This window comes from Algoriphagus vanfongensis DSM 17529 (assembly GCF_000429465.1).
Taxonomy (GTDB): domain Bacteria; phylum Bacteroidota; class Bacteroidia; order Cytophagales; family Cyclobacteriaceae; genus Algoriphagus; species Algoriphagus vanfongensis.
Genome location: NZ_AUBX01000017.1, coordinates 172,147 through 229,817, shown reverse-complemented (window position 1 = coordinate 229,817; position 57,671 = coordinate 172,147). Strand labels below are relative to the sequence as shown.

Annotated in this window: 43 protein-coding genes (1 of these 43 running past the window's edge); 18 read left to right on the top strand and 25 right to left on the bottom strand. The window is 39.5% G+C overall.

The genetic code is table 11. The features are described 5' to 3' along the window. From G460_RS0118230 to G460_RS0118220, 3 genes are all read right to left on the bottom strand, one after another. The coding region annotated (locus G460_RS0118230) for an Ig-like domain-containing protein (RefSeq protein WP_026956701.1) crosses the window boundary (this coding region is incomplete at its 3' end): on the bottom strand, positions 1-6,816 show 6,816 of its 7,092 nt. Its footprint begins 276 nt before the window's first position. 634 nt (positions 6,817-7,450) lie between these two features. Next, positions 7,451-10,735, bottom strand: a complete 3,285-nt coding sequence (locus tag G460_RS0118225) for an Ig-like domain-containing protein (RefSeq protein ID WP_169817532.1) — start codon at positions 10,733-10,735, stop codon at positions 7,451-7,453. A 344-nt stretch (positions 10,736-11,079) separates the two neighbouring features. Next, positions 11,080-12,648: a sensor histidine kinase gene (locus tag G460_RS0118220; protein WP_169817531.1), complete on the bottom strand. Its 1,569-nt coding sequence runs from the start codon at positions 12,646-12,648 to the stop codon at positions 11,080-11,082. 1,318 nt (positions 12,649-13,966) lie between these two features. Here G460_RS0118220 and G460_RS0118210 point away from each other — a divergent pair. After that, the gene (locus G460_RS0118210; RefSeq protein WP_035464749.1) at positions 13,967-14,722 is read left to right on the top strand and encodes a LytR/AlgR family response regulator transcription factor; all 756 of its coding nucleotides are present in this window, start codon (positions 13,967-13,969) and stop codon (positions 14,720-14,722) included. Positions 14,723-14,770: 48 nt separating this feature from the next. Here G460_RS0118210 and G460_RS0118205 read toward each other — a convergent pair whose 3' ends face one another. After that, entirely contained in the window at positions 14,771-15,181 is a 411-nt protein-coding gene (locus tag G460_RS0118205; protein ID WP_026956697.1) for a response regulator, read from the bottom strand. Then, a complete protein-coding gene (locus G460_RS0118200; RefSeq protein WP_026956696.1) occupies positions 15,178-16,593 on the bottom strand; it encodes a PAS domain-containing sensor histidine kinase in 1,416 nt (471 codons plus the stop codon). Before G460_RS0118200 ends, G460_RS0118205 begins: the two co-directional genes overlap by 4 nt. Before the next feature lie 330 nt (positions 16,594-16,923). Between G460_RS0118200 and G460_RS0118195 the strand changes: the two genes are divergently transcribed. From G460_RS0118195 to G460_RS0118185, 3 genes are read left to right on the top strand one after another with little or no spacing between them, the layout of a single operon-like run. Next, positions 16,924-17,520, top strand: coding sequence for an RNA polymerase sigma factor (locus G460_RS0118195; RefSeq protein ID WP_026956695.1), 597 nt, complete (start codon positions 16,924-16,926; stop codon positions 17,518-17,520). After that, complete coding sequence (locus tag G460_RS22175) at positions 17,517-17,750, top strand: hypothetical protein (RefSeq protein ID WP_035464684.1); 234 nt, start codon at positions 17,517-17,519, stop codon at positions 17,748-17,750. Before G460_RS0118195 ends, G460_RS22175 begins: the two co-directional genes overlap by 4 nt. Further along, positions 17,743-18,564 carry a mechanosensitive ion channel family protein gene (locus G460_RS0118185; RefSeq protein WP_051316111.1) on the top strand — a complete coding sequence of 274 codons (822 nt, stop codon included), beginning with the start codon at positions 17,743-17,745 and terminating at the stop codon, positions 18,562-18,564. The genes G460_RS22175 and G460_RS0118185 overlap by 8 nt, the downstream gene beginning before the upstream one ends. On the opposite strand, the gene G460_RS0118180 is transcribed toward G460_RS0118185, so the two are convergent. The 6 genes from G460_RS0118180 to G460_RS0118150 form a co-directional block, all read right to left on the bottom strand. Beyond that, a complete protein-coding gene (locus G460_RS0118180; RefSeq protein WP_084421411.1) occupies positions 18,556-19,659 on the bottom strand; it encodes an ATP-binding response regulator in 1,104 nt (367 codons plus the stop codon). The genes G460_RS0118185 and G460_RS0118180 overlap by 9 nt on opposite strands. Positions 19,660-19,989: 330 nt before the next feature. Beyond that, on the bottom strand, positions 19,990-20,397 hold the full coding sequence (locus tag G460_RS0118170) for a VOC family protein (RefSeq protein ID WP_026956692.1): 408 nt from the start codon (positions 20,395-20,397) through the stop codon (positions 19,990-19,992). A gap of 24 nt (positions 20,398-20,421) precedes the next feature. Continuing rightward, complete coding sequence (locus G460_RS0118165) at positions 20,422-20,784, bottom strand: DoxX family protein (RefSeq protein WP_026956691.1); 363 nt, start codon at positions 20,782-20,784, stop codon at positions 20,422-20,424. A 4-nt stretch (positions 20,785-20,788) separates the two neighbouring features. Continuing rightward, the gene (locus tag G460_RS0118160; RefSeq protein ID WP_026956690.1) at positions 20,789-21,292 is read right to left on the bottom strand and encodes an SRPBCC family protein; all 504 of its coding nucleotides are present in this window, start codon (positions 21,290-21,292) and stop codon (positions 20,789-20,791) included. After that, positions 21,282-21,614, bottom strand: a complete 333-nt coding sequence (locus G460_RS0118155) for an ArsR/SmtB family transcription factor (protein ID WP_026956689.1) — start codon at positions 21,612-21,614, stop codon at positions 21,282-21,284. The genes G460_RS0118160 and G460_RS0118155 overlap by 11 nt, the downstream gene beginning before the upstream one ends. A gap of 138 nt (positions 21,615-21,752) precedes the next feature. Next, entirely contained in the window at positions 21,753-22,118 is a 366-nt protein-coding gene (locus tag G460_RS0118150; RefSeq protein WP_026956688.1) for a VOC family protein, read from the bottom strand. 515 nt (positions 22,119-22,633) lie between these two features. Between G460_RS0118150 and G460_RS0118145 the strand changes: the two genes are divergently transcribed. The 5 genes from G460_RS0118145 to G460_RS0118125 all read left to right on the top strand — a co-directional run bounded on the left by G460_RS0118145 (position 22,634) and on the right by G460_RS0118125 (position 27,506). Next, positions 22,634-23,947 (top strand): site-specific integrase, encoded by a 1,314-nt coding sequence (locus G460_RS0118145; RefSeq protein ID WP_026956687.1) that lies wholly within the window; start codon positions 22,634-22,636, stop codon positions 23,945-23,947. Positions 23,948-23,959: 12 nt separating this feature from the next. Beyond that, positions 23,960-24,796, top strand: coding sequence for a hypothetical protein (locus G460_RS0118140; protein ID WP_026956686.1), 837 nt, complete (start codon positions 23,960-23,962; stop codon positions 24,794-24,796). 88 nt (positions 24,797-24,884) lie between these two features. Beyond that, positions 24,885-25,166, top strand: coding sequence for a helix-turn-helix domain-containing protein (locus G460_RS0118135; RefSeq protein ID WP_026956685.1), 282 nt, complete (start codon positions 24,885-24,887; stop codon positions 25,164-25,166). A gap of 141 nt (positions 25,167-25,307) precedes the next feature. After that, a complete protein-coding gene (locus G460_RS0118130; protein WP_169817530.1) occupies positions 25,308-26,309 on the top strand; it encodes an AAA family ATPase in 1,002 nt (333 codons plus the stop codon). A 177-nt stretch (positions 26,310-26,486) separates the two neighbouring features. Further along, on the top strand, positions 26,487-27,506 hold the full coding sequence (locus tag G460_RS0118125; RefSeq protein WP_026956683.1) for a toprim domain-containing protein: 1,020 nt from the start codon (positions 26,487-26,489) through the stop codon (positions 27,504-27,506). Positions 27,507-27,917: 411 nt separating this feature from the next. Here the strand turns inward: G460_RS0118125 and G460_RS0118120 are convergent, their stop codons facing one another. After that, positions 27,918-29,135, bottom strand: coding sequence for an MFS transporter (locus G460_RS0118120; protein WP_026956682.1), 1,218 nt, complete (start codon positions 29,133-29,135; stop codon positions 27,918-27,920). Between the two features lie 311 nt (positions 29,136-29,446). On the opposite strand from G460_RS0118120, the gene G460_RS0118115 reads away from it, so the two are divergent. The 6 genes from G460_RS0118115 (at position 29,447) to G460_RS0118090 (ending at position 36,439) form a co-directional block, all read left to right on the top strand. Further along, positions 29,447-29,860 (top strand): HYC_CC_PP family protein, encoded by a 414-nt coding sequence (locus tag G460_RS0118115; RefSeq protein WP_026956681.1) that lies wholly within the window; start codon positions 29,447-29,449, stop codon positions 29,858-29,860. A 347-nt stretch (positions 29,861-30,207) separates the two neighbouring features. Then, the gene (locus tag G460_RS0118110) at positions 30,208-30,666 is read left to right on the top strand and encodes a DUF305 domain-containing protein (RefSeq protein WP_026956680.1); all 459 of its coding nucleotides are present in this window, start codon (positions 30,208-30,210) and stop codon (positions 30,664-30,666) included. Positions 30,667-30,669: 3 nt separating this feature from the next. Further along, a complete protein-coding gene (locus G460_RS0118105) occupies positions 30,670-32,964 on the top strand; it encodes a multicopper oxidase domain-containing protein (RefSeq protein WP_026956679.1) in 2,295 nt (764 codons plus the stop codon). 33 nt (positions 32,965-32,997) lie between these two features. Then, complete coding sequence (locus G460_RS0118100; RefSeq protein WP_026956678.1) at positions 32,998-35,013, top strand: copper-translocating P-type ATPase; 2,016 nt, start codon at positions 32,998-33,000, stop codon at positions 35,011-35,013. A gap of 131 nt (positions 35,014-35,144) precedes the next feature. Further along, on the top strand, positions 35,145-35,744 hold the full coding sequence (locus G460_RS0118095) for a DUF2911 domain-containing protein (RefSeq protein WP_026956677.1): 600 nt from the start codon (positions 35,145-35,147) through the stop codon (positions 35,742-35,744). After that, complete coding sequence (locus G460_RS0118090; protein ID WP_035464681.1) at positions 35,744-36,439, top strand: PepSY domain-containing protein; 696 nt, start codon at positions 35,744-35,746, stop codon at positions 36,437-36,439. The genes G460_RS0118095 and G460_RS0118090 overlap by 1 nt, the downstream gene beginning before the upstream one ends. A 43-nt stretch (positions 36,440-36,482) precedes the next feature. Here G460_RS0118090 and G460_RS0118085 read toward each other — a convergent pair whose 3' ends face one another. The 5 genes from G460_RS0118085 to G460_RS0118065 all read right to left on the bottom strand — a co-directional run bounded on the left by G460_RS0118085 (position 36,483) and on the right by G460_RS0118065 (position 45,527). Next, positions 36,483-37,277: a cation efflux transmembrane domain-containing protein gene (locus G460_RS0118085; RefSeq protein ID WP_026956675.1), complete on the bottom strand. Its 795-nt coding sequence runs from the start codon at positions 37,275-37,277 to the stop codon at positions 36,483-36,485. A gap of 41 nt (positions 37,278-37,318) precedes the next feature. Next, positions 37,319-39,232, bottom strand: a complete 1,914-nt coding sequence (locus G460_RS22170; protein WP_425393940.1) for a heavy metal translocating P-type ATPase — start codon at positions 39,230-39,232, stop codon at positions 37,319-37,321. Positions 39,233-39,330: 98 nt separating this feature from the next. Next, on the bottom strand, positions 39,331-40,521 hold the full coding sequence (locus G460_RS0118075) for an efflux RND transporter periplasmic adaptor subunit (protein WP_035464676.1): 1,191 nt from the start codon (positions 40,519-40,521) through the stop codon (positions 39,331-39,333). A 110-nt stretch (positions 40,522-40,631) separates the two neighbouring features. After that, positions 40,632-45,002, bottom strand: coding sequence for a CusA/CzcA family heavy metal efflux RND transporter (locus G460_RS0118070; protein ID WP_026956673.1), 4,371 nt, complete (start codon positions 45,000-45,002; stop codon positions 40,632-40,634). A gap of 132 nt (positions 45,003-45,134) precedes the next feature. After that, the gene (locus G460_RS0118065; RefSeq protein ID WP_157366958.1) at positions 45,135-45,527 is read right to left on the bottom strand and encodes a hypothetical protein; all 393 of its coding nucleotides are present in this window, start codon (positions 45,525-45,527) and stop codon (positions 45,135-45,137) included. A 203-nt stretch (positions 45,528-45,730) separates the two neighbouring features. Between G460_RS0118065 and G460_RS0118060 the strand changes: the two genes are divergently transcribed. Beyond that, entirely contained in the window at positions 45,731-45,931 is a 201-nt protein-coding gene (locus G460_RS0118060) for a hypothetical protein (RefSeq protein WP_026956671.1), read from the top strand. A 252-nt stretch (positions 45,932-46,183) separates the two neighbouring features. Here the strand turns inward: G460_RS0118060 and G460_RS0118050 are convergent, their stop codons facing one another. Then, positions 46,184-47,089, bottom strand: a complete 906-nt coding sequence (locus G460_RS0118050) for an ArdC family protein (RefSeq protein ID WP_026956669.1) — start codon at positions 47,087-47,089, stop codon at positions 46,184-46,186. Positions 47,090-47,867: 778 nt separating this feature from the next. Between G460_RS0118050 and G460_RS0118040 the strand changes: the two genes are divergently transcribed. Next, on the top strand, positions 47,868-48,434 hold the full coding sequence (locus G460_RS0118040) for a DUF6933 domain-containing protein (RefSeq protein ID WP_026956668.1): 567 nt from the start codon (positions 47,868-47,870) through the stop codon (positions 48,432-48,434). A 165-nt stretch (positions 48,435-48,599) separates the two neighbouring features. On the opposite strand, the gene G460_RS0118035 is transcribed toward G460_RS0118040, so the two are convergent. Further along, positions 48,600-49,061, bottom strand: coding sequence for a JAB domain-containing protein (locus G460_RS0118035; protein WP_026956667.1), 462 nt, complete (start codon positions 49,059-49,061; stop codon positions 48,600-48,602). A gap of 315 nt (positions 49,062-49,376) precedes the next feature. On the opposite strand from G460_RS0118035, the gene G460_RS0118030 reads away from it, so the two are divergent. Beyond that, positions 49,377-50,084, top strand: coding sequence for an endonuclease/exonuclease/phosphatase family protein (locus G460_RS0118030; protein WP_026956666.1), 708 nt, complete (start codon positions 49,377-49,379; stop codon positions 50,082-50,084). 7 nt (positions 50,085-50,091) lie between these two features. Here G460_RS0118030 and G460_RS0118025 read toward each other — a convergent pair whose 3' ends face one another. The 6 genes from G460_RS0118025 to G460_RS0118000 all read right to left on the bottom strand — a co-directional run bounded on the left by G460_RS0118025 (position 50,092) and on the right by G460_RS0118000 (position 57,205). Continuing rightward, on the bottom strand, positions 50,092-50,631 hold the full coding sequence (locus tag G460_RS0118025) for a hypothetical protein (RefSeq protein ID WP_211226764.1): 540 nt from the start codon (positions 50,629-50,631) through the stop codon (positions 50,092-50,094). Positions 50,632-50,643: 12 nt separating this feature from the next. Next, positions 50,644-52,500 carry a DUF2075 domain-containing protein gene (locus G460_RS0118020; protein WP_026956664.1) on the bottom strand — a complete coding sequence of 619 codons (1,857 nt, stop codon included), beginning with the start codon at positions 52,498-52,500 and terminating at the stop codon, positions 50,644-50,646. A 3-nt stretch (positions 52,501-52,503) separates the two neighbouring features. Continuing rightward, complete coding sequence (locus G460_RS22165; protein ID WP_051316109.1) at positions 52,504-54,210, bottom strand: DUF2075 domain-containing protein; 1,707 nt, start codon at positions 54,208-54,210, stop codon at positions 52,504-52,506. Beyond that, on the bottom strand, positions 54,207-54,833 hold the full coding sequence (locus tag G460_RS23410; RefSeq protein WP_211226763.1) for a nucleotide pyrophosphohydrolase: 627 nt from the start codon (positions 54,831-54,833) through the stop codon (positions 54,207-54,209). The genes G460_RS22165 and G460_RS23410 overlap by 4 nt, the downstream gene beginning before the upstream one ends. Positions 54,834-54,842: 9 nt before the next feature. Continuing rightward, positions 54,843-56,816, bottom strand: a complete 1,974-nt coding sequence (locus G460_RS23110) for a tetratricopeptide repeat protein (RefSeq protein WP_084421408.1) — start codon at positions 56,814-56,816, stop codon at positions 54,843-54,845. 167 nt (positions 56,817-56,983) lie between these two features. Next, positions 56,984-57,205 (bottom strand): hypothetical protein, encoded by a 222-nt coding sequence (locus G460_RS0118000; RefSeq protein WP_026956661.1) that lies wholly within the window; start codon positions 57,203-57,205, stop codon positions 56,984-56,986. Positions 57,206-57,671: the final 466 nt, after the last annotated feature.

The following is a 57,671-nucleotide window of genomic DNA, read 5'->3' as shown; positions in this document are numbered from 1 at the left end:
TGGAATACGGTCCGGGCTCTCGCAGCCATTGCGAAGTACAGCCAAATAATAGGTGACTGTACCCGGACTGTTCAATGCTGCCGTGGTATAGCTATTTCCTTCCGAAAGCAAGGTGCCTCCCACTGCTGCATCGTACCATCTCAGACTCGTGCCGGCCGCTGGGGTCGCTTCCAACAAGGCTGTTTCCCCTTGACAAACTTCCGCATCCGTAGTCACTGCCGTCGGAGCAGCAAACACCAGTTGCGCCTGATAGATGTCCAGACTGGTCAGCACATTGGCTACACCGGTCAAGCTGATCCGAACTCTGTCGAAAGAACCTGAAACTGGGAAGCTTGCCCGCTGCATACCGCTTCCTCCAAGCAAGGTCAGGTGTACCAAGGATTCATTCAGAGAAAACTCATCCACCACGGTATTGCCATTCAGTACTGTGATGCCTATGCGGGAAAGAAGATTCACGTCTGCCAAACCTCCCGGAATGCCCAGATCGATCCGTACTGAATCTCCAGCCGCTCCTTGCGTAGGGAAAGACAAGGTCTGATAAATAGAACCTAGCAGTCCTACCGGAACTGTCAATCTGGATGCTGTCGCCGAATTCCCGTCCACTGCCTGCTGCGTATCTGTCGCAAAACATAGCAGACACAACAGCCCGTCAGTACCCACAGTCTGACCGTTGGCTATCGTACAGTCGCCAGCGTCATCTATCACAACGGTCACAATGACCTCATCCCTGCCAGCAGAGACACATCCCGTGACTGTATTTCTTGCAGCCGCATAGAAGAAATGTGTCCCTACAGGTAGCACTCCTGTGTCATAGGAAGAACCTACCCCAACTTGCTGATCTAAGTCATTGAACCAAACAATTTCGACAGATGGATCAGCAGGGTCTATTGTTGCAAAGAGGGTCGTTCCAAATCCTTCCGAAATAGTCACATCCGCACTGGCAGTAGGAGTAGGTGGAAGTGGATTTACCACGATTTCTATAGCGGCTGGAGGCTCATTAAAGCAATAACCATCTGCTTCGACGATGACGTAATAAGTAGTAGTCGCAGTTGGGTTGACTACGTAAGTATCTCCCTCGAAAGGAGTTCCTGACAAGGCTGGATTTGTATACCATTTAAATACAGGATCCGGAATACTGATTCCATTCAATGCAGCAGTCAAAGTCACTTCGCCTCCCACACAGACTTCGCTGACTGAAGAATTAAGTGAAATATCATCTGCATCCACTGCCACACAATCTGTAGGCATAGAATGCTGAGCCAGTACCGAAGTCGGGTTATTTGTTTCATCGGGATAAAATGCTTCTGCTTCATTCACGATGGGAGAACCTACAGTCACATTATCCACAGAGACGATAAATTCAACTGTAAGTGTCTGTCCTACTGACAGGCTAGCAAGGCTAAACTCAAGTGTAGAGCCATTCACTGAAGCTCCCCCAGCATCCAATACCGTCAGGCCTGCAGGAATTACATCTTCAATAGTTATTCCTGTGAGCTCTTTGTTACCAGTATTAGTAATAGATAGTGTATAGGTGATTTCGTCACCTAGTTCTGCCTGACCAGTGCTCGTAGCATTATTACTGATGCCTATTTTGCTGAAGTCAACCGAATGAATCGGAGTGACATCCACGACAGTGCCCGGTGGCTGAGTTGAATCTGGTTCGAGTGGATTTTGGTTATCTACAGGCGGATAAGATTCAAAAGTAAGTCCTCCAGTGACCGTACTTACCGCCACATTGCGAATCTCATCGAGTCCTGTGAGGTCTTGATCCACGGTCACTGTAAAGCTGTAGCCTACAGAAGTCTCACCCACAGCCAAGGTAGGAATGGTAAATGTCACCGAATTCCCAGCCATTGTCCCTCCAGAGACATAGCTCGTACCTGCAGGAATAGCGTCGGTGATCACCACATCAGTCAGATCCTGATTTCCTGTGTTTCTTACAAAAATGGTATACACCAAAGTCTCTCCTCCACTGACAGCACTTAAGCTGGCATCTCCATCCACCGTGTAAGCTTTCCAAGATTCTACTTCAAAAATTTGCTCAACAGGGATATCAGTACCTGTATCCCCTGTCTCATCAGGATCATTTGGATTTTCATTGTCCAAAGGCGGATAGGTCTCTACGCCCGGATCTGCAGGATTCGCTTTTACCAAAGCAAGATTGGTGATTTCGGTAATCCCAGTCAGATTTTCATCCACGATCACGGAGAAGCTTTGCGTCAGTGTCTGACCTGGAGCAATATCCAGATCTTCAAAGACAAGCGTATTGCCATTCAGCGTCCCACCACTACCAGGCACATAAGTGGTATTTGCCGGAATCTCATCTTGAATCTGGTAATCCAAAATCGAGATGGTCCCGGTATTTCGGATGTGAATGGTGTATTGCACCGTCTCGCCGCCGGCAACAGAACTGAGACTGGCATCCCCATCAATGATGTAGCTTTTCCAAGTCTGGAAATCGGGAGTTTCACAATCCTGTACAATGTAGAACAAGCGTACGTTTGGCACCAAAGTCGCCGAAACCACAGATTCGATTTTCAAAGCCACTTCATCTACCTCCACCCCTAGAGACAGGCGAAGCTCTGCATCTGCTCCATTGTTGAAAAGATTGACGAGGTTGACTGATCCTAGCACCGCATCTTGAAGCGCTTCGTCGTACACTTCATTTCCATCCAGATAGCCAACAATCGATACTCGATCAAAAATCGATGCATCCAGCACACCGCTTCCCACTCCCAATTTGATTTTGAAAGTACCATTAGCAGGCACCGACTGTCTGAAATGTATACTTTGCTGAATTGAACCCGCTACACTTAGCGTGCCCAGGCTCAATTCGGAATAGTCGTCGTTATTGTTATTATCCAATGCTCGCTCAGGATTGGTCACCCCATAGCCACCAATCGCGCCTGCATCTACAGAAATACCCGTTCCTTCGAAAGAAGTGGTAAACCCAGTGGCACAATCCTCAGTGCCTGTTTCGTAGCAGAGTCCATAGATATTTATGCTATTTTCTTGTCCCAATAGCAATGCACTCGTATGATCTTCGATCCGCACACTGTTATAGGCTGCACTCGGTGTGATCGCCAAATAGGATCTTCCAAGTGCATCTTTGACTACTTTGATTTGATCATTGTATCCAGCAAAGGCATCTGCGCTGCTAGCTGTGAAAAGTGGATTGCCCGCCCCATCATTGACGATAACATCAAAATAATGGTCTCCCAACACCACATTACCTAAGATATCACTCAAGGCAGTGCCTAGACTTCCTCCCAACAAGGTGTTGAGCAGGTCGTCCTCCATATCAATTCTCATGTAGGATGTGGTACCCGCAGGAACTATCACACCATCCCCAAATCCAAGAGTCACATGTCCCGAGTAGGCTCCCAGTCCCAGGGTACCTCCCTCTGAACGAATAGTGGCATAGCTATTAAAGTTGCCATCGAAAAGGTTGGCAAGATTGTCAGCGTTTTCAGCACTGATCAATTCCTCGGCACATACAGGCTCCAGATAAGGAGGCTCTTCAACATCTGGATCAGGACATGCATCAGAAATCCTGCTGATTCCATAAAGCCGTACCGGAGCACTGGTATTAACAGCTACCAAGGATTGTATTCCAAAGGCTACCCGATCATAGACCACGCCAGGCTCGATGAGTAGTTCTTGGATACCACCAGAGTTAAGTAGTCCCAGCAAATCCAGATTATTAACCAGCGCATTCTGAAGTGATTCATTGTAGACTTCGTCCTCACCGTTGTAAAGGATCAGACGATAAGCTCCAGCCAGATCCAAATTGAGAATTCCCGGCTGATCCAGCTGTATCCGCAGTCTAAGAGCATCAGTTGCCTGAGACTTTGTTTTGAAATAGATCTCCTGGAAAATCGATGCCGCAGCTCCCACTACGCCCAGATTGATTGTGGAGTAATTGGAAGAATTCCCATCGATCGCAAATTGAGGGTTGAATACGCCTCCTTGGGTAATATCTATCAAATCCAGAGCGATTCCGGCCCCATCATACGAGGTGAACGTGGCCTGCTCGCAGAGGTCAAACTCTGTCTCTCTACACAGACTGTATACCTTCATCGTGGCGGTATTATTTACCCCAACCAAAGCAGTCAAGAAAAAGTCAATGCGGACAGATTGATAAGCCTCATCCGCAGTGAAAGCGATGTAGAATCTACCTTCCGCATCCTGTACTACTTTGACATTTTGGCTTCCAAAGCCAGTAGCACTGCTCGCCGTGTAGATGTCCGTGCCTCCCGCATTTTTGGGAGTGACTGTGAAATACTGATCTCCAAGAGCCACAGCTCCCAAAAGATTCGCCAAATCATCTCCCAAACTACCGCCCAATAGCGCATTCAAATTATCCTCTTCCAAGCCGATGCGAACATAAGAAGTCTCGCCTGCCGGGACAGGTGCAGCAAATTTCAATTCGATATGACTGCTATATGCTCCCAATCCCAACGCAGTCCCTGCACTGGCCGAAAGGGTCGCATAGGTATCATTGTGTCCATCTATGGCATTCAGAGGGAAATTGGTATGAGACCAATCCACCACTTCGCCTGCACAATCCGACACATTAAATGGCGGATCTGTCTCTGCGGGATCCACTAGCTCGGGATCAGGACAGGCATCACTAAATCGTTCTATGCTATAGACAAGCAGAGGATTGGCGATTACATTGGCACCTACCAAGGACTCTATCCCAATAGCCACTCGGTCAAAAGACAGCCCTGGGCCAAAAGGCAAATTGACTACGGCTCCTGATTGAAGCAGACCCAATAGATCCAAATCCGAAATCAAGCCATCCCGGAGATCCTGAGAAAAAACTTCCGTATCTCCATCAAAAGCCTTGACAACTACACTGCCCAAAACTTCAGCTGTCACAGCGCTTCCGCCAGACATGGCCAGTTTGATTCTGAAGTGATCTTCTGCTGCCGAAGGCGAATGAAATTCAACAAATTGATAGACAGATGCGCCCAATCCAGCAGCTCCGATACTGATCTCAGATGCAGTAGCTACATCTCCATCTATCGCAAAGCCTGCGTCTGTGACTCCAGCCTCACCCAATCCCAAAAGATCAAGAGATATCCCATTTGACTCTGAATAGGTTAGGAAGGCTTGTTCGCATGCTTCAAACCCGGCAGCCGTACATACATGATACACATTCATGCTGCGGGTCTCGCCCAAACCAAGAATAGCTCCCAAGGACTCTGTGATCCGAATGCTATTGTAATCAGCATCTGGAGTGACGGCTACGTAATAATGATTGTTTTTGTCCTGTACTATTCTGACTGGAGCATTGAAAAAGCCGTTATTACTAGAGGAGGTCAAGATTGAGCCGCCATTGTTTTTCACATCTAGGGTGAAATAGTGGCTTCCAAAGAGGACATTGTCCACCACTCCCCCCAGCAACTGTCCGACAGAGCCATCCAACAATCCCAAAAGAACCTCTTCCTCAAAATCAATGCGGATATACGAGGTCGTACCGGCACTGCGTGTAGGGAAGCCTAATTCTATAAATCCTTCATAATCCCCTATTCCTAAAGCTGTACCAGAGCTTGCTTCTAAGGTGGTAAACGTATCATTGTTGCCATCCACTGCATTGAAAGGGAAGTTGGCATTGCCAAAATCCAATACCGTGGCATCACAGGTAGCCATGCTGAGCATGGGATCTGTGGCGGTCGGAAGCGGAATAGGATCCGGATCCGAGCAAAGCACCCCGAAGCGCTGCACATCATACAGACGAATAGGAGAATTGCTAAGCGCACTGAGAGAAACCAAGGAATTGTATCCTACGGTGATTTTATCAAAAGAGCGACCAGGGCCAAAAGCAAGGCTCACTGGATTTCCACCCTGTAGCAGAGCCAACACATCCAGTCCATTGATCAGGCCACTACTCAATTTGTCAATATAGATCAATTGATCTCCATCGTATGCTCTGACTTCTATACCTCCAATCAGGTCGGCCGTCAATACCCCAGGATTCTGAATATCCAATTTGACTTTAAAATAGTCTTCTGGGGCAGATGGGATTTCGAAGTGAATTTCTTGGAACATGGATGCTCCTACTCCCAGCGTACCGATACTGATCGAGGAGAAGGAATTAGGGTCGGCGTCAACTGCATTTCCGGCATTTGTCACACCCGCTCCACCGAGATCCAGAAGATCCAGCGAAATCCCCTCTCCATCAAAGGATGTAAAACGGAAATCACCACAGGTGTCGACCCCTTCTAGGTAAAAGGCATGGTAAACGTCTAAGCTATATTGAGTCCCAAGGCCCAGAATCGAAATGGAGTTATTGATCAGGCGAATTCGATCATAAGGCTGATCAGGCTTAATGGCTAAAAAGTAATTTCCCAGACCATCCTGAACCAAGCGAACCTCATCCGTATCAAACCCCTGCGTGCTTGTCCGTGAAAGCACTATTCCATCGACTGCATTTCTAGCCTGGATTTCTATTCCCTGTCGACCCAAAAGCACCGTCCCAAGCACATCTGCCAATAGCTCTCCCAGACTTCCCCCAAGCAAGGCTCCCAAAAGGTCCTGATCTGCTCCTATCCTTACATATGACCAAGTATTTGCCGGACGTTCTGTGGCAAATTTTAATTCGATCGCCCCTTGAAATGACCCTCCCCCTAGCAAGAGCCCAGGACTGGCAAGTACACGGGCATAACTATTATCATCCACCAATGCATTGGAGGCATTTTCGACCGTTCCTGATCTCGGTATCCATCCTAGTGGTTTTATTCCTGTGGTGTGACTCACTTCTACTGCCAGCTCCTTACTAGCTTGGGAGTGAGCCTCCATTGAAAGCATAAAGAACAGTGAGAAAAGAAAATTAAATAATAGGCTGCCCCTGAGATTTAACCTTTTTTTTGCCACCAAAACAATTTCTAGAGTATTCATTTTAGGCATATTAATATTATATTATAAACTCACTTTCTAAAAAACATTAATCCAAAAAGGACAGCTTTTAAGGAAGTAAATCTTAAATTTTTCAAAAATTGACTTCAGAATTAACAAACCCGGAGCTACTAATGCATTAACAAAAACCTAGAATCATACTTGCAAAAAAACCGCAAGCGAATTTTGATTTCAACAATTTATCGAGTACACCTTCGTTCTATAACAGCGAGTTTAATTCAATTCGTTATTAACAAAGTTAGGTTGTTCGAACCATCAAAAAACATATAGCATCATGCTTGTAAGCGTATGGTTTCATATCGTAATTCAAAAAAAGAATTTTGTCATCTAAATGCATAAAACAGGAATGTAGACATGCTAAAAAAACAGATTGAACTCTTAACAATCCATAAGAGACTTATTCTTTTCACTCCTACTCACTTGCTTTAAGATTAAAAAAGAAATTTGCAACACATTCTATATCAATTAAATACTCCTCAATGAAATATGAGCTCTACCGGACGAGGAAGTTTTCAAAAAATGATAGTCAATTCACTTTAAGCGCTCTAATTGTATGATCACCTATGCTTGAGGTAATTCTTAAAAAATAAGTGCCGGGTATAAGCCCTTCCAAATCATCAAAAACTATTGTAAAATCCGGATTTAAGGAGGCAACATTTCGACGAGTAATCACTTTCCCTTGACTGTTAGTCATAGTGACAACAGATGTTCCAAAATTTTTAAAGACTTTAACCGAAAGTCGGTTATTGAATGAATTTGGAAATACAGAAATCAATCCCTTCATTTCCCGTTCAATATCTATCCTTTTCACTTCACTGAAAGTATTCTGAGATAAAGGTTCCCCAATTAGTTTTAATCTATAATAGCTTCTTCCTGGTAAGGGGCTAATATCTAAATAACTTAATGAGTCTTTAGGATAGTTTTGAGTAAAATTTAAAATGGCAATAGTTTCAAAATCTAGGTTTTGAGAAGCCCTCTGCACTGCAACATGTGATAAGCCGTCAAAACTCGCTAGTTTCCAAGAAAGTTGAACACTTTTATTTTTCAGTAGGTTTGCATTAAAGCTGTGAACTCCGACAGGAAGAATAATATAACTTTCCAGTGGAATTGGCTTTATGACTTCACAACCGGCTGGTGTCTCATACCCAAGATAATACGTTTTGTTTCCGGTATCTGTCACAGGGTTATGGATAGTCAGAACACCATTAATATCTGATAAAATAGACCCGTTCTCATCAGGGTCACCCTCATTTCCAATTTCAAGGATTCCATTAGGGTCTGTATACCATCGAAATTCCCCTCCTACCATACCAACGATTGAAGGCTCCAAAATAATGTTTTCAAGTCCTAATTGGTAAACCACCTTTCCCAAACCACTATCAAAATAACCTCCTATAGGCTCTAGTTGAATCTGGTCATTGGAAGGCTGAGGGTGAATTATCACTTTTACATTGGATTTTAGACTTCTAGATGAGCAGCCAGGGCGGGCAGCTTCTACAAAATATTCATATTCTCCAGGCTCTAAATCAGTAGGAATAGAATATGAATCTGCAGTACCAATTAATGTAGATCCTGCTTCACCTGAATACCAAATTAAATCCATATTTGCCTCATTAGAAGGGGTTAAAACAAGGCTTTCCCCTTCGCATAATTCATATATACCATCTTCATTTTCATCAGCCCATGATGGTTTAGACGGGATAACTGATACCCCACTAAACTTCAAATTATCCAATACATTAAGATCTAGTAACGCTGACACTTTAACACCAATTCTATCAATCGGGTAGTTTACTTTTATTGGAAAACCCTGCAAATCATCATTGTCCAACAAACCCAAAAGATCCAAATCCAGAATAGAAGATGCTTTAAGGGTTTCCACGGCCACTCCTTCAGAATATATCACAAATTCAAAAGACTCAAGTAAGCTTAAAGTTAAAAGAGACCACTGAGTAGCCAAACTGACTACAATATCACTACCTGAAGGAACGGGTCGCGAAAAATGAATCATTTGCTCTGTAGAGCTTCCCACCCCTAATACTCCAAGGGAAATTTCAGAGTATGTAGCAATATTTGAATCTACAGCAAGCTCAATATTTTCAACCAATTCATTGAGTCCTAATAAATCCAAAGTAAGACCATCTCCATCATAACTTGTATAGGTTTTGATTTCATCACATGGATCTTCACTACCTTCAAAACATATATTGTAAACCCTCAATTGATCTTCAGGAGCTATCAAACCTATCACAGAGGATGATTTATCTATAATTTTAATACGGTTGTAAGGTAAACTAGAATGAATTGCCAGGAAAAACCTCCCTTCATGGTCTTGTACGACATTGACCAAGCCTCCTGCAGAGTCAAAGCCATTCGCACTTGACGTAGTGAGAATGGTGTTATTTCCATTTTTGAGTTCGAGTTCAAAATGATGATTTCCCAACAATAAATTATCTACCAAATCTGCCACAACTACCCCTAATGATCCCCCCGCAAGTACATTGAGCACATCCTCATCGTAATCAATTCGCATCAAAACCATTTTTCCCACAGGAACAGGCTGTTCAAATTCAACCTCAAGGTACCCTTCCCTACTGCCAACCCCCAATAGAATCCCCGCGTCAGATCTAATCGTCGCATAACTGTCAAAATCTCCATCTACAGCCATCTGAGCGTCATCGGCATTTTGCACTGCCACTAAATCCGTCCCCGCACAAACAGGAACATACATGGGACTAGGTGTAATGAGATCTGGCGGACAGCTTTCAGAAGTACGGCTCACTTCATACACTCTCACAGAAGCACTAGTGGCCAAACTGACGGTAGAGCTAAGTCCTATATCCACTCGATCAAATGAAACAGGGACAACCAACGGAATAGTTACAATCCCCCCTCCTTCCAGTATCCCTAGCACATCGATCCCTCCAATTAAACCTCCGCTTAAAGGCTGCTCAAACACTTCCACACCTGCATTGTATGCCTTGATATGAAAATCACCCAATATAGAAAGGTTTACTGCTGAAGAAGCGATTTGCATTCGAACATTCAGGGTAGTATTGGGTGTAGAAAGTGATGGGAAATAAAAACGCTGTGTCACAGCCGCTCCTACAGCAAGAGTTCCCAAGCCTATCTCGGAATAGTTGGAGGAATTACCATCTAATACATAGTGAGGGTTTTCGACAGGTGAGCCAGAGACCAAGGCTGTCACTCCAGTACCATCAAAACTGGTAAAATAGGGAAATGATTCGCAAGGATCGGATGCACCTGTCTCATAAAAAGCGTGATAGACATCCAAACTATATTGGCTTCCAAGACCCAGTGCGGAAATGGATCTGTTGATCAGTCTGATCCGATCATAAGGCGCATTGGGTCTGATAGCCAAAAAATACCTACTCACACCATCCTGAACTAAGCGCACGCGATCTATATCGAAACCCTGGGTACTTGTGCGTGACAAAACTTGGGAGGATCCGTTTCTCGCTTGTATCTCTATCTCCTGTCTACCCAAAAGTACCGTGCCCAAAACATCGGCAAGCAAATCACCCAAGCTCCCGCCCAAGAGTGCGCCCAAAAGATCCTGATCTGCCTCTATCCGTACATAAGACCAAGTATTGGCAGGAAGAACAGAATCAAACTTAAGTTCGATCTCACCTTGAAAAGCACCTCCACCTAGTATCAGTCCCGGACTGCTTAGCACGCGCGCGAATGAATTGTCATCCATCAGTGCATTGGGAGGGTTCTCAACGGTTGCAGTTCTTGGAAACCAACCAAAAGGCTTTAAGCCTGTGGTGTGACTGACTTCAACTGCCAAAACTCTGGTGATTTGGGCATACCCACTACTCTCGAATAAAAAGAAAATGCTTAGACAAATCAGTCGTACTCCTATTAAAAATTTCGGACAGCCCTTTATCATTGTTATACAGAAGCCAATATGATAAAGATAGCTTCAATGGAGCAATCAGGTAAGCATCAGGATTTTAGCCAAAAGCATAAAAATCAATCGGCAAAATATTACATTTAAACATCATTTTAAATGGAACAAAATTCACAAAAAAAACTTCAATCAAGCTATTAGGCTAAACATAATCACAAAATACAACCATTAGATGACAAAAAAATACCACATAGTGTGAGTTTATGAAACAACTATCCATATCAATCGAATACTTCATTTTTTAATTGAAATGACAAAGTAAATTTACTCCAACTCCCTAATTCAGAAATTACGTCAATATGCCCACCATGCAATTTTACAAAGTTTTTTACGGCAATCAAGCCCATGCCCGTACCTTCAATATCATTTGCATTGGCAGCTCTGTAAAAGGGAGTGAAAATATAGGGAAGATCTTTCTGAGATATTCCGATTCCAAAATCTTGAACACTCAACTCAAGCCCATTTTCGGTCTTCACCAAACTCACAATTGGCTTTTGTCTCGAAGGACTGAACTTGATTGCATTATTGACCAGGTTGACTAAAGTAGTCTGCATCAAAAACCTGTCCCACTCCACTTTAAAAGTCTCGGGTAATTCTGATTTAAAAAGCACCAAGTCGGTCAAGCCATACTGAACCAAAGATTCCTTAATAAAACGATTAAGGTATAATTCTTCTAGTTTCAACTTTACTTCTTCTTTTACAAAACGATCATAAGTCAGTGAACTTACTACGATTTTATGAAGATTCTCAGCCTCTCTTTTTATTTTCCCTAAATGATGATTGACCTTTTCCAGCTTCTCCTCTCCTTCACTCTGGAGATAGTATTCAGAGAGCTCCAGGCTAGAAAGAATAGTCGATAGAGGGGTCTTAAACTCATGAGCAACGATGTTCATAAAATCGGACAAGAACATCTTGAACTCCCGTTCTTTTCGCAAGGAAGCTCTTAAACTCTGCTCGGATTTGACCTGAACAGACACCTCCCTGATGAAAGCAATTATTTTTTTTCTTCCTTCCTTTTTAAAAATATTGATCGAAGTTTCCAGCCAGCGATGCTCTAGCTCTTTGGTCGTGATGCGCAATCTGGATCTATAGTGCTCATCAGCTTGCCAATACTTCTGGCCGAGCGTTTTGACAATCAAAGCCCTGACTTTTCTTTTGGCCTCTATCTCCGTGACACTTCTTCCAAAGTGCTTCTTGTAGGAAGGGGACAAAAATTTAAACTCATATTCCGCATCCAGAACCGCAATCGTATCAGGAGAGTGATCTCCTACCGTCGAAAGTATCAGCGCTTTATCCGTAGCGTCCTTTTGTAAGGTTTGATTTCGCTCCTCATTGTCCAGCGCATTGAGAATCACTGAATAGGTCGTGGCAAATGGCTTGAGATCTTCGACATCTGCACCATTGAATCCTCCCTGTTTGTTGCCCAAGCCAATCAAGCCGATCACTTGCTCGCCACTCAAAATAGGAATTCCGAGAAAGTTTGAGATGGTCGGATGCCCAGGAATGACTTTATTGCTAGAGTGTGGATTGGTCGGAGGGTTATTTTCGCAGATGACTTGACCCGTTTTGATCGCTGCCCCAAAAAGATTGTCAAAATGACGAAAAAAGAAATTATCGTCCTTGAGCTTATTGATGAGTTTTTTAGCTGCCGGACTATTTTGAGAAAAATCTGTCACAGCATGAATTTTCATCAGTTTGTTTCCATCAGCACTGGTACCTACTTCCCCCACAAATCCATACTGAGCATTGGACACTTCAAGAATAGTATCCAAAAAGAGCTGGTAAGGCATAAACCCAGAAGTCTTGGATAAAAAAGAATTTTGTACAAAGGAGACCTTTGACAAAATCAAGTTTCTTTTTACTTGATTTTCATGAAGACTTCTAAAGTTGTGAATGTCTTTTAAAGTAGTTAAAATAAGTACCCCTCTATCTGTTTTCACTTTTGAAAAATCGATTTCGAACCAATTTCCCTCCGGTCTCACCAACCTCATAATCAATTGACGCCTTAAGGTAATGGAATCTGAATCCCTCCATTCTAACAATTCATAAAAGACTGATTCGTCAACAAAAAAATCTATTAATTGAAATCCTGAACCTAATTTTGATAATGGGAAAAAATTTATTTTATACAAATCTTGGTTTGCATAAACGACGTGATTCAGATCAAAATCAAACAATGCCGCAGGCCGTTGCAACCTATCCATGAATTCAAGTAATTCTTGGAAACTAAGCAAAAACTCACTTTCCCTTTTCAATGGAAATAATAGAACATGAATGGAGTTAGAGAGCTGATTATACCATCCAAGTTCTTCTACTTCAAGAAAACCCGACTTCCACTTCAAATTATGAACAACAGCTATATCCCTTTCGCGAGTGTAATAATGAATCCTTTTACCCAAATTAGAAGGCAATGGAAAAAAAATTTCGAAATGATCCAGCGATGTAATTTGATTCCAATCGATATCGTCAAAAATAATCTTTACACGTTCTGAAGCTTTAATCAAGCATTCATTTTCTAAACAAAATACTAAATCTTCGTTGTCCGGAAAGGTAACTTTTTCAACTATCTCTTGATCCATTAATTAATTATTTCATGAATTATTAACTTCTTTCGAAAAAATATTATCGGCAAAACTATCAGTTTGTAAAGGGGTAGAATAGGCATTTCGGCTTCAAACTAGATCACTCTTGTCTCCCACCTTCTAAGAAAGAGTTATTAATAAAACAGGTGATTTTGAATAGTTAAATATTTAATTGATAGAATTAAAAAACCAAAATTTCTTTAGTTTCCCAAAAAATTCAATTTTTTAATTCATTGCTTTGATTATTTACCAATCAAAAACCGATAAACACTTCTTACTCTTTTAAAACCAATTAAATATGATTTCCATAAACCATGAGTTTTACGGCAAGTTCTAGTGATCAATGATACAAAATTCAAAGTATTTATCAATTCGAAACTTTTGAAAATTGCCAGGAACTTTCACTTCAAAAAAAATTGATTAAATTCTAAAAAAATTAATTTTGAAACGAAAACACTAATTCGAGAGCTGATTTGAAGTAGTTTTTTATTATTTTGACAATTGTTTAATTGAATGACAGATGACTATGGCTGTAGGAAATAATCCGCCAAAAATATTATTAGTAGAGGACAACACCAGCCTATCTGAGAATATCAGCGATCTTCTCAAGATCAACAACTATGAAGTGACTGGCATTTTTGAGTCTGCCGAGGACGTGCAGCAAAACATCGTAGAGTCCCGACCAGACCTCGCTTTGATTGATATCAAACTCAAAGGAGAAAAAAACGGAATCGAACTAGCCAAGGAAATCAAACGCGAATTTCAAATTCCAATCGTATTCATCACCTCCGCTTCCGGTAAGGAAATCATCTCCAAAGTCCAGCACATTCATCCAGAAGGCTTCATTGTCAAGCCATTCACCAAAGAATCTCTAATCACGACCATCGAACTGGCTATTGCTAATTTCAAAACCGAAAAGCAGCCTGATACCGAAAGCTCATTGGCCGCTCAGCCAGCCATTCAAGAAGAACTCTTCATCCGGGAAAATGGATGGCTCAAAAAAATACGAGTAGACGAGATTCTCTGGATCAAAGCCGAAGGAGCCTACTCCCACATTTATGTCAATGGAAAGCAATACACTCTTCGGAATACCGCCAAAGAAATCCTCAGCAAACTAAAAGAAGAGCAGTTTTTTAGAGTTCACAAATCGTATATCGTCAATCTGAACAAAATAGATGCTTTTAACTCCAGTCTTATCAAAATCAATGGTTCTGAGATTCCAATTGGTCGGAGCTATTATAAAGAGCTATCGTATATGGTAAACACAATCAACCATTCTTGAAAGAGATGAGAAGAAGAGTTTCAAATAATTTTACTTAAATCTTACAGATTAACTATCAAAAAATAATTTCATTATAAGATCTATTTTATCAAAAGTTAATGGCTTAATTATAAAACTTGCAACTTCTTGGTAGCTATTGGCCAATATTCTATCCTCAGGATCGAGACTACTAGACAACATAACTAAAACTGATTGATCTCTTATAGTTTTATCTAGCTTTCTATATTCCTCCAAAAACTCCCAACCATCCATACCAGGCATATTAATGTCTAAAAATATCAAGTCAGGGAGCGATAATTCAAGCTTAATTCTATCTTTTAAATATAATATCCCATCTTCTGCATCTTCCTTCGAGATCACATCAAAGGCAACTCCTGCCTTTTGTAAAATTTTCCTGTGAACAAAATTTAAAGCGATATCATCATCCACCAAAAGAATATTGAGTCTGTGGCTTTTCATTGCTGATATCTTTTTGGCAAAGCAAAATAAAACTTAGTTCCTTCCCCTACTTTAGAATCTAGCCAAATCTTCCCCCCGTGTAATTCAACAATTTTCTGACAAATCGCCAAGCCCATTCCATAACCATCAAACTTTTGGTTGAGCTTATTGAATAGCAAGAAAATTTTCAAATAATTTTTATCTTCTACCCCAATTCCGTTATCACCTAAGCAAAAGAGGTAATCTTTGTCCCTTTCTTCCCATGAAAAATCTATTTTAGGTGTACTATTTTCATTTCTAAACTTTAAGGAATTACTGATCAGGTTTGTAAGTAGTAATTTTAATTCATTCTTATCTCCATATACTTCTGGTAATTCTTGACAAAATATTTCAGGATTAAGGATTTTATTTGATTCAAGTACTTGACTCCTGATTTGACCCCAAATAGATTGTAATTGGAATTTTTCAGGCATTCTATTTTGTCCTAAAAGACAATAACTCATCAATTCCTTTATCAATAAGCTCAAGTTATCTGCCGCTTCTCTGATATATTCAATACTCTGAATGCCTGCACTATCCACTGAACTTTTATATTCATTCAATAGGAAAAAAGACAATGCACTAATTCGTTTTAAGGGTTCTTGAAGACTATGTGTCGCTGCAAATGATAATTGCTTGATTTCTTTACTTCTAAATTCAAGTAATTGATTAAAAACATCTACTTGATTTGAAGAGGACTCAAATTCTGCTATGTCTTGAACTATTATCGAAAAATAGGTCTCATCGTTTATCCTGACTGGACTAATAGAAATATGCGCAGAAAATGAAGATCTATCTTTTCTTAATGCGATTACTTCCTTTTTCAAAATTTCAATGGATGGATTCCAAGCTTTAGAAAATGAATTCTTATGGTTTGGGGAAAACAATACTTCAACCATCTCTCCTAGTACCTCTTGCTTCGTATATCCAATTTTCTTTTCAAGTTGAGTATTAACAAGTACAATTTGACCTAAACGATTCACTATTATAGTTGGCTTATTCATCACCTCTAAAAGCCCTGTAGCTTTCCCTTCTTCAAAATCCGAACTATTGATTGATCTTAACACACAAGATATCCCAATGATCTGTTGATTGCGATCCTTTATCGGTGAAAATTGAGCGAAATAAGACAGCAATACTCCATTCGTTGTTTTTAAAGTTAAGCGAATCTCAGGAACACTCTCATTGAATAAAATCCTTTCAGTAATTCTAAAAAGACTAAAATCAGGCACTTCTCCAAAAAGTAAATTACCGTTCATTCCAAGTAGTCCACCTGTGGAATACCCTAAATTTACCTCGGCTGAATAATTGGAATAAACTACTTTTCCCTTTAAATCGGTGGCGATTATTGCATTTGTCGCATAATCAACAATCGAATTACCTCCTAGAATCATAAAAATACTCTTGCATAATTTACTAAATTATAACCAATGTAAAACATATCTAAATCACTAATTTTTAAGTTCATAGGATTTGAAAGTTATGTGCAGGACAAGGTTATCATAGTGGTATATTTTGTCACTTACTATTCAAATAGACATCAGAATTCATGTTCAATTTAGGCTTCCAGAAATAGTGAATATCATCTTTTAGAGAGATCAGGATCTAATCTCCTTTTTTTTCATGAAATTATGTGACCTAGTCAATACCTCTGTGTCTAATCAAGAAGGTGACCTACCGAAAGAACACAGACCAACGAAACCCTACCGCATTAGTTAAATTTCATGAATCCCTCCAAAGAACCAGACAATCATGAGCTTCAGAGGGTATCGAAACTTTCGGACGAAGAACTAGTCAAGCGCGTCGTCAGTCTCAAGGATGCAAGTGCCTACGGGATTTTATACGACAGATATGCTGAAAAAATATACAATAGATCGCTGAGATTTATCCCGATTCGTGAGGAAGCTCAGGATTTGACGCATGACTTGTTTATCAAGCTGTACTACAAACTGAAGCTTTTCCAGGGACAGTCAAGCTTCTCTACCTGGCTCTACAGCTTCACATATAACTTTTGTCTCAACTATCTGAACAGAAAGCACAAAGTCAAGCAAGAAAAAGAGCAGGAATTCACAGACCAACTTCATGATGCTCCTGAAGAAATCGATGACACGGAACTCATGGAACTCAAAGCAGAAAAACTGAAGGCTGCTTTATCCCAATTAGAAGTCAACGACAGAGCCATTTTGCTGATGAAATATCAAGATGAGTTTTCAGTAAAAGAAATCGCCCAAACGCTAGAAATCGGCGAATCCGCCGTCAAAATGCGAATCAATCGGGCAAAGAAGAGAGTATTGGAAGAATACAAAAATCTAAGGCAATGAGGAATCCATTTAAAGAACTTCTGGAAAACGAGAAATTGCCTGACTTGATCAAAACCAAGGTCATGAAGGATATCAACCTGATCAATCTATCAATTGATTTGGCTGATCTTTTTTTGGTCAAAAATCCGGATATTATCAAAACTATTCTGGATGATGAACTAGACCTCAGAGACAAAAAAGATATATCACCCACTCAAAAAAACGACCCAAATAGTACAGATAATGAATGATTTAATGGAAAATATGACTGCCAGCTATGATGTAATGGAAAACCTATTCAGAGATACAGTAGCTTTTTTACCCAGTTTGATAGGTTTTTTTCTATTCCTGATTCTAGCATGGCTTTTTTATAAACTATGTGTCTTTTTGACCTCCAAAGTGCTCAAGACAATCCGACTTGATCAATTCGTCCAGAAAAACTTCCCTGGAATTGCCTCTTGGAAATTCCCCATCAATCCAGAAGCCATCATACTTACCTTTTTGAAGTTTGCACTTCTGATCCTTATCGTAGTACTGGGATCCGAAATCCTCGGGCTGTCAGTTTTGTCAGAGGAGTTAAGCAATCTTCTTAATTTCCTACCAAAGCTTCTGATCGCAATTTTCCTCCTATTCATTGGGTTTAATATATCCGCTGCCGCCAAAAATCTGATCTACACTCTATTTGATTCATTTGGAATGGCTGGAGCCAGATTGATTTCCACGATAGCCGGCTATTTGATACTTTTTATCATTCTTTTGATCGCGGTAGAACTGATCGGAATCAACACCAGCATCATTACCAATAACCTTTCCATCATCCTCGGAGCGATCCTCCTGTGCATAGCGATCGCCGTGGGGCTAGGTTCTGTCGAACTCGTAAAACGGATCCTCTTCGGCTTTTATTTCAAAAAGAACTTCAGACTGGGACAGCATATTGCCTTTCAGGAAATCAAGGGAAAGATCATCAAAATCGATAACATTAACGTCGTCATCCAGCTGGAAGAAGGCCTGCTCGTGGTCCCGATCAAAGACTTGGTGGATACGCAGGTCCGTATCCTAAATTGACAGCCAAGCAGTAACTTCCACACTGTGCAGCGCGTCTGTCAGCTGCTCCAAAGTAAAAGGCTTCATCAGCACCTTGCTGATACCAATGACACTTAATTTGTGCTCGGACAGAGCCAACTCCTCCCCGGTCATGAGTATGATTTTCATGGCCGGATATTTTCTTTTGAGATCTTCACTCCAACCAAGCCCATCTATTTCGGATAGATTTTTGTCCAAAAGGATCGCTGAATAGGACGTCGACTCCAAGAGACTGACCGCTTGCTCGTAAGTGGATGTGAGATCAAAATCCACATTCAACTTCCGCAATTGCTTGGCTGTAACCGCCCGAATGATCTCTTGATCATCGAGAACCAAAACCCTCTCGATTGGCTGATTTGTCGGAGATGATGGGTATGTTTTTTGAACTAGTAAATCCAACTCAAAGTAAAAAACTGACCCGACTCCTTCTTCACTTCTAAAGGCAATATCTGACCCCATACTCTGAATCAGCTTGCGTGTGATCATAAGCCCCAGACCGGTACCAGTTTTCCCGGTTTTAGACCTATTTACCTGAGCAAACTCCTGAAACAGCTTTTTCTGATTCTCTGCCGAAATCCCACTTCCGGTATCTTTCATTTCAAATCTAAGCCTAAAACCATCTTCACTTTCAGAGATGACTCTCACGTGCATTTGGATCTGACCAGTCTCTGTATTACTCAGTGCATTGCAAAACAAATTGTTTAATACCTGGGTAACCTTTGTTTTCGAAAGCCTAATTTTCTCAGGAAGATCCGAATCTACATCGAGTTTAAACTGGAGTCCTGACTTCTGACTCAAGAGGGAATATTGAGTAGAGAGCTCTTCCAAAAAGGGATAAAAACGCACCTCTTCCTCCTCAAAAGAGTCTGGGGACTCCTGCACCTTCCGGGCCAATAAATAGGTGTTTAAAAGTCCCTTCAAGTGCATGGAGGAGTTGTAGATCACCTCGATCAACTCAGATTGCTCTTCTTTTTCGGCAGACTTCATCAACTCCGAGCTGCCTATCACAATATTCAATGAATTTCTAATCTCATGGGACATTTCGTCCATGTATTTCGCTCCAAAGGAATTATCCATTCTTGATTTCAGTCATTTATGGGTAAATGGAAACCAAGCCTTTTCAGTCAAAAAATCAACCAAAAAAAGCTCTCGATTTCTCAACTAATCAACTATCAAGAGTACAAGTCTTTTTGAATTGAAATCGCTAGCTAATTTCTCATCGGGCTGAGATGCCCTTTGAAGAAAAGGAGGGGATTAAGCAGATTCTCAAGCAAAAAAGAACTTATTGAAATTTAAAACTTCCAACCTCTGCTTATTTAGAAACCCAACATCATAAAAAGTCACAAGAAAACTGAAAACATTTCCTGCTTTAGCAAAAACGGACCGGATCTAGGTGAATAAGAGACTTTAATCAGCCGGCATTTTAGACATGTCCATAAAAAACACTTCCCAAGTATGCCCATCAAAATCCTCAATGGTTCTTTGTTGCATAAATCCGTAATCTCGTATTTCATGAGGCTCTACTCCCCCGGCCTTCAGGCCTTTTTCCAAGATAGCATTCATCTCCTCTACACTATCGACAGATAAGGAAAAAAGCCCTGCAATGCTTGATTTTGTATCTGCGAGAGGTTTGGTGATAAACGTTGAAAACTTTTCATGATTCAAAAGCATCACATAAATGGCCTCGCTCCAGACCATACATTTCGAACTTTCATCTGAAAACTGAGGATTATTCACAAAGCCCAATGCAGTGTAAAAGTCCATTGACCGGTTTACGTCAGTGACCGGCAAATTGATAAAGATTTGTTTAGGCATTTTATTTCGGGTTTAGTTTAAAGATCAAATTTTGTTTTTATAAAAATAGGACAAAGCTAGTATTGCCAAGAAAGCCAAAGGCATCAGCATATATCCCCCATTTTGATCGACACAAGCGTGACTGATAAAGGCAAAAACAAGTGTAAAGGAAAGCCCAGCGTAGGCCCACTCTCTCACTTTGTCTGGAGTTTTGGGGTTGATGATAGCAATCACACCAAGAACTTTTGCCACAGCCAACGCATATGCGAAATAGTCCGGGTAACCTAAAGCCTGTGTCCCAAAAGTCATATACTCAGGTGCAAAAATCCATGTACTCATCGGCATCACAGCTTCCCAGAGCGCAATAATGATGGTAGATGTCCAAAATATAATTTTGTCCCTTTTCATAGACTTACTTTTTCAAGGTGGAAATAATTTCTGCTAACTCGTTCAGTGTCGCGGTAAAGCCTTCTTTAAAGCCCATCTGAATATGCATCTCGAGATCGGCAAGCTTTTCATGCTCAATAGCAATTTTCACCATTGTAATCCCTGCAGTTTCACTAAAGTCTAAATTCCATTTTGCAGAAGGCATTTCCTTGCTAATTGTTTCCTCCCTATCCGCAAAGGCATCTTTGAATTGAAAATTGTCTATCGGAGAAATAGAGGTAAAATCTTGAATTGACCAATGCTCCTCGCCTTCTGGACTTACCATGGCATAAAACCTACGCCCACCCTCCTCAAAGTTCATGTACTTGGTTTTAGATTTCCAAGGCTTTGGCGCCCACCATTGATCAAGAAGTTCCTGCTTGGTAAAGGCATCCCAGACCAAAATCTGGTCCGCATCAAATTCCCGATTGACAAACACCGTATGGGTGCTTTTATCCACTGTAAAGTCGAATAGTAGGCTACTTTTCATTGCTTTTTGTTTTAAGAGTCGTGAGAAGATTATCTAGTTGATCAAAGCGGCTCTCCCAAATTTTTCTAAACTGCTCCAACCATTGATCGATTTCCTTCATTTTCTCGATTTTTAGCTGGTAGTATATCTCTCTCCCCTGTTGGTCTGCTTCGAGAAGATCACATTCGCTTAAAATCTGAATATGCTTGGAAATGGTGGGTCTTGCTACTTCAAAATTTTCTGCGATTGCCCCTGCAGTCATCGCTTGGGAGGTCAGCAACACCAAGATTGCCCGTCTAGTCGGATCTGAAATGGCCTGGAAAATATCTCTTCGTAATTTCATTATGAAGTCATTTGACTACAAATATATATGAAGCCAAATAACTACGCAAGTTTTCAATCAATTTCTCTTTGTAAAAGAACTACTTACAAAAAGTCAAAAGCTGTACAAATTTCTCGGCTTGAATAATAAGACCCGTAACTACTTCATGGAATGAATTCCAATTTTATTGCCTTCCGTATCCTTGATATGGGCAAAAAATCCAAACTCACCTATATCCGTTTTTGGAAGCAAAACCTCACCTCCAGCGTCGCCGACTCTTGCCAATTCGACTGCCAGATCCTCGGTTGAAAAATAGACCAGACTACCATCCATACTAGGGACGCTTGACTCTGAGTAAACAAGACATCCCCCAGAACCAACCTCTCCCTGATCACCAAACATGTACATCTTACTATCTGGCATCTCGACATATTGAAACTCCAATCCAAATACCGTAGCGTAAAACGTTTTGGCTCTTTCTATGTCTTTTGTGGCTATTTCAAGCCATTGAATAGGATTTCCCATGAAAACTAAATTTAGAATGAAAGCTACTTGTTATCAATTTACTAAATCAGAACAGAAAACCTTCATTTTCAGTAATTAAGAATCCATTTACAGACAGTACTACTATTCCCGAGTATCATCGCTTTTTGATTCACTATCAAATCTAGGTAAACAAAAACCAAGGGGCATAAAGAGTATTCACACATAGTAAGGACTATCCACTAAAAATTCAACTCTATGAAATCCACTCCAGAATTTCGGACACGTGTAAAAAGTATCGTGACCTAAAACAAAAAAGAGTTGCAATCTATTCTTGCAACTCTTTGATGATTAAAACCTTAAATGCAGAGAGGAAGGGATTCGAACCTTTTGATCATAACTGATTAAATGTGGTCAAAAATGATTGATTCCAGCCATTTGGAGCATACTAGAATTCAGATTTGAACAGATATGACCACCTTTGATCAACTTTTTCGCTACTGAATTCGCTACTGACTTTTTCAATCAGTATCTTTCACAACTAATTAGAGGAGGATATGGAAGCTACTGTAAAATTCATTTTAAGACATGATCTAGAGAATAAAAAGGGAGAACAACCTTTAATGCTGGTCATTCACCTAGCTAGTCAAAGAAAAGTGATGTCCACAGGGATTAAGTTGATCCCAGATCTCTGGTCAGCTGACAAACAGGAAATCAAAGATATTACAGCAAAACAAAAAAGCTTACTGGAGAAGCAATTTGGCGACACAGTACCTCAAAAGAACACCTTGCTCCAATACCAAGATGAACTCCTTAGACTTCGTAACCAGGTTCGGCAGATCGAGGAGAGTTTTAGGTTAAATGATACTCCCTATAATCTTGAAATGCTTGTCGACAAGATTAAGGAGTCTAAAAAGCCCATGATCAAAAAGTCCGAACCAACTGATTTGGTATTTGATTTCATCGACAAATACATTGAGGAGAATGAACTTTCTCGGGTCAAAGGGAGTATGGTGGTTTACAAGTCTCTCAAAAAGCACCTAAAGAACTTCCAAGATGAAAGACGTAGTCCTATTCGGTTTGAGGATATGGATTATTCCTTTATGCAGAGCTTCCAGAACTTTTTGATCAAATGGAAAGTAGTAAATCCCGAAACTGGTCATGTCCACACCTTATATAATATATCTATTGCAAAACAGCTGAGTACATTAAAGACATTTCTTGGCTATGCTACTTTCAAAGGAATCAAGGTCAATCCAGGATATAAAACCTTCAAAATTAAGAGAGAGAAATTGGAGGTGATTGCATTAAATCAAAAGGAGTTTGATGCACTATATACTCTAGACCTAAAAAAGAATAAGCGTCTGGATCAGGTCAGGGATATTTTTCTTTTTAGCTGTGTGACTGGATACCGGTATTCTGACTTGAGGCAACTTAGAAGGGAGCATATTAAAAAAGATGAAATCAGACTGACTACCACTAAAACAAAAGAACCCTTGGTGGTACCCTTAACTAGAATTTCAAGGGAAATCCTTGAAAAGTATAAGGAAATGATTTCTCCCATTCCGATGATTTCAAATCAGAAGCTAAATAAATATGTCAAGGAGCTTTGTGAACTAGCCAAAATAAATGACCCAGTGGAAATCATTCGTTTCAAAGGAGCAAAAAGGCATGCCACTTTACATCCTAAGCATGAACTGATTAGTGCGCATACTGGTAGGAAAACATTTGTTACGCTTTCCCTTTCCAAAGGGATTCCTGCAGAAGTCGTGATGAAAATAACTGGACATTCCGATTATAAAAGCTTCAAACGCTACGTTGAAGTAGATGAAGATCGAAAAAGAAACGCCATGAGCTTGGCTTGGGATTAAACCAATTTTTAAATGAAGAATTTTGACACCAAGAATTCCCTTGGTCAATATAAAGTAAAAGAGTTATTCTGGTTTTTTGATGAACTCTCTGAAGAGGAAAGAATTTTAGCCTATAGAACGGGTTGGCAGATTTTTGATCAGAACAAGATGTTTTTTGAGGATTATGCTTCTTTTCACAAGAGAAAAGGAATTATTCTTCAAGCTTTGGGATATACCTTGGCAGCCATTCTTTTTCTTTCTGTTGTTTATATACTCTTGGTTCATCCTTCTGCTTTGAAATATGCCTTGGGAGTTTTCGTGCTGGCAGGATCTGTGATGACTTTTTTGGTAGTAATGGGTAAAGCCAGGAAAAACCTCAGGGAAACTCAACGTTTTTTCACTTTTATAGATCCTAGCAGCAAAAAGGAAAATTTCCAGGCATTTCTCAATCTTGAAACAAATGACCTCACGGAGGCTGAATCCTTTTATGAAAATCTCAGAAAGGGAAATGACTACCAAGAAGACCAATGCAATGTGGTAGAGTATGACAAAACTGTTTCACTCCTTGCCATAGAAATAATGCTAGGGGAACTGGGAACTCTCAATGGTTTGAAGCAAAAACTACTTCAAAGCGACTACACTATTAAAAGCGGATCTTTTGACAAGGTGTTATCAAGTGTAGTTGGTGGTACAGATAGAGGGATCCGAGATTATTTTTCTAAAATCTCACCGGAGATTGCCAATTCCAAAAACCTAAGTGCAAAAAGGAAAGAGCAACTAATCAAAGTCAAAGAAATTTTTATAAATGCAGGCTTAAGGGAAAAGGCAGTGGATATCGATGATTTTATACAGAAACGAACGGATTTGTAAAGCTGTGTACACTTTTGGATATTATCCCCTTACCTATCCAAGCCCTTTTTTGATCAGATTCGGCCAGAAACAAAATTCAAAGCCGATTATGGAAAATCTAATTTTGAGCCCTATAGACAAAGGGCAACTTATCAATGAAATAGCGGATGCTATTGTTAGTAAGCTAGCCGAGGTAAGAAAGCCTTCTGACACAGAAGACGAATTTATCGAAATCACAGAAGTAATGAAACTCCTCGGTAAATCCAGAACCACCATTAATAATTGGAGAAGAGAAGGATTTCTGAAAGAGCATATTATTAATAGTAGTGTCTATTTCAAAAAATCTGAAGTTCTCAATGCTGGCCGTCAGCGAATTCTTAGAAAAAAATAAAGCGAACCCTCTCAGACTCGCTCAATTTCTTTTGTGGATTCAGTATCCAATTTGACGACCTAAAGATACTGTTTCTGCATTCATTTTCAAACTCTTACATGCAGAAAAATGGAAAACAAAGTCCAAAAAACGGGGACAAGTATGTCTCAACCAAATGAATTTCTAACCATAAAATCCGCCAATGAATGGATCGATGAAGCGAAAAGTAAACCTATTCCCAAAAAGATATTTGGTCCATTATGGTATGAAGAAGAGCTATGTATTCTCTTCGCTGATACTAACCAGGGTAAATCACTATTAGCAGTTCAAATCATCGATAGCGTCACCAAAGGTCAATCCACACTTGGTTTGGAAATGGAGCTCAAAGCATCCAAGGTGATCTATTTTGATCTGGAACTGACCTCCAAGCAATTTGAAATGAGGTATGCGCAATATGACAAGAAGAAGGATGTTCTATTCGATCATTTCGACTTTAGTGACCTCTTCCTAAGGGCAGAAATTAACCCTTTTGGTTTTGATGAGGATATTGAGGAGTATGAGACATTCCTTTTTAAAGAAATAGAAAATCGAGCTTCAAAATCCGGAGCGAAAATATTGGTTATTGACAATTTATCCTGTGTGATTTCTGATAATGAAAAAGCCAAGAACACCACACCATTTTTGATTCGGCTGAATAATTTAAAAAAGATGCATGGCTGGTCAATTCTCTTAATTGCCCATACTCCCAAAAGAAACTTGTTTGCTCCCATTAGTCGAAATGATATCCAGGGGAGCAAAAGTTTTATCAATCTGATTGATTCCTGTTTTGCAGTGGGAGAAAGCCAAAAAGACCCATCAATCAAATATTTAAAGCAAATCAAAGTTCGATATGGTGCTTTTCAATTCCCATCCGAGAATGTTCTGGTTTGCAGAATCGGAAAGGAATCCAATTTCAGTTCATTCAAATTTTTAGAGTTCGGAAAAGAATCAGATCACTTAAAGCAACTCAACAACATTAATAAAGCCCAGGCTAAACCGAAGGCTTTTGAACTCAAAAAAGAAGGTTACACCAATGTAAAAATTGCAGAAGAATTAGGTGTATCTGAAGGAGCCGTCAGAAAGTGGCTAAAGCAAGTAGATCTCGAGGATCAGACCGATTCGTAAAATCGAACGGAACGAGAGGTACGAGGTGTACGATTCGTACGAATTCCACTACCTCCTACCTCTCTTTTTCTTTTTGATGTGTCTAAGAGATTTACATCAAAAGAGAAAATAGCACTATCCAAATTAATAGTAAGTGCAATTTTTTGTATAAATAAACATTTATATAAAAGCATAAATATGTTTAAATATAATGAAGTAAAAAGCGAAGCAGAGCGCATCAAACGTGATTTCCCTATAATAAATTACTTCCACGGGCTAGTGAATTCTGGGCTTCTCAAATATGAGGGAATTCAAGGGAAGGAACATTTTTTTGGATTTTTGAGCCAAAGAACTGGATCCATTGCCGTGGATGACCAAGCAAATGTTTGGTATGATCATTCTGCTGGAAGAGGAGGAGATATTATTGAAGCCGTTCAAGTTTTTGAGAATATGACCTTTCCTCAATCAATTCAAAGACTAGCTGGATCCATTCCAACCAATATTATTCCTCCAAAAAAAAAGACTCAAACTGCTCCTAAAATTGAGATTGATGGTATTAATACAATCTCTCATCCCGCCTTGGTGAATTACATTAGGTCTCGAGGTCTTGAACCCAATGAAATTTTAGCTTTTGCAAAAGAGATTCATTGGAAGAACAAGGGCAAAAGCTATTTCGCGGTGGGCTTCCCTAATGAATCTGCCGGTTGGGTGCTGAGATCTTCGATATTCAAAGGAAACATCTTAGGTGGTGGCATTTCAATCCAAATCCTAGGAAAACCAAAAAGAATAAAAGTTTTCGAAGGCTGGTTTGATTTTCTCAGTTACCTGAAACTGTCAGAAGCATCTGATTTTAAGGCTATTATACTGAATAGCACAGCGAATCTCAGCTTTCGCTTAATCCTTGATATTTTGAAAGAAAAAGAAAATATCGACTTATATCTTGATAATGATGTTACCGGTGAGAATTTTACCATTTCATTCATAAAAATAGCTCAGCTGTATCACTATTGCCATGAAAATAAATTGACAACAGATTGGAATTTGAATGCCTTAAAAGGAAATAGGGACAAAATAGGAAAGCTGATAGATAACCTTGGAATCAATCCCTCAGAGGAAAAACAGATTTGGAAGGTTACTACCGACATTTCGGATCAAAGATCTTTTTTTAAAGGCTTTAAAGATGTAAATGATTTTTCACTTAATAATCCAAATATTTGAATTCATTTGAATAGTCCTGATTTTTCAAAATCTTAAATACGAGGGGCACAAGACGGACGAGGTGCATAAATCCCTATGTCCGAAAATGATTAGGTTAGTCCTGTATCCTAACCGCAAGCATTTAAATAAAGCCAAAATAATTCAAATAGGATTGATATCCTGTTTCTAAAACTCATTTTATCCAAATTCACTTTTTATAAACTTAGATCGATTTTATTAACTGATTAATTGTTTAACTTAAATTCACTTGGATAACATCATTTCATATACATAATTGGTTATTATTTAAAACTGGATATAGTAAGTCAATAGTTCTTTAAATCAATTTGAAATTTTAATAAATAATTTAAAATTAAAGAGTGTTTTTGGAATCTCTCAGAAATTGTGAAAAATAGAAAAAACCAACCTTTTCTATTTCTTAGGAAAGTCTGTAGGCATTCGGAACTTAATAATCAGGGATGAAGCAATCGTCAAAATACCTATTGTTATAATTGCATATTCCAAACCAAAAATATCTGCAATGAATCCTGAAATGACAGCTCCAATGGCGTATCCGAGGTCCCTCCAAAGTCTAAATACCCCTATACTTTCTGCACGTTGCTCCGGTTTGGTTGCAAGGGCAATGGTTGATAAAAAAGTAGGATAAACCAAGGCTGTTCCTAAACCCAAAATCGCCGAAAACAGGGCCAATACAGTAAGTTCATCGCTCGTTGGCAGCAGAAGAATTGCCAATCCCTGCAAAAACATACCCCAAAACAACAGCGCCTTTTTGGAATATTTATCAGACAACCTACCAGTAAATGCTTGACCAATCCCCCAAATAGCAGGATAAATTGCCGTGACCAGCCCTATATTTTCCTGGTTATAATTAAAGGATATAAGCAAAATCGGTAATAGTCCCCAAATCATCCCGTCATTGAGATTGTTAACCAGTCCTGCTTGGGTCACAGAACTCAGTGTCTTATTTTTAAAAGTTGTTTCCAGAAACACTTGGTCCAATAAAGCAACATTACTAGTACGGTTCTCCTTATTTACAAATCTCCTAGTATCCTTGACCCAGAAGATCGTTAATATCAAGCCTGTAAAAGAAAGAACTATACCGATATAAAAGGGATAAGGGGTAATACCATATCTGTTGGCAATATATCCAGAGAAAAAGGCCATCACTCCAACAGAGATATAACCGGCAAATTCATTCAAGCCCATAGCCAAACCCCGGTTCTGCTCTCCCACCAAATCAATTTTCATCACAACGGTGCTGCTCCATGTCAATCCCTGACTGATTCCCAACAATAGATTAGCAAAAATCACCCAGTTCCATGAAGGAGCATTTATAAGTATAAAGGGAATAGGAATGGCAATGAGCCAGCCGATAAAAAGTAGATTTTTGGATCCAATTTTCTTGGTAAGTAGACCTGAAAAATAATTTGCCAAGGCTTTGGACACACCAAAAGAGACAATAAAAGAAAGAATAGCTGAAGTGGAAGAAATCCCAAATTCCTGTAAGGCAAACTGAGGAAAAACTGTCCGCTCCATACCGACCATTCCACCCACAAAAAAATTCACAATCACCAACAGTACAAATTGCTTCCAATTTTCTTTCAAACCCAACCTTACTTCATCTTTCATTGCATTTTTTAGTGCAAATCTCGATTTAATCCAATTATTATTCTGTTACAAAAGTTACTTTAAATATTAAAGTTCTAGCAGAATTGGACTTATAGCTTTTAATTCCATAATAAATAACTTTTGGATTGATGAGAATACTGTTGAATTGCATCGCACTAAACCATTTTATGGGTGAGACAAGCAATATTCGATTTAGGCTTAAAATTTATGACAACAATAGGTTCTTTTAAAAATTCCCCAATTAGTTTTTTCCGTAAAATTCACATAAATTAAAATAGCTTTAAAATCAGAGTTTTTCAATTATTCCTTAAATGAAAAAATCATTTTCCATTGTAATGGCATTTTTACTTCTCTTCGCAAACATTGGTTTGGCGAAAAGTAGTCATACATGCATGGGATCTGAAATGCTAAATGCTGTTGGGCTTTCTGCTAAGAATTTGGATTGCGGAATGAATCACCAAAAGTCAACTTCATCTGAAAATGGAGGTTTAACTATTTCAAATGCCTGTTGTCAAAATAGTTTTGAAATTATTCATTCCGATGAGGATCAACTTCTTAAAGACATTCAACTAAATTCAGTTGGGCTAATTTTTATTGCGGCATTTACCCAATCCTTTATTTTTGGAATTGATCCAATAGTTACAGAAGATTTTACTCACCTAATTAAATCCCCTCCCTCGATTGAAAAAAACTATACCGTTCTTTTTCAATCATTCTTGATTTAATACTCACTGGAGAACGGGCAATCGCCCCTTTAATTGCTATTAGTTTTAACAACTTAGCTGATTCACAACCTCTCCAACTTCCAGGCTTTAATCATGTATAACCAAACAACCAAGTATTTTCTTGAGAATCAAAGCGCCTAAGTATTCTTTCTGATCGAAAGATATAAAGGGACGATTTGACTGCATACTTTGCTGAAATGAAGAGTAAAATTCTTCTTCCATTTCCCTCCATATTCGATTTGGAATAATGGTATTATTCAACAGTTTGTTTTCTCCGACTTATTGGCGATTTGCTTGCAAGAAAATATGACTCAAATCACTATATCTACCACTAAAACCCACTAATAATGAAAAGTAAGAACTATTTGAAATTTGCTGCAATGATGGCAGTTTCCTTTGTCATCATGTATGGTGTGATGTTTTTGAATGCGGATTTATTTGAACATGTCATGCTGAGTACTACCCGAACATATATGACCATCTTGATGGTTTCTCCTATGGCCATTTCCATGTTGTTATTTATGTGGGGAATGTATGAGAATAAAAAAATCAACTACATCATCCTCGGATCTTCTCTTATCATTTTTATCGGAACATTGACGATGTTGAGAAATCAAACGATGATTGCCGATGTGCAGTGGATGAAAGCAATGATTCCTCATCACTCCTCTGCGATAATGGTGAGCCAAAAAGCTCATCTAAAGGATCCGGAAGCTCAGAAATTAGCTCAGGATATTATTGAAGCACAAAAAAGGGAAATAGCTCAAATGGAAGCGATGATCAAAAGACTTGAAGCAAAAAAATAAGTCATGAACCTTCAACAAAAATATTTTATTAAAGCAGTTTTGGTAATTCTAGCAATAAGTGGCAGTACCTGCTTTGGAAATTCACTTACGTCTCCAATAGATACGGCAATATATACTTTGTCCATTAAAAAGGATATGGTAAATAATGCAGAAAAACCCGTACCCGCCATGACTGTCAATGGTACAATTCCAGGGCCTACTTTGACTTTTCAAGAAGGTGGATATGCTATTATTTATGTCAAAAATGAAATGGATGTTGAGACTTCTGTGCATTGGCATGGAATCCTTCTGCCAAATTTCTTTGATGGAGTTCCTTATTTGACCACACCTCCCATTCTCCCTGGAGAAACCCAAAAATATGAGTTCCCCTTAAAGCAATCCGGTACTTATTGGTATCATTCTCATACTATGCTTCAGGAACAAAGTGGTGTTTACGGTTCCATAGTCATTGAGCCGAAAGAAAAAAAGCTAGAATATGATTCCGATCTAGTCATTCTTCTTTCTGATTGGACCAATCAAAAAGCTATGAATGTACTGCGAAACCTTAAAAGGGGAAATGAATGGTATAACATCAAAAAAGGAACTGCAACCCCTCTCAATCAAGTGATTGCAAGGGGAGGATTCGGAGCTCAGATGAATTTTTGGAAGCAAAGAATGGAAGGTGCAGACATTGCAGACATCTACTACAATGCTTTCCTAAATAACGGCCTACCTATCACTGAGTATCCCGATTTAAAACCTGGAGAAAAAGTTCGTGTTCGCTTCATCAATGGTTCCGCCTCTTCCCAATATTGGCTGACATTCGGGGTAAAAGATCCTTTACTTGTTTCTGCAGACGGTCTGGATGTAGAACCAGTCATCCACAATAAGACATTTATTGCCATCGCTGAGACATACGATTTTATTATAACTATTCCTGAGTCCGGGAAAATAGAAATCAGAGCTACCGCTCAAGATGGCTCGGGACAAACCTCAGCCTACTTAGGTAATGGCAAAATACTTAGCGCCCCAGATGTACCACGCCCAGATAAAATCGGAATGATGATGCAAATGGCGAAAATGGATATGAAAATGGGTGCTCCTGCGATGAAATTCAACCCTTCTGAAGAAGAGCCTGATGAGATGGAAGAAAAGTGGGGAATGCATATGGAAGAAAAAATGAACATGGATGAAATGGATCATTCAGAGATGGAAAAATTACCAAAACCAAAAGACCATTCCCAGATGGAAATGAATTCTAATATGGAAGCCTCTATGGGCAAAATGCCTGGTATGGATATGTTTGCTGAGTACAATTATAACTACCTCAAATCTCCTGAAAAAACCAGTTTCCCAGCCGATGAACCTGTAAATGAAGTATTGCTGAATCTCACAGGAAATATGTGGCGCTACATCTGGAGTATGAATGGAGTTCCATTAGCGGAAGCCGACAAGATAAAAATCGAGGGCGGGAAAGTGACTCGAATAACTTTAAACAACCTTACCATGATGCATCACCCTATGCATCTCCACGGACACTTCTTCAGAGTAGTTAATGACCAAGGAGAATATTCACCCCTTAAGCACACCGTGAATATTCCCCCTATGCAGAAAATTACGATTGAATTCGAAGGGACAGAAGAAGGGGATTGGTTTTTTCATTGCCACGTGCTCTATCACATGATGGGAGGAATGGCTCGTGTATTTTCTTATGATACTCCAAGAGATCCTAGATTGAAGGAATTCCCTCTGAAAAATCTCATTAAGGAAAGTGATGAATATTTTACCTGGGGAACTGCGAATGTAGCCACCCAAATGATAGGACTAAACTTGATGTCATCCAACATCCGCAATCAGTTTAACTTTGATTTGGAATATGGATTTAACCAGAATTTTGAAGCAGAGGTAAGCTATGAAAGATACCTCTATGATTACTTCAGAGTATTCGCTGGAGTGAACATGGAAAATGAACTGGCGGAAAGCCTTGAAGAGATAAATACCACTGCCATGGTTGGTTTTCGATTCCTTACTCCTTATTTATTTGACCTGGATGTAAGACTGGATAGCAAACTTAGGCCAGAGTTTAGGATCAGCAGGGAGATTATGATTTTCCCACGTACTTCCATTTTCGCTAATTATGAGTATCAAATGGATTTTGGTTGGATTGATTCTCTTGCAGAATCAAGGGAAAATTCCACTTACAAAGGTGAGACTACCTGGTCTGCAGGAGCCAGCTACATATTTTCCCGAAACTTCTCAATTATGGGAAGTTATGACAACCGCTTTGGAGCTGGCGGAGGATTAACAATTAGATTTTAATTTCTTACTCAAAGCCATTAAAACAAATTCAAAATGGAACATTCAAGCCATCAGCATCATCAAACGGAAAAGCATGTAATGAAAAGTCATGATCATAGCATGCATCATATGCATATGATCCAGGATTTCAAAAAGCGATTTTGGATTTCTCTGGTGATCACATTGCCAATAGTAGTCTTAGCACCGATGATCCAAGGACTCTTGGGCTATGAATTTAGATTCGAAGGTGACAGGTATTTGCAATTCACACTTTCATCTGTTGTCTTCTTTTATGGAGGCTGGCCTTTTTTAAAAGGGATGGTCGACGAATTGAAAAAGAAAAAACCGGGCATGATGACATTGATTGCACTTGCGATTTCAGTAGCCTATTTCTATAGCTCCGCAGTGGTCTTTGGTTTGGAAGGAAAAATATTCTTTTGGGAATTAGTCAGTTTGATTGACATCATGCTGTTGGGTCATTGGATTGAAATGAAATCTGTAATGGGGGCTTCAAATGCCCTTCAAGAATTGGCAAAGATGATGCCCTCTGAGGCAAGAAGAATAAAGGAAAATGGAGAATCCGAAGATGTTCCGATTGCAGAGCTAAAATTTGGAGACAAAATTTTGGTAAGACCCGGTGAAAAAATTCCTGCTGACGGTCAAATCCTTGAGGGAAATAGTCATGTGAATGAATCCATGCTGACAGGAGAATCCAAACCAGTGGCAAAACAAAAAGATGATGAGGTAATCGGCGGATCTGTCAATGACAACGGAGCACTTAAAATCATAGTGAAACATACCGGTGAAGAATCTTATTTGTCCAAAGTAATTGGATTGGTCACGGAAGCCCAAAAAACAAAGTCTAACACCCAAAATTTGGCTGACAAAGCTGCTGGCTGGTTATTTTACATCGCATTAGCAGCAGGGATTATTACCTTGGTTGTTTGGTTAAGCCTAGGTAAGGAGTTTAACTATGCGTTGGAAAGAATGGTCACAGTCATGATCATTTCTTGTCCCCATGCTTTGGGACTTGCTGTACCATTGGTAGTTGCGATTTCAACTGCGGTTTCAGCAAAACATGGTTTATTAATCCGCAATAGGACTGCATTTGAAAATTCAAGGAAACTGACTACCGTAATTTTTGACAAGACAGGAACCTTAACCAAAGGTGAATTCGGGGTAACCCGATATAAAAGTGTAAAAGATGACCTAAAGGATCAAGATTTATTAGGCATAGCTGCTACTCTAGAAAACAGTTCTGAACATCCAATTGCGGCAGGTATCGTCAAAAAGTCCAATGAGCTAGACTTGAAGTTAGGCAAGCCCGAAAACTTCCAAAACATCACCGGCATGGGCATAAAAGCCAATCTTGACGGGAAAGAGATAAATATTTTAAGCCCAGGCGGATTAAAACAAAAAGGCATAGAGCAACCTGATGGGGCTTTTAAAACAGAAGATGAAACAGTGGTCTTTGTCCTGATGGACGAAATACTTATTGGTTACATCGCATTGGCAGATGAAATCCGTGAGGAGTCTCAAGAAGCTGTCGACACACTCAAAAAGCAAGGGATAAAAATCTTTATGGCTACTGGTGACAATGAAATAGTGGCCAAAGCTGTGAGTGGTACTCTTGGACTAGATGGCTACTATTCAGAGGTGATGCCGGAAGATAAACAAGCTATAATCAAAAATCTTCAAGCAAAAGATGAATTCGTCGCAATGACCGGAGATGGTGTCAATGATGCTCCAGCATTGGCACAGGCAAATGTAGGAATAGCAGTGGGATCAGGAACAGACGTTGCTGCCGAAACGGCAGATATTATTTTGGTCAATAGTAATCCAAATGATATCGCCAACCTAATCCTATTCGGTACAGCAACTTATAAGAAAATGATGCAGAATATCTGGTGGGCAGCAGGTTACAACATTGTAGCGGTTCCGCTCGCCGCAGGAGTATTAGCAGGTGCAGGAATTATCCTAAGCCCAGCTATTGGTGCAGCGCTAATGAGTCTAAGCACAGTCATTGTTGCATTTAATGCTCAATTATTAAAACGACAGATCAAATCTTAACTAAAGCTCCCCCAATGAAAAACACAATAATACCCATCGAGAGTTGGAACAGAAATGTTTCCCTTAAATTATTAATTGCGATTAATTAATAACTCATAAAATCTATCCTTAAAATTCAAAATCATATAAAAATGAAAGCAAATCTTATTGTACTCGCCTTCGCTGCCATAGTAGCGTGCAATCCAAAGGAAAAAGAAAGCAATGAAATTGATCACATGGAACATCAAATGGAATCAGAATCACATGAAATTCATGAGGCGAAGCCCGCGGAAGTACCCAAAAGCCCCCGAACTTCAGCTATGGCCATGACAGGTGGTAATCATATTCATATTGATTACAGTGCCCCAAGTGTAAGAGGGAGACAGATTTTTGGCGGGCTTGTGGCTTATAATGAAGTCTGGGTGACAGGTGCCCACAAAGCTACCAATATCAAATTTGACAAAGATGTGATCATAAACGGCGAAACGATAAAGGCTGGCCAATATGGGCTTTTTACCATCCCAGGAAAAGAGGAATGGACAATAATACTGAATCAGGATTGGGACATGCATTTGGCAGATGACTATAATGCTTCCAATGATCTGATCAGGATCAATGTAAAACCAGAAAAATTAAATGAAACTGTGGAAGCGCTGACTTTCGAAGTCAAAGAAAAAGATGCCAAAACAACTACAGTCGCAATTTCATGGGACAAGACTAAGGTCTCGTTTGAAGCAGTGAACGCTGAATAATGAGAAAAAACAATCAATATTATGCACGGAGAATCCATAGATTTCTAGGTGTATTTATAGGAATCCAATTTATCTTTTGGACTATTTCCGGGCTATACTTCAGTTGGACAGATATCGATGAAATACATGGAGATCATTTTCGTAATGATCATATGATGCATGAAAATGCTAGCGAACTAATCGACATCAATCAGCTCGATTCCACCCTAAAGATCTCAACCCTAGAACTTAGATTTGTAAATCATGAACCCTACTATTGGGTGAATGAAAGCAAGCTATTTGATGCTAAATCAGGAAAGCTTCATTCAGAGATTTCTGAGGCTGAAGCACGAGAAATCGCTCAAATTTATATCAAAGAAAATCTCCAAATCAGGGAAGTTAATTACCTGACTGATGCTGGGGCTCATCACGAATACCGAGGTACATCGCTTCCTGCATGGGCAATACATTTCGATACCTCTGAAAATCTGGTAGCATATGTAGATGCTAAGAGTGGCCAGTTTACCAAAGTCAGGCACCGAGCTTGGCGTTGGTTTGACTTTCTTTGGATGTTCCACACTATGGACTATGCGGGGAGAGACAACTTCAACAACCTCCTCTTAAGGATATTTTCTCTTGCTGGGTTAGCGGCTGTAGGGTCAGGTTTCACTTTATTCATCATGACTCTTAAGAAAAAAAGGCACTCTAAAAAATAGAATTCTCCATGTTGAGTAAAGTTTATTAAAATTATATAACTCCCTATTTGCTCAATTTCAAAATTCTGAATGCACCCTGGACCACCAAAACAAAAACTACTCCTCCAATGATCAAATCTGGAAGACTGGAATTCAACCAGTTGACCAAAAGAGCAGCTACTATAACGCCTAAGTTTATGATTACATCATTGGAGGTGAAAATCATACTTGCCTTCATGTGAGCATCTTCTTTACTTTTTGACCTTTGTAAAAGGTAAAGACAAAGAGCATTAGCGAGTAGTGCAAAAATTGAAACTATAAACATCGTTGAAAAGTTGGGAACTTCTTCCATCCCGAAAAACCTACTTAACACTTCTGAAAAACCTATTAGAGCAAGTACAATTTGAAAATACCCCGCAAGTTTTGAAATTCGTTTTTTCTTCCGAATAGTCCCTCCCACCGCAAATATACTAATGCCATACACTAAGCTATCTGCAAGCATATCTAAACTGTCCGCAACCAACCCCATGGATTTGGAAAATATTCCTGTAGCCATTTCGATAAGAAAAAAAACGAAGTTGATTGCAAGTACATACCAGAGGAGCCTTTTCTGGTTGGAATCCTCAAGGAAATCAGTCTGGTTAGTAAGTTCTGTGGATAGTTTCCTACTTCCCAAATTCAATTCATAAATTGACTTTTCAATCTGTTCTATTTCCCCCATATGAAAGACAATCAATCTTCTGTTGGGTATATCAAACTCCAGGTTTTTAACAGAAGTAATTCCATCCAACTTTATCCGAATCAGATTTTCCTCGGAAGGACAATCCATCTGTTTTATTTCAAATAGTGACTTCTCCATTTAGTAAAATAAGTAAACGGCTGCTCATTCATTCAATACTATCAATTCCTTTCGTAGCCAAGCAGTCTCAATGCATTTACTACAACTACAATGGTAGAACCTTCATGAATCAATACAGCAACTCCAATAGATGCGAATCCAAAAATTGTAGCAGGTATTAAAAGTCCCACTACACCTAAACTGATCCACAGATTTTGTTTGATAATCCCTTTAGCCTTTCTACTCAGTCCAATTGCAAAAGGTAATATTTCCAACTTATCAGCCATTAAAGCTATATCGGCAGTCTCCAGAGCTACATCAGACCCTGCTGCCCCCATTGCAATACCAACAGTACTAGCTGCCATAGCCGGAGCATCATTCACCCCATCACCTACCATAGCTATCTTGGATTCTGACTGCTTTAATTGCTTGATAGCCTCAACCTTTTCTTCAGGCAACAGACTTCCTTTTGCCCCCGTCAGTCCAACCTCTTGGGCTATTGCATCTGCTACTTTCTGATTGTCCCCGCTGAGCATAATCATCTTTTTAATCCCAATTTCCTTGAGCGCCGCAAGGGTGGACTTTGCCGCAGCTCTTGGAGTATCCATTAACCCGATGATACCAATATAAGTATCGTTTTTCCTCACCAGTATGGTTGTGTTCCCATTGGATTCCAAAGATTCTATTTTCTCGATAATTTCTTGTGAGGGTTTGTTATCATCCAGCGCTTCGTACAAATCCAGATTGCCAATATAAATTTTATCTGCTCCCACATTTGCCTTTATGCCCTTGCCAAGTACGGCTTCCAATGAATCCGCCTCTGGGATTTCCTTTCCTTCCATCCTTTCTTTACCGTCTCTCACCACGGCTTTGGCCAAGGGGTGATCACTTAGCCCTTCCACCGCAACTGCGGTTCCCAGCAACTCGTCTTCTGAAATACTATTCCATGCGATTACCTCTGTGATTTTTGGTTTTCCCTCTGTCAAAGTTCCCGTTTTATCAAATGCAATTGCGGTTAGAACACCCAAATCTTCCAGTGGTCTTCCTCCCTTAATCAAAACTCCTTTTTTTGCTGCCCGGGCAACGCCACTCAATACCGCACTAGGTGTTGCAATTGCTAGCGCACACGGACTTGCTGCCACCAAAACTGCCATTGCGCGATAAAAACTATCACTAAAAGGCTCATCCAACACCAAAAAGGCAAAGCACAGTAGTACTACCAATACCAGAACCGATGGGACAAAATACTTCTCAAATTTATCGGTCAGCAGCTGAGTGGGTGATTTCTGCGCTTTGGCTTCATTGACTAAGGTAATTAACCTGGCAACAGTAGAGTCTTCTGCAATTTTCAACACCTTAATTTCCAAGGTGCCGTTTCCGTTGATCGTTCCTGAATATGCCCTGTTTTCCTGAGGCACATTATCTAGGGAAATATGCTGTTCATCCTGTTCTTTTATAGCTTCCTTGTCCACAGGTATACTTTCTCCAGTAATAGGAGATTGATCCACAGCACTACTTCCCTTTACAATAACCCCATCTGCCGCAATTCTGGAATTAGGCTTAACAATGATGATATCATCGACCTCCAACTCTTCAATTCCCACTTGCACCGAACTGCCTTCAGTTTTCTTTAAGGCGGTTTTTGGTGCAAGAGTTGCAAGTGATTCAATGGACTTATGCGCTTTTCCCATAGCGTAATGTTCCAATGAATGCCCAAGACTAAATAGAAACAGCAACAATGCACCTTCTGCCCATTCTCCCAGGATCGCAGCACCTATGGCTGCGACCAACATGAGAAAATCAATTTCAAAACCTCCCTTTAATATGGTTTCTATCGCCTCTTTCGCGGTATAGAAGCCCCCAAAAAAATAGGCTCCTATATACATGGCAAGACTTACCCATTGAGGCACATCTTCTAAAAAACTCAGGCCAAACCCAATTCCCAAAAGAGCTCCACAGCAAATGGAGAAAATCAATTCACTATTCTTTCCGAATATCCCAGAGTGTTCCACTTTTTCCTGTTCCATAGGTTTTCTATTTAAGTTTCATGTTAGTAGTGTTTTTCACAAAATGATTAATGGTGCCCGCCTTCTTCTTCACTATTCTTTGCCTTTGAAAGTAAGGTAAATGCTCCCTTTGTCACCAGTTTAATATCCTGATAGACAAGACTGGAATCCAAAAGGGTCACCTGCGTAAATCCGTCCTCCTTATTACCCATTTCTACTTCTATCATTTCATAGTCATATGCGGGCTCTCCATTCTCGTCCCGTTGCCCCAAGTAAGAAAAAATGAAATGCTTCTCCCCAAATCTTACCACCGCATCATCTGGTGCTACCAAGACTTCTTCGCTTGCAGTTTCTATTTTTGCTGTCACATACATCCCTGGGAGCAAATCGGTGTTTTTACTGTCAAAATGCCCATGAACAGTCACCGACCTATCTTTTCGAACTCCCTTACCAACCAAAAACACATGGGCTTCTCTCCATTCATCATTCGTATTGGCGAGATTGAATTTGATGCGCTGATCTTTCTTGATTTTTGGGATGTCATTTTCATAGACAGAAAGCTCCACATGGAGATCATCTGAATTCGTTAAATCCATGATTACATCCTGTGGGTTTACATATTTGCCAATATTGGTATATACATCCAGCACAGCTCCAGCCACAGGAGAGTAAATATTCACGACAGATTTGATTTCCCCGGACTCCACTTTCTCCGGATCAAAGCCAATCATGGTCAACTTGGCTTTGGAGGTTCTGATTCTAGCTTCATTGGCCAGAAAATTACTTTTGGATTCTTCAAATGTCTTTCCGGATGCCACTTGCTCACTGTACAATTTCTCCTGGCGTTCATATTCAGACTTCAGAAAGGAACTGTTTGCCAGGCTTTCCAAATAATCCTGTTGAAACTGAATGAATTCAGGATTTTCTATTGTCACGAGTAGTTGGCCTTTTTTCACTTCATCCCCAGGAAGGAGTGTAGTATTCTTCACAAATCCCCCATAAGGCATTGTGATGGAAATATTATTTTGAGGCGGAACGTCTATCACCCCGTTGACCATCAGTTCGCTGCCAATTTCCCTAAATTCCAGCTTGCCTAGCTCAATCCCGGTGACATCAAATTGTGCCTGACTCAGTTCGACCCTGGATTCATTTTCCTCATGATCCCCCTGAATTTCAATGCTTTCAACCTTAGACCCACAGGACGTGGCAATTCCAAGAACAAGTAATGTGAAGAGACTATTTATGATATATTTTTTCATCTGTTTATAGTTTGATTTGCTATGGTTATATGAATCTCGCATTCCTTAATCACCTTAGAATCTGACTTTTTATTCATGCTTGATTTCATATTATTTCCGTTTGATCGGTTTTAGTTGATACCCGATAAGAATTCGATTTGAATAAGTGTTTGATTGGATTTGTCCAGTAAATCCAGATAGTTGAAGTACACATTCAAGCTTCTATTGAGTCCTTGTGTGTATTCCACATAGCCAATTTCACCACTTTGGAAACCTCTCTGGGATTGTTTTAGGATAAGCTCTGCTTGAGGAAGAGCACTATCTTCATAAAAATCCAAACTGGTCTGGAATTTTTGGTACTCGAGAAGTAAAGAGGTGAATCGGTTTTCGAGCTCATTGGTGAATGCTGTTTCTTGTTCCTCTGCTTCAGCAATCCGAATTGATTTTGATTTAATAATCGCTGATTGTGACTTCAAACTGAAAATAGGAATGGCTAAACCCACCTGAAATCCATCAAAGCGGTCTTTTGAGCTGTAAACTACAGGGTCTCCAGACATGGTTTGACCTGGCCCATTGAAGGACTGATTAAAATACCCTAGTTTGATGTCCGGCATCAACCGAGATTTTTCGACTGACTTTTCCTTTTCTGCAATGGCAATTTGCTGCTGAACCCAGGCTAATGTAGGGTTGTCGGCGATACTATTCTGGTCCAGAGAAAGCTGAGGTGAATTTTCCTTCAATTCTCCCATTTCAGGCTCAATCGTAACTTCAGCATTGATAAGCATCCTCAACCGTTTGGTATTGATCTCCACATCGGCATTGTTCTGAGCTATCATAGCCTGGATCTCAGCCACCTGGGTCTCTGCGGTTGCCTTTTCCAAAAGATTGGTTTCACCAGACTCAAACCTCAAGGAAGCTGCAGATGCAAACCGGTCATAAATACTGTCTTGCCTGGCAAGTAATTTCCCTTTTTCCCTTGCAGTCCACAACGCATACCAAGTGGATTTCACGGATCTGATCAATTCATTTTTACTCATCTCCACTGCCAACTCACCAGAAACTATTTTAGATTCAGCCAATCCATTTTGTCGGCTATAGGTGGTCGGAAACTCAAAAGTCTGGGAAACCGAAAACCGGCTGTCGTTGGTGAAGGCACTGTTTGTCTGGCCATATTCCATGTCCACAGCTGTTTTCCCAATATTCCAGCTTGCCCCTTTTAATGCCCGCTGTTGTTCCAATCTAAGTCCTTCAGCTTTGACACTTGGATTGTTTTCCAAAGCAAGTTCTATTGCCTGATCCAGGGAGGTAACATGCATTGGAGTTTGTGCATAGGAAGATAAATTTCCTAAGGCCAAGAATCCAATCACCAGTAACCCTACAGTGCCTTTGGGTCTTCTCAAACCTCTTTCGAAATAATAGTATAATATAGGTAAGACAACCAAAGTCAGGATGGTGGCCGTGATCAGTCCACCGATCACTACGGTAGCCAGTGGTTTTTGAACTTCCGCTCCACTTGAAGATGAAAGTGCCATTGGCAAAAAGCCCAAAGATGCCACGGAAGCAGTCATAATTACGGGTCTTAACCGGGTTCTAGTTCCCGAATAGATCCTTTCAAATATGTCGGTGACCCCTTCCTTTTTCAGGTGGTTAAATTCAGCAATCAGAACTATACCATTAAGTACAGCTACGCCAAACAGTGCAATAAACCCAATTCCTGCAGATATACTAAAAGGCATTCCCCGTAAGGTCAAAGCGAAAATCCCTCCGATGGCGGAAAGAGGGATAGCCGTAAAGATCAAAATACTCTGTTTGATAGAACCGAATGTGAAGAACAGCAAGACAAAAATCAATAACAAGGCCAGCGGAACTGCAATCCCCAGTCTGGCTTTAGCTTCAACCAAATTTTCGAATTGGCCTCCGAATGTCACAAAATAACCCGTTTCAAATGTTACAGCATTTTCAATTTTGGTCTCTATTTCATTAACTATGCTTTCTACATCCCGATTTCTCACATTGAATGCGACTACAATTCTCCGCTGGGTATCATCCCGCTGGATTTGATAGGGGCCTTCTTTTACTGAAACTTCAGCTACTTGGTATAGCGGGATCTGCTCTCCGTTAGCCCGGGCGATAAAAAGATTCTGAACATCCTCAATATCATTTCTTTTAGTCTGATCGAGTCTTATTACCAGATCAAACCGTTTTTCCCCCTCATAAACCTTCCCGGCTGAAGCACCTGCAAATGCTGCCTGTATAGACCGATTCACTTCTTTTATACTTAGTCCATATTTAGCCAGTTGAGCCCTTTTGTAATCAATGACTATCTGTGGCACTCCCGTCACTTCCTCTATATAAATATCTTCCGCTCCTTCTACACCTCGTGCTATCTGTCCTATCTGGTTGGCGTATTCAGATAGTTTTTCAAGGTCTTCTCCATAAATTTTGACAGCCACATCCTGACGCACCCCAGACATTAATTCATTGAAGCGCATTTGTATGGGTTGTTGAAATCCAAAGTTGACCCCTGGCAAAACTTCCAAAGCTTCAGACATCTTATTTGCCAAATCTTCCCTGTTGGTAGCTGAAGTCCACTCACTTTTATCCTTTAAGACAATCATCATATCCGCAGCTTCAACTGGCATGGGATCCGTTGGAATTTCACCTGCCCCGATTTTAGATACAACTTCCACTACCTCTGGAAATTGGTCCAAAAGAATCTTCTCTGCCTGGGTTGTAGCCTTCATGGTATTCTGAAGGGAAGAACCAGTGACCACCCGCGTTTCCACAGCAAAATCCCCCTCTTCCAGAGTAGGTATAAATTCTCCACCCATACGGGAAAAAACCCAACCTGAAACAATCAATAAAACCAAGGCTACACTAATGACTATTCCCCTATGATGCATAGCCCATCGAATGGAAGGGTCGTAGAAGCGATGGAAAAATCCCATGATTTTATCAGAAATATTAGGCTTGTCACTGATCTTCTTGCTTAGAAAAAGTGCAGAGATCATGGGCACGTAAGTAAGCGAGAGTATAAATGCACCAAGAATAGCAAAAGCCACTGTTTGCGCCATTGGTCTGAACATCTTACCCTCAGTTCCAACCAATGCTAAAATTGGTAGATATACGATAAGAATTATAATCTCCCCAAACGCAGCTGAATTTCGGATTTTACTTGCAGAAAGAAACACCTCTTCGTCCATCTCCAGCTGTGTCAGCTTTGTTTTCCTTTTCACCAAACCTAAATGATGCATGGTTGCCTCAACTATAATGACGGCTCCATCTACAATTAATCCAAAATCAATTGCCCCTAAACTCATCAGGTTACCAGACACCCCGAATAGATTCATGAGTGAGAAAGCAAAAAGCAGGGCAAGTGGAATTACCGAAGCCACTATCAGCCCTGCTCTCAAATTGCCAAGCAAAAGCAGCAAAACAAAAATGACAATCAAGGCGCCCTCAATCAGATTTTTACTAACTGTGCCAATGGCATTGTCCACAAGTTTGGATCGATCCAAAAAAGGCTCTAAAGTCACCCCTTCGGGCAATGTTTCTTTAATTTCTTCGATTTTTGATTTGACGTTATCAATAACCTCTGCCGAATTTTCACCTTTCAGCATCATTACAATCGCACTGACTACTTCACCTTCACCATTCCTGGTGGTAGACCCATAGCGCACAGCATTACCAAGCTGTACTTTTGCGACATCTTTAATGAGAACTGGAATCCCATTTTCATTTACCCGTACGGGGATATTATTGATATCCTCAAAAGAACCTACCAAGCCTTCACTTCGAATAAATAAAGCCGTTAGATCCTTCTCAATATAGGCTCCACCGGTATTTTCATTATTATCTTCAAGCGCCTGGAAAATATCAGCAATTGATACATTCAAAGATTTGAGCCGATCAGGCTCTATGGCGATTTCATATTGTTTGAGATACCCTCCAAAGCTGCTCACATCAGCTACCCCTGGCGTACCAAGTAGCTGCCTTCTGACTATCCAATCCTGAATAGTTCTAAGTTCACGTGCATCATATTTGTCTTCATAGCCAGGTTCTACACCAACTACATATTGGTAAATTTCCCCTAACCCTGTGGTAATCGGAGCCATCCCCGGAGCTCCTATCCCCGGAGGTATTTGTTCTTTGACTTCGGACATGCGTTCATTTACCTGTTGTCTGGCCCAATAGACATCCACATTCTCCTTAAACACAATGGTAACAACTGACAACCCGAAACGCGAAAAGCTTCTGATTTCTTCAATGTCAGGAATAGTGGCCATCGTGATTTCGATGGGAAATGTGATTAAACGCTCTACTTCTTCAGCCGCCAATGACGGGGAAGTAGTGATTACTTGTACTTGATTATTGGTAATATCAGGAACTGCATCAATGGGAAGTTGGGTAAGTGAATACCCGCCCACAATGACTAATCCTATGGTAAGTAGCCCGATTATCAGTTTATTTTTAACTGAGAACCGGATTATATTATCCAGCATAAGGAATTAAGTTTTATGAATTAAAATGGAAGTGGGCAGATTTGCCCAAAGAAAAAAGCACTCACAGCAATCCTAAACAGGAATATCAAGTATTCTGATCAGGATAAATTGCTACGAAATGAAATGAGGGAATTAGCCCCGAGGAGGCTGAAAAAGTTCACCTAAAACCGGTGAGGTAAAAAGGAAATTATAATAGCTTTCTGCTTGTACCTTCTCAGTAAAAGACTGAGGTACTACAAATTCAGCAATGGAGGAGAAATAGATTGAAGGGTGGGAACAGGTATGATTTCCGTGAAATGGTAAATTCTCATGATTTTCTTCGTCATGACCTGTATTATCATTCCCGTGATCTATGTAATCTTCAACGACGAAGTCTAATACTGAATCACCATGCTCCTTCTGATGCTCTCCAAAATGTGAAAACAAGAAGGGAAGCTTTTGTATCTGACAGCATAAATCCAAATTCATCGACAACATCCCCAAAAGGAGTAGCACAATAAATGAATTACTTCCAAGCCGTTTCATATTTACAAAGCTATAAAATAAAGTTGTGCAAGGCTATTGCAGGAAAATATTAAGCCTTTATAGCACTGCTAATTTGAAGATAGAGTTACGTGCTATTTGGAAGATATAGATTTGTCCTATTATAGCCCAATACGAATATTACTCACCTATTTTGATGACAAATAGCAAATTAGTATATTAGTTATTCACAAAACCATTTGCTTATGTGGTCAGTAATCAAATTTTTAGGAACCGTTTTCATTAGCTTTTTTGCCATGATCGGGGCATTAGGCGCGGAAAATCCCTTTCCTCCTTTTGCTGTTGCTTGGGGAATTTGGATAATCTATATAGTCAGCTTGCGGTCGAAAAGAAAAAAAGAGCTAGACAAAGAGCAACTAATTCGGGAAATTCTGGATAAGCTCTAGTTTCCAAAAAGGAACTTCAGTGAAGCAAAAGATCCGAGTAGGAATAAGCAGAATGAAGCAAAACTGACCAACCGAAATCCCTTTTTAGAAAGAAAAGGCTTTTTCAAATGTGCTTCCTGAACCAAGGATAGCAAGAACCCTAGTCCAAGTAATAAAGTAACAATTAGTACGGATTCCATCATTTCAGATCTAACGGTTTTAAATAACCACAGTTCAAACTACAAAAATACTTTTTGACAAAAAAAGGGAAGATTACTCCTCCCCTTGTATTTCAATTCCCAGAATATAATTTGCAGCTTGATGAGCTTTTTGGGCTGCATAGATGAGAATTTTTGGATCATCTTGTAACGGCTTCATCCAACCTTTCAGGTAAGCCAGGGAATTTTTGAAGTTGGCATCTTTGATTCCAGTATAAGCATTTAAGAAACTAGCTCCCATTTCCGCAATCAACTCTTCTTTTGAATATTCAACAGAGCCAAATCCTACCAAAGCAGGTCTTTCGTCAAACCTGCCCAATCTGCTTGTATGGCCGGTTGAGTGAACTGCCTCATGAAATAAAACAGAATAGTATTGTTCATCCCCTTTAAATGATTCCTTGTTCGGCATATTGATATAATCAGCTGAAGGACTGTAAAAGGCTTCATCGCCAGAATGAACAATTTTGGGACAATCTGAAAATCCTGAAATAATCTGCTCACAAGATTCAATTGGAGTGAATAACCTCTCAGAAGCTTCATTAATGGCAAATTCAATTCCTTCAATTTGGTCGATGTTGAAAACTGTCCAGATAAATGGAGTAAACTTTCTTCCATATAGATCTTCCTCTTCTCCAGCTTCATTTCTGGTTTGGCCTTTTACGTATTTGGAGATCTTCCAGAATACCACTTTAGTCCCTTTTTGGCCCTTTCTGATAGTTCCTCCAAGCTGTTTCGCTTGTTTGAAAGTCAGAAAGTAGGGATAGTTGAATTTCTTGGATATAGTCACCCAAGCTAACCAAAGCGCATTGAACCCCAAATAAGGACGATTTGAAGCATAGTTTTTTGGGGCATTTTTTGGATCCCAAACTTGTTCCCAAGTGAGATTTTCATTTTGGATTCCTTCGATGATTTCATTCGTTACCGTTTCCGCTAGTTTGTTGAAGTTTTCCCAAGCTGTCATATTGATTTTGTTTTATTGTTAAAAAGAGCCAGCTAGAGCCAAAGAATCGCCTATCATATCCAAGGATGTTAGGAACATCGACCCGACAAATACAGAGCTTTTCCCTGGAGTCAGGGGAGTTTGGTTTTTCTGGGAGAGTGGGGATATTTGGCTGAGTAGTGACATTTTTTTTAATCCACTGGTGTTGAGGTACCGACCGACAAGCGTTTTCTGGAAAAGCTGAAGATGGATAAGTCAAAAACCTGAAGAAAAATGTCGGAGGCTTCCGTAGGAGACCGTCATTTTGCGGAAGGGCGAAGCGGATTTTTGACGATTCCAGAATCAGGTTTTCACCTTTGCTTAGTTGGACGGTGTAACACCAGTTAAAAACCGGAACGTATCAGGCAACCCACTCGGAAGAAAAACGCTCCCTGACGGAAAGACCGGAAAAGCGAAAAATGGCTTGCCCCCCTAATGGAGGAATGGGCCACTTATTCGAGGAGCGGCTTTCCTTATTCCAGGCTCGACGGAACAAGGAAAGTAAAGCGGATTGAATGTGAGGCCGTGGGGAGTAGGAAACCTTTCCAAGACTGAAGCAAAGTGAGCAGTCATTTGAAAAATGGTGCGAACGGTGGGCAAGGAATGGAGTGGTTTACACGGAGGAATGGCTTAAGGATAGAAGCGGAAATCCTTTCTCATCAAAATAGAAAGATTGGGAGTGAATAGCCTGTCCGAAGGAAAGCCCCAAATTCAAATATCCTCTTAAATTTCTCACCTTTATAGCCTTTACCATTTCGCCATGTCAACAGCCATTTACGTCAGCAAAAAGCTGGAAAAACTAATCAAAAAGTACATCACCCTTACCAGTTCGACTGAAAATACAGCAATCTTGGGAAAGTGGAATGCTACAGTTTTTTATATCGAGCGAAGAAAAAATTGGTTGCTTTACAATCCAAAAACCCACTATTCCCTGATTTTGGAAAACCTCACAGCCAAAGACTTGCCGAATATCCGAGAGAAAATTAACGAGGAATTGCAAATTCAGCTGGCATCTGAGGGGATGCATCCTACTCAGGAACAAATTGACTGGCTCATGAACGAAATTCACTTCCTCCCAACAGATGGAGATCGAAGCACTACCGGGTATATGAACCAGATTTTGTTAGCGATTGACTGGCTTTACGGTAGCGATCTTTATCCTACTCTTGCACAAATTAATGCTCATTTAAATGATAGTGTTTTCAGTTTGGACGGTGCATCCAAACACTCTAACCTTACCAAACCAAGAGTGGAAATGGAAAAAATCCTCAATCAATACTTCGCTTCCAATATAGACAAAACTATAGATCCGAGTATGCTTAATTGATTTCTAAAAATTAAAAACACTTTTACAATTTTATATAAAACCATAATTCATCAATTACTTTTCTTTTGCTGAGAGTATTTTTCCAGCATCAAACTTATTTCCAACTGATCCTCAAATCATTTTACTAGAAAAAATCCAGTTGGACCAATTGCAAAAAAAGGAAGCCTAAAGCTTCCCTTCATCAGCGAAAGAGAAATATCCTTCACTAGTTACGATGATATGATCCAGAACTGGTAGATCTAAAAATTTACCAGCTTCAACCAAGCGTTTGGTCAATCTTTGATCTTGGACACTCGGAACCAGATTACCACTCGGATGATTATGTCCGAGAATTACAGACTGGCAGTTACTTTTTAATGCTGCTGCAAAAACTAACTTTGGATCCACCACGGTTCCAGCGGTTCCTCCGGTTGATATTTCAACAACTCCTAGAACTCTATTTCCTCTGTTTAGCAAAATGATTTTAAAAGATTCAATAAACTGGATTTTATCCTCTCCCCATACTTCCTTGAAAATCTGATATGCACAGTTAGAACTACTCACTTTTCGAGCTTTTTGAACATCAATTTTTGGTCTGTAAACTAGCTCGATTTCTGCGACTTGGGATGTGGTTTTGATCGTTTCCATAATAATAACGGTTAGGAGTTAGAAATTAATTATGGTGCTACTCCCAGCTTTTGAGCGATCAAGGCCAATTGGAAACTGAATAAATGAAAGGTTGTGGGAAGGCCGTGTTTATGCGGTAGTCTATTGGCCGCTTCAGAAGCGAAAAAGGTAAATTGGTTCCATAAATATTTAAAACCGACAACTATTCTCCTATCATAAAAACCTTGATTTTTTTCTAAATAAAAAAAGAAAAGGATGTTTAATGAGAAAATTGAATATTAATTTTCCCTCAAATCATTTAGACAAGATATTTTAGACAACCAAATAAATCCTAAAATGAGAATTGTATCCTGGAATTGTAATGGAGCATTTCGGAAGAAGTTTCAATTTATTACCAAACTAAATGCTGACATTTATATCATTCAAGAATGTGAAAACCCCGAAGAGACCAGCCATAAAGAATACAAAGAATGGGCAAGTAACTATCTTTGGATTGGGAATAACAAAAACAAAGGACTAGCAATTTTTGCCAAGAAGGAAATAACAATTGAAAAACTTTATTGGTCAAATGAATATTTAGACCATTCAGTAAAACACTTTTTACCCTGCAGAATAAACCAAAAATTCAACCTTTTAGGGGTTTGGACTCATTATAATAATTCGCCCAATTTTGGATATATGGGTCAGTTTTGGAAATATTTACAAATAAATAAATCCCAATTTTCTAATATAATCATAGCAGGAGATTTTAATAGCAATAAGATTTGGGATCAATGGGATCGTTGGTGGAACCACTCTGATGTTATAAGAGAGCTCGAAGAAATAGGGATTGAAAGTTTATATCACATTTTTTTTGGCGAACCCCAAGGTGAAGAAAAAACACCAACCCTCTACCTTCAAAGGAGGTTAGAAAAACCTTATCATATCGACTATATTTTCGGGTCTAAAAATTTTCAAAAAATAAATCACTTAGAAATTGGTCATCAAGAAGTTTGGCTTGAAATAAGTGATCACATGCCTGTAATTTGTAAGTTTCATTTCTAATTAATTTCTAGCCCCTCCATTTTAAATGATACATATTATTTAATTCAATCCTCATGATATATTCATCCTCTCCAATGTGGTCATTCAAAATCATAGAAGAAAAACCCCATCCCCCATCATTCTTTGCTTTATTTAAAACATCTACAATAGGATAAAATGAATATCTAAATCCACCAGGCTCACCATATTTCTCATCAAATTTTAAGGTTTCTTTCGTATCGCAGATTAATAATGACCCTCTTCCATTACTAAACCGTTTAGCACACTCAATTCGGCCTGTAAAACTTGAAATTCTCCCATTTATAAGCTTTCCTTTGAAAGATCTAAATAAAATAGGTCTTGATGAAGGCAAATAATTTTTTAACACAATTTCCCAAACATCAAAAAAAGCTTTTCTCTTTTCGTTTGGGGGAGTAAGAATCCAATCGCTAATAAACCTTTTAGTCTCAGAAGTAATGGCTTCATCTTTTTCTAAAATATTTATTAGATTTTGAGCAATTTGATGCTTCTTATTTGCCGACAATCTGTATTGGTAGCTGTTATCCATTTAACTATTACTCTATTTTATCCGCTCTTTTAAATATGTCGCTAATTCAGGGTCTTGAACATACACAAAGCATCCCTTCATCCCTCTTGACATCAAGGTTCTATAGGTATTTTTTATAATTTCTTTGAGCATCTTCTTTGTTTCCTGAGGGGTAACTTTCATTAAACTTTTGTAGCCTTTAATTGATTGGTCCATTCTTGATCTTTTTCTAGGATCAACTAAAATTTGCCCCTCTCTACAAACCATATCTTCCCCTATTATCACTCCTATATAATCTACCTCAAGGCCTTGACAAGTATGAATACAGCCTATTTCTGTCACCGACTCAGGCTTGACAATCCAAAGCATGCCATCTGAGCCCAGATTCCATTGAGCTTGAAAATCATGTTCTGGAATTACGATATCCATCGCTTCAGCATCTTTTTTACTGTTCCAATCCCAACAATACCCAGCTACCATCCTGGCCGAGTTATTCACCTTATTGAGTCTGTAAATCTCTTCTCGCATTTCCCGAGGATCCTCGTAAATTCGGAAATCGTATTCTGACTTCTCCAAGACCACATTGGCGGTATCTTTAATCTGAAGGGTATTATCCAACCATGCCAAATATCCATCTGAACCTGCACATCTAAACTGGGAAGTGAGTTCCATTTCCTGAACCAAGGCCCCCTCTCCTTCTGCCCAAGCCTTTATTTCAGCTTTAGTCCCTATATCTTTGATATGTACTTTTTGAGCTTCATCGATAAAGAAAATACTGCATAATGCAGATTGTATGATCTCCTTTACCTGATTTTCTCCTAAGTTGGAAAAGAGTCCTGATTTCTCATTCAGTCGATGTGCTTCATCAACTATCAGGGCATCATATGAATTCTTTTTGGTGTTTAAGAAAGAGCCAGAACCCGTAAAGAAATTGGAAAACTGAGTTTTCTTGATGGTACCGGTTAGTTTGGATTCATAAACTACCCTTGGTGCCGAGTTTTTAGTGACATACTGTGCTATTTGTCCTTTTTTCGTCAATGCCACCAACAGGTTCACTGCAATGACTGATTTACCTGTTCCCGGACCTCCTTCCACAATCAACACATGTTTTTGACCATTCTTGGATCGAACTGCCAGATCCTTTGCTGTCTCAAACACCTCCTTTTGTGTATCAATTAAGGTGAACTCCTGATTCCCTTTGATCAATCCAACCATGGAATCAGCCAGTTTTTTTGAAGGGCGGAGTTCCCCGTTTTCGATTGTAAGAATGAGGTCTTTTTTGTCTCCGTATTTAATGAATTTCTTAATGAATTCCCGAAAATCCCGTTTATCATTTTTACAGAAAATCGGAGCATTGGCAATATGTTCTTTGTAGAATTCATGGGAGATAATACCGTCATCGGTATAATTATGTAAGTAAGCACAAGGTCTTAAATCAATCTCACCTTCATAAACTGCTACATTAAATCCCTTGAGGAGCATGGAATAAGACCAAGCCTGATAACTAGGGTGAACTGTCTCCTCATTCCCACTTTTATAGCGGGTTCTGACCATAGCATCCTTATTAGTCAGTTCAATTTTTGACCACTGCTTCAACTCAATTAAGATGACATTATCCCGACCATTTTCATCCTGGCCTGTAATAATAAAGTCAATTCTATTTTGGGTTCTTGGAATATTGTATTCAATTGCTACACCGGCATCTTCAGGAATATCTTCATCCCGAAGAATCAGTTCCACCTGAGGTAGTGAATTAGACCAAGAAGTAAACTCAGACTCTCCTACCTTCTTAAATAAGTTTCTTTCTACAGATTCAGAAATAATATCTTCTATACAGGCATTGTAGACATCATCCAAAAATTGCTTTTTGGTCGCTTTATAAACGATCATAGGTTATAGGTTAAAAGAAATCACATGCGCTTTTAAAAATTGTTTCATCCCGGGATTAACCGCAAAAACATAACATCCTTTTATTCCCCTTAAGATGCTGGTTTTATAGATATTCAACAAATAATTTAGTAGATGCTCATCACTTTTCACTCCCTTTTTCCCATTTACATCCTTATACTCCTTCTTGTTGATGATAAACTTTTTAGCTCCCCAATCATAATCGATCTCTTTCCCGAATATGATCCCACAATAATTCAAATCATACCCTTGTGTTTTATGGATTGAACCCACTTCAGAATTGGATTCTTTATAGTTTATCCAATCGGGCTTATCGCTGTTCCATTTCAATTGAATCCCATCAATTTCAATATCGAAAGTTTCCGTAGCTCCCTTTTTTTTCGTTTTCCAATTCCATGAAAACCCTGCAATCAACCGCGACAATCCAATTTCATGATCCTTATCGAGGATTCTCTCCCTCATTTCTTTCAAAGAATCAAAATATAAGAATTCAAACCCGCTCCCTTTGGGCAAGATGAATTTCTCATTAAGTCTTAATTGTTTAGAAAACATATTTCCTAAAAATTCAGAAAATGCAGTTCCACCCTCTGAGCGCAACTGTTCCTTTAAATGAAACACTTTAGTTTCAGGCTTGCCTTTTAGGGATATGAAAAGTTCATCATCGATATCAGTTGGTCTGATAGACTGAAATTGATCATAAAAAAACACAGCTTTTTTGGACCGAAGTAAGACCCACTCCATTTCATTGGTGGTAGCAGGATCCAGATTCAATTTCTTTGCAGGTTCATCAAAGTTCTTATGATAAGCCAAATTCTTACGCTGCTTCAATCGATGGGCTTCGTCCACCACTATCAAATCATAGCTTAAATCCCCCAGATTACTCAAAGAAATCACCATTTCTTTGTTTAGACCTGGAACAGTTGAAAACACCTTCCCCATAGTCGTTCGAAAAGAAGTCATAGAAATGGCCAGAGCCTTGGAATTGATGGTTCTTCTTTCCTTCAACCTCCTAACTTTCTCTAAAACATTTACAAACTCCTCCGAAAGATCCTCCTCCTCATATTCAGTTAAATCAGAATTCAACAATTTAAATAAGTAGGATGAAATCACCGATTTTCCTGTACCTGCTCCCCCTTCAATGACCATTACCTTCAAGGAATCATCCAAAAGGAAATCCAGGATTTCAGAAATAGCCTGCAGTTGTGTCTCAGTTAATTCTTTGTATGGAGAATACTTAAACAGATTGCTATTGGTAATCTGATTAATGGTCTTTTTGGCTATTTTTTTTTCCCTGAACTCTTGCCAGATGTCTTCAAAAATCTTTTCATATAATTCCTTCTTTTGAAAGTAATTATGACGGGTCTGACCTGGCAGAGCATTTAACAAAGTGAATTTTCCATCTGCCTGTAAATACCTGATTAATTGGGCTTCCAAATCCAAAGTGGCAGATTTATTAAACCGGTCACTTAGAATAATAGTGATCGCCTTGAGATCCTTTTTCATTACATGGTTCCCATGATTCTTGAGTCGGCTGATCACATTGGCAGTTTCCCCTACATAGCCATTCGTTCTATTTCTTAAAAAGTAAACCACAGGCCAATTCGAATCCAGGAGTGAATACTTTTTCACTACTGATTGCACCTTATCAAAATCTTTAATATCAATCAAAGAGTAAGACTTAGCTTCACTCATAATTCATCATACTTTTTTGCTGTTCCTTTGGCTTTGGAAACAGGATACTTTTCATCGTTTGATTTTATTTTTGCCATCAAAATATCCTCAAAATCAAGTCCATGCTTTTCCATTAGCAATAGTCCATATAAAAAAACATCTGCCAGTTCCTCTTTTAACTTTTCGGGATCAGCCCCTTCCTTGTCTTTCCAAAGAAAAAGCTCCAATAGTTCTGAGGCTTCAATACTCAAAGCCAAGGAAAGATCTTTGGAATTATGAAATTGGCTCCAATCCCTTGCATCTCTGAATTTTTTTAGCTCCACTAACACCCTGTCTACAGGATTGTCCCAAGGGTCAAATCTTTTTATGGTCAAAACAACCCTCCGGGATTCTTGATTTACAAATGGATGAAGTGATAATGAAAGCTCTCCTAAGTCAAGAGGCTCCTGCTCTGAAAGGGATGAAAAATCCACTTTATCGTATCCATTGTCATATAAAAAATCATTGATCTCTTCATAAACGAGCTTCAATTCCCGATTTTCCAAAAAGAACAGTCTCTGAAACTGAAATTCATCAACTAAATACCCCTCGAATTTCTCAGCTTGAAAATCAGGTTTACGAATAATATCTCTTAATTTTTCCAATTGTTTTTCTTAGTGTTTCGATAGGGTTTTGGCCAACCTATATTCTTTATCAAAAGGCATTTGAAGTTGGGAAAGCATTTCAGGAATAGCAATTGCCCAACTAACATAATAATACGCCAAAAGCCTATAACCTGAAAATGATATACCCGGAAGTTTATTTACCCGATACCCTTTTTGTTCCGGGGAAATTCCCGACCTGCCCAACATGGCTATTTCAAAGGCAATATCCCGTACCTCCTCTTTTGGTTTTTTGGACAATTGTTCAAGTGCCCCAATCATATAAAAGGCAACAGCCATATTCAGATCTTTCCCTTCATGGCTTTTTTGAAATTTGGCCATCTCCGCTTCTTCATCTTCAGAAGAATCAGATAATTGAAAAGGATCTTCTTCAATAGCATTTAAAACCTCTTCTGGACTTTTTTCCTTTTTCTTCCTATAACTCTCCTCTGGTTGTAATTTGAAGTATTCATCCAGTTTTAAATCCTCTCCCCAATGTTGGATCAATTCATATTCCTCCCCAGGTTGTCTATCATCCCTATACTCAATGAATTCATCCCAGAATTTATCAATCAGTACTTTTTCTGAAGGACTGATATCGTATTGGGATTCAAAAGATAAACCAAACAATTCATCCGCATGTCTTGCCCCTAAAACATTGAATATTTTACTGTGGCTTAAGATCCTGTTCGGAACCAATTCAACGGCTCTTGGATTTGAAACCGCTTGGTGGGCTTCAGTATTCAGTTTATATAGAGAAAGGAATTGCTGGGCTTTTAATGCAGGGAAATTATTATGGATATAATCCTCGATAAACAAATCAACCGGGGCATTAAAAACCTGTCTCATGATTCCTTCAAACAGTTGTTTCATGAATGATGAAATCTGACCTGCAGGGATTCCGTCTTTTTCTAGTTTTCTGATGTCTTTGGCATAGCCAGAAATGAATTTTTTCTCTGAAGAACCTTCCACAATGAAAAGCTGGTTCTCTTGAATTTCCCTAGCCTGATGGTAATAGAGAACATGGACCAATTCATGAAGAATCAGATGATCAACTCCAGATGAAGGTTTGAATTTCACCAAATGGTACGGTCTATCGTGATTTTCAGCAATTTGAACCGTAGCCGCAGTCGGGATGGAATCATCTTTCTCAATTCTGATTTCTTTCCCGGTCATTGACTCCAATTGATTTATGAAATCAACCAGTTCTTCTTTTCCTGAATCCGAATCAGAAATTTTCTGTGCCGATTTCAACGCCTGATTCAATGCGTTTTTATAGACAGGATGACTTTTATCAGAAGAATCTTTTAGACACTCTAAAGAATATTTAAAAGCGTTCAAAAAATCATTTTCCATCTCGGCCAACAGACCAAGCGCATAAGAAGTATTTGGATATTGCCTATTCGCATGATAAGCCTTCTCAAGGTAAATTTTAGCTAAATCGGGCTTCCCCGCTTGCAAGAATGCCCCTCCGATATTATTGAATGCAATAAAGTTTGTTGGATCTGCCTCTACTACTTGATCGTAATATGTCAATGCAGTTTCAGTATCATCAAAATTCCTAGCATAGATATTACCCATCAGAATCAATGCCCAATGATTTTTAGGATCCCATTTCAAGGCATCAATCAGTAAATCGATTGCTTTTTCATGATTCCCTTCCTCCTCGAAGGTTTGAGCAAGGTTTCTATAATATTCACTGATCCCAGGGTGTTTCTCAATAAGCTTCTCAAAAAGAGGCCTCGCTTCGGAAAACTTTCCTTTAGCACATAAGTTGGTCGCCTTAAAAAATTCTTTTGGATCCTCTGTCAAAAGTTCCTTGGGAAGAGTCACTGAAACAAAATCTTTCTTCAGCTCAACTTTTGGAGAAAACTGCCCATGAGTTAAAGATGCTTTTATTGCATGGATAAGCTGCTCATCATTAGTAATATCTATATCTGGAAATAAGCTTTTAAGAAAATCAGTTCGGGGATAAAGAATGTTCATGACTTAAAAATAAGGCAAAAAAAACATTAAGCCTTGATTCCTTAAAATGTAATCAATATTCAACGGAAGTAGTTCTGAGGCAAATCAAAAAAAAATTGATAAACTGGTTTTATAATAATGCAAATTCACTTCGGTTGACAGATTAAAAGCCCCGAAGGGCTTTTAATTCAAGATTCATCAGTATCCAGTTCTTTGATAGAAACGTAAACAGTGTGTGTCTTGCCATACTGATCTGGTTCTTTCAGTTTGGCAACATTGAACTTGACGTAGGTTTCTCCTTCGTATTCGAAGGTGTGGCTTTGAAGCTCAGCCATATTAAGGCTCACTTCCACGATGTCCATGTTTTCTACTTGCTTTCCTTTACCGATGTACTTTTTTGAGAATGCCATACTATTTTGGTTTTAGTTAAAATTTATGCAGGTCATTTAGGACGGTCTGGAAAGTGATAAAAAATTAGAATTAAAAAACTGGGAGGCAGTCCGTAGGAAACCCTGTTTTTAGAAAATTCTGCTAAAAGCCCCAATTTTTTGAAGCTAACAGGCCGTCCGACCTTTGTGCATACAATTGGACAAAAACCGGAATGTGGCATTGAGTTTATCGGTAAAAAGCCAGATAAACATTAGGCCTTGAAGCTCTTAAAAAAACATTTTCTTCATGCGTAACAGCATTATAAGCAAAAAGCCAGGCACCGGGCTTTTATTTCAAGATAGTGTCGTTAGGTCAACTTTATAATCAGAACGAAAAAACCAACTACCACTATAAGACCAAGAACGATATTCGAAAAACCATGCATGATGAATTCCGATTTCTGGCTTCCTCTTTTTCCGTCCCACATTTCCTTAAAACTTATAACCT

Coding starts and splice junctions, on each gene's coding strand:
- G460_RS0118220 (WP_169817531.1), bottom strand. CDS start 12,648: ATGCCTTACCAGCTCTTTTTGGATACTATTCTTGAAGTGTCCAATGCT.
- G460_RS0118210 (WP_035464749.1), top strand. CDS start 13,967: ATGGCTGTAGGAAATAATCCGCCAAAAATATTATTAGTAGAGGACAAC.
- G460_RS0118205 (WP_026956697.1), bottom strand. CDS start 15,181: ATGAAAAGCCACAGACTCAATATTCTTTTGGTGGATGATGATATCGCT.
- G460_RS0118200 (WP_026956696.1), bottom strand. CDS start 16,593: ATGATTCTAGGAGGTAATTCGATTGTTGATTATGCGACAAATGCAATA.
- G460_RS0118195 (WP_026956695.1), top strand. CDS start 16,924: ATGAATCCCTCCAAAGAACCAGACAATCATGAGCTTCAGAGGGTATCG.
- G460_RS22175 (WP_035464684.1), top strand. CDS start 17,517: ATGAGGAATCCATTTAAAGAACTTCTGGAAAACGAGAAATTGCCTGAC.
- G460_RS0118185 (WP_051316111.1), top strand. CDS start 17,743: ATGAATGATTTAATGGAAAATATGACTGCCAGCTATGATGTAATGGAA.
- G460_RS0118180 (WP_084421411.1), bottom strand. CDS start 19,659: ATGGATAATTCCTTTGGAGCGAAATACATGGACGAAATGTCCCATGAG.
- G460_RS0118170 (WP_026956692.1), bottom strand. CDS start 20,397: ATGCCTAAACAAATCTTTATCAATTTGCCGGTCACTGACGTAAACCGG.
- G460_RS0118165 (WP_026956691.1), bottom strand. CDS start 20,784: ATGAAAAGGGACAAAATTATATTTTGGACATCTACCATCATTATTGCG.
- G460_RS0118160 (WP_026956690.1), bottom strand. CDS start 21,292: ATGAAAAGTAGCCTACTATTCGACTTTACAGTGGATAAAAGCACCCAT.
- G460_RS0118155 (WP_026956689.1), bottom strand. CDS start 21,614: ATGAAATTACGAAGAGATATTTTCCAGGCCATTTCAGATCCGACTAGA.
- G460_RS0118150 (WP_026956688.1), bottom strand. CDS start 22,118: ATGGGAAATCCTATTCAATGGCTTGAAATAGCCACAAAAGACATAGAA.
- G460_RS0118145 (WP_026956687.1), top strand. CDS start 22,634: ATGGAAGCTACTGTAAAATTCATTTTAAGACATGATCTAGAGAATAAA.
- G460_RS0118140 (WP_026956686.1), top strand. CDS start 23,960: ATGAAGAATTTTGACACCAAGAATTCCCTTGGTCAATATAAAGTAAAA.
- G460_RS0118135 (WP_026956685.1), top strand. CDS start 24,885: ATGGAAAATCTAATTTTGAGCCCTATAGACAAAGGGCAACTTATCAAT.
- G460_RS0118130 (WP_169817530.1), top strand. CDS start 25,308: ATGTCTCAACCAAATGAATTTCTAACCATAAAATCCGCCAATGAATGG.
- G460_RS0118125 (WP_026956683.1), top strand. CDS start 26,487: ATGTTTAAATATAATGAAGTAAAAAGCGAAGCAGAGCGCATCAAACGT.
- G460_RS0118120 (WP_026956682.1), bottom strand. CDS start 29,135: ATGAAAGATGAAGTAAGGTTGGGTTTGAAAGAAAATTGGAAGCAATTT.
- G460_RS0118115 (WP_026956681.1), top strand. CDS start 29,447: ATGAAAAAATCATTTTCCATTGTAATGGCATTTTTACTTCTCTTCGCA.
- G460_RS0118110 (WP_026956680.1), top strand. CDS start 30,208: ATGAAAAGTAAGAACTATTTGAAATTTGCTGCAATGATGGCAGTTTCC.
- G460_RS0118105 (WP_026956679.1), top strand. CDS start 30,670: ATGAACCTTCAACAAAAATATTTTATTAAAGCAGTTTTGGTAATTCTA.
- G460_RS0118100 (WP_026956678.1), top strand. CDS start 32,998: ATGGAACATTCAAGCCATCAGCATCATCAAACGGAAAAGCATGTAATG.
- G460_RS0118095 (WP_026956677.1), top strand. CDS start 35,145: ATGAAAGCAAATCTTATTGTACTCGCCTTCGCTGCCATAGTAGCGTGC.
- G460_RS0118090 (WP_035464681.1), top strand. CDS start 35,744: ATGAGAAAAAACAATCAATATTATGCACGGAGAATCCATAGATTTCTA.
- G460_RS0118085 (WP_026956675.1), bottom strand. CDS start 37,277: ATGGAGAAGTCACTATTTGAAATAAAACAGATGGATTGTCCTTCCGAG.
- G460_RS0118075 (WP_035464676.1), bottom strand. CDS start 40,521: ATGAAAAAATATATCATAAATAGTCTCTTCACATTACTTGTTCTTGGA.
- G460_RS0118070 (WP_026956673.1), bottom strand. CDS start 45,002: ATGCTGGATAATATAATCCGGTTCTCAGTTAAAAATAAACTGATAATC.
- G460_RS0118065 (WP_157366958.1), bottom strand. CDS start 45,527: ATGAAACGGCTTGGAAGTAATTCATTTATTGTGCTACTCCTTTTGGGG.
- G460_RS0118060 (WP_026956671.1), top strand. CDS start 45,731: ATGTGGTCAGTAATCAAATTTTTAGGAACCGTTTTCATTAGCTTTTTT.
- G460_RS0118050 (WP_026956669.1), bottom strand. CDS start 47,089: ATGACAGCTTGGGAAAACTTCAACAAACTAGCGGAAACGGTAACGAAT.
- G460_RS0118040 (WP_026956668.1), top strand. CDS start 47,868: ATGTCAACAGCCATTTACGTCAGCAAAAAGCTGGAAAAACTAATCAAA.
- G460_RS0118035 (WP_026956667.1), bottom strand. CDS start 49,061: ATGGAAACGATCAAAACCACATCCCAAGTCGCAGAAATCGAGCTAGTT.
- G460_RS0118030 (WP_026956666.1), top strand. CDS start 49,377: ATGAGAATTGTATCCTGGAATTGTAATGGAGCATTTCGGAAGAAGTTT.
- G460_RS0118025 (WP_211226764.1), bottom strand. CDS start 50,631: ATGGATAACAGCTACCAATACAGATTGTCGGCAAATAAGAAGCATCAA.
- G460_RS0118020 (WP_026956664.1), bottom strand. CDS start 52,500: ATGATCGTTTATAAAGCGACCAAAAAGCAATTTTTGGATGATGTCTAC.
- G460_RS22165 (WP_051316109.1), bottom strand. CDS start 54,210: ATGAGTGAAGCTAAGTCTTACTCTTTGATTGATATTAAAGATTTTGAT.
- G460_RS23110 (WP_084421408.1), bottom strand. CDS start 56,816: ATGAACATTCTTTATCCCCGAACTGATTTTCTTAAAAGCTTATTTCCA.
- G460_RS0118000 (WP_026956661.1), bottom strand. CDS start 57,205: ATGGCATTCTCAAAAAAGTACATCGGTAAAGGAAAGCAAGTAGAAAAC.